This window comes from Sphingomonas sp. (assembly GCF_025353885.1).
In the GTDB taxonomy this organism is placed as follows: Bacteria; Pseudomonadota; Alphaproteobacteria; order Sphingomonadales; family Sphingomonadaceae; genus Sphingomonas_O.
The window spans coordinates 1-41,808 of the sequence record NZ_JANXNX010000040.1 but is presented as its reverse complement, the minus strand read 5'-3'; the positions used below and the strand labels follow the sequence as shown (position 1 = coordinate 41,808).

37 protein-coding genes and 1 pseudogene are annotated in these 41,808 nt (G+C 62.5%); 25 read left to right on the top strand and 13 right to left on the bottom strand.

The features are described 5' to 3' along the window. From rimO to argC, 5 genes are all read left to right on the top strand, one after another. A partial coding sequence (gene rimO / locus Q0R02_RS04495) for a 30S ribosomal protein S12 methylthiotransferase RimO (protein WP_293881214.1) occupies window positions 1-1,024 on the top strand: 1,024 nt, incomplete at its 5' end. Then, complete coding sequence (locus Q0R02_RS04490; RefSeq protein WP_293881213.1) at window positions 1,021-2,397, top strand: M17 family metallopeptidase; 1,377 nt, start codon at window positions 1,021-1,023, stop codon at window positions 2,395-2,397. The genes rimO and Q0R02_RS04490, both read left to right, overlap by 4 nt. A gap of 111 nt (window positions 2,398-2,508) precedes the next feature. Next, window positions 2,509-2,823 carry a MarR family transcriptional regulator gene (locus Q0R02_RS04485; RefSeq protein ID WP_293881216.1) on the top strand — a complete coding sequence of 105 codons (315 nt, stop codon included), beginning with the start codon at window positions 2,509-2,511 and terminating at the stop codon, window positions 2,821-2,823. 43 nt (window positions 2,824-2,866) lie between these two features. Then, window positions 2,867-3,124, top strand: a complete 258-nt coding sequence (locus tag Q0R02_RS04480; protein ID WP_293881212.1) for an SH3 domain-containing protein — start codon at window positions 2,867-2,869, stop codon at window positions 3,122-3,124. After that, window positions 3,121-4,032: an N-acetyl-gamma-glutamyl-phosphate reductase gene (gene argC, locus Q0R02_RS04475; protein WP_293881211.1), complete on the top strand. Its 912-nt coding sequence runs from the start codon at window positions 3,121-3,123 to the stop codon at window positions 4,030-4,032. Before Q0R02_RS04480 ends, argC begins: the two co-directional genes overlap by 4 nt. Before the next feature lie 87 nt (window positions 4,033-4,119). Here the strand turns inward: argC and Q0R02_RS04470 are convergent, their stop codons facing one another. Next, a complete protein-coding gene (locus Q0R02_RS04470) occupies window positions 4,120-4,659 on the bottom strand; it encodes a peroxiredoxin (RefSeq protein WP_293881210.1) in 540 nt (179 codons plus the stop codon). Window positions 4,660-4,796: 137 nt separating this feature from the next. On the opposite strand from Q0R02_RS04470, the gene Q0R02_RS04465 reads away from it, so the two are divergent. Then, entirely contained in the window at window positions 4,797-6,200 is a 1,404-nt protein-coding gene (locus Q0R02_RS04465) for a M20/M25/M40 family metallo-hydrolase (RefSeq protein WP_293881209.1), read from the top strand. A gap of 2 nt (window positions 6,201-6,202) precedes the next feature. Here Q0R02_RS04465 and mltG read toward each other — a convergent pair whose 3' ends face one another. The 4 genes from mltG to radA form a co-directional block, all read right to left on the bottom strand. Further along, entirely contained in the window at window positions 6,203-7,156 is a 954-nt protein-coding gene (mltG, locus tag Q0R02_RS04460) for an endolytic transglycosylase MltG (protein ID WP_293881208.1), read from the bottom strand. Then, complete coding sequence (gene fabF / locus Q0R02_RS04455) at window positions 7,156-8,415, bottom strand: beta-ketoacyl-ACP synthase II (protein WP_293881207.1); 1,260 nt, start codon at window positions 8,413-8,415, stop codon at window positions 7,156-7,158. The genes mltG and fabF overlap by 1 nt, the downstream gene beginning before the upstream one ends. Window positions 8,416-8,525: 110 nt before the next feature. After that, window positions 8,526-8,762 (bottom strand): acyl carrier protein, encoded by a 237-nt coding sequence (locus tag Q0R02_RS04450; protein ID WP_293881206.1) that lies wholly within the window; start codon window positions 8,760-8,762, stop codon window positions 8,526-8,528. 101 nt (window positions 8,763-8,863) lie between these two features. Further along, window positions 8,864-10,222, bottom strand: a complete 1,359-nt coding sequence (radA, locus tag Q0R02_RS04445) for a DNA repair protein RadA (RefSeq protein ID WP_293881205.1) — start codon at window positions 10,220-10,222, stop codon at window positions 8,864-8,866. A 98-nt stretch (window positions 10,223-10,320) separates the two neighbouring features. On the opposite strand from radA, the gene Q0R02_RS04440 reads away from it, so the two are divergent. The 8 genes from Q0R02_RS04440 to Q0R02_RS04405 are packed head-to-tail and all read left to right on the top strand — an operon-like array spanning window position 10,321 to window position 18,313. After that, on the top strand, window positions 10,321-12,513 hold the full coding sequence (locus Q0R02_RS04440; protein WP_293881204.1) for a patatin-like protein: 2,193 nt from the start codon (window positions 10,321-10,323) through the stop codon (window positions 12,511-12,513). A 7-nt stretch (window positions 12,514-12,520) separates the two neighbouring features. Continuing rightward, a complete protein-coding gene (locus tag Q0R02_RS04435) occupies window positions 12,521-12,856 on the top strand; it encodes a hypothetical protein (protein ID WP_293881203.1) in 336 nt (111 codons plus the stop codon). Continuing rightward, on the top strand, window positions 12,853-13,527 hold the full coding sequence (gene pyrF / locus Q0R02_RS04430; protein ID WP_293881202.1) for an orotidine-5'-phosphate decarboxylase: 675 nt from the start codon (window positions 12,853-12,855) through the stop codon (window positions 13,525-13,527). Before Q0R02_RS04435 ends, pyrF begins: the two co-directional genes overlap by 4 nt. 29 nt (window positions 13,528-13,556) lie before the next feature. Next, on the top strand, window positions 13,557-14,189 hold the full coding sequence (locus Q0R02_RS04425) for a phosphoribosylanthranilate isomerase (protein ID WP_293881201.1): 633 nt from the start codon (window positions 13,557-13,559) through the stop codon (window positions 14,187-14,189). Beyond that, entirely contained in the window at window positions 14,186-15,430 is a 1,245-nt protein-coding gene (gene trpB / locus Q0R02_RS04420; protein ID WP_293881200.1) for a tryptophan synthase subunit beta, read from the top strand. The genes Q0R02_RS04425 and trpB overlap by 4 nt, the downstream gene beginning before the upstream one ends. After that, on the top strand, window positions 15,427-16,230 hold the full coding sequence (gene trpA, locus Q0R02_RS04415; protein WP_293881199.1) for a tryptophan synthase subunit alpha: 804 nt from the start codon (window positions 15,427-15,429) through the stop codon (window positions 16,228-16,230). Before trpB ends, trpA begins: the two co-directional genes overlap by 4 nt. Continuing rightward, window positions 16,227-17,078: an acetyl-CoA carboxylase, carboxyltransferase subunit beta gene (accD, locus tag Q0R02_RS04410; RefSeq protein ID WP_293881198.1), complete on the top strand. Its 852-nt coding sequence runs from the start codon at window positions 16,227-16,229 to the stop codon at window positions 17,076-17,078. The genes trpA and accD overlap by 4 nt, the downstream gene beginning before the upstream one ends. Next, window positions 17,078-18,313 carry a folylpolyglutamate synthase/dihydrofolate synthase family protein gene (locus Q0R02_RS04405; RefSeq protein WP_293881197.1) on the top strand — a complete coding sequence of 412 codons (1,236 nt, stop codon included), beginning with the start codon at window positions 17,078-17,080 and terminating at the stop codon, window positions 18,311-18,313. Before accD ends, Q0R02_RS04405 begins: the two co-directional genes overlap by 1 nt. 18 nt (window positions 18,314-18,331) lie before the next feature. On the opposite strand, the gene Q0R02_RS04400 is transcribed toward Q0R02_RS04405, so the two are convergent. Then, a complete protein-coding gene (locus tag Q0R02_RS04400) occupies window positions 18,332-19,636 on the bottom strand; it encodes an MFS transporter (protein ID WP_293881215.1) in 1,305 nt (434 codons plus the stop codon). Between the two features lie 145 nt (window positions 19,637-19,781). Between Q0R02_RS04400 and Q0R02_RS04395 the strand changes: the two genes are divergently transcribed. The 3 genes from Q0R02_RS04395 (at window position 19,782) to Q0R02_RS04385 (ending at window position 22,287) form a co-directional block, all read left to right on the top strand. Then, window positions 19,782-21,026 (top strand): pseudouridine synthase, encoded by a 1,245-nt coding sequence (locus Q0R02_RS04395; protein ID WP_293881196.1) that lies wholly within the window; start codon window positions 19,782-19,784, stop codon window positions 21,024-21,026. Continuing rightward, a complete protein-coding gene (locus Q0R02_RS04390) occupies window positions 21,026-21,670 on the top strand; it encodes an RsmD family RNA methyltransferase (RefSeq protein WP_293881195.1) in 645 nt (214 codons plus the stop codon). The genes Q0R02_RS04395 and Q0R02_RS04390 overlap by 1 nt, the downstream gene beginning before the upstream one ends. 125 nt (window positions 21,671-21,795) lie before the next feature. Continuing rightward, entirely contained in the window at window positions 21,796-22,287 is a 492-nt protein-coding gene (locus tag Q0R02_RS04385; RefSeq protein WP_293881194.1) for an MAPEG family protein, read from the top strand. Here Q0R02_RS04385 and Q0R02_RS04380 read toward each other — a convergent pair. Further along, entirely contained in the window at window positions 22,249-23,523 is a 1,275-nt protein-coding gene (locus Q0R02_RS04380; protein ID WP_293881193.1) for an MFS transporter, read from the bottom strand. The two genes, Q0R02_RS04385 and Q0R02_RS04380, sit on opposite strands and share 39 nt — an antisense overlap. 112 nt (window positions 23,524-23,635) lie before the next feature. On the opposite strand from Q0R02_RS04380, the gene Q0R02_RS04375 reads away from it, so the two are divergent. Genes Q0R02_RS04375 through cysK form a run of 4 tightly spaced genes read left to right on the top strand, consistent with a single transcriptional unit; the run spans window position 23,636 to window position 29,084 of the window. Continuing rightward, on the top strand, window positions 23,636-25,909 hold the full coding sequence (locus Q0R02_RS04375) for an ATP-dependent helicase (protein WP_293881192.1): 2,274 nt from the start codon (window positions 23,636-23,638) through the stop codon (window positions 25,907-25,909). Between the two features lie 54 nt (window positions 25,910-25,963). Then, window positions 25,964-26,866 (top strand): alpha/beta hydrolase, encoded by a 903-nt coding sequence (locus tag Q0R02_RS04370; protein ID WP_293881191.1) that lies wholly within the window; start codon window positions 25,964-25,966, stop codon window positions 26,864-26,866. 17 nt (window positions 26,867-26,883) lie between these two features. Further along, window positions 26,884-28,170 carry an MFS transporter gene (locus Q0R02_RS04365; protein WP_293881190.1) on the top strand — a complete coding sequence of 429 codons (1,287 nt, stop codon included), beginning with the start codon at window positions 26,884-26,886 and terminating at the stop codon, window positions 28,168-28,170. Next, window positions 28,167-29,084, top strand: coding sequence for a cysteine synthase A (cysK, locus tag Q0R02_RS04360; RefSeq protein ID WP_293881189.1), 918 nt, complete (start codon window positions 28,167-28,169; stop codon window positions 29,082-29,084). Before Q0R02_RS04365 ends, cysK begins: the two co-directional genes overlap by 4 nt. 46 nt (window positions 29,085-29,130) lie before the next feature. On the opposite strand, the gene Q0R02_RS04355 is transcribed toward cysK, so the two are convergent. The 6 genes and pseudogenes from Q0R02_RS04355 to tpiA form a co-directional block, all read right to left on the bottom strand. Then, window positions 29,131-29,817 (bottom strand): ABC transporter ATP-binding protein, encoded by a 687-nt coding sequence (locus Q0R02_RS04355; protein WP_293881188.1) that lies wholly within the window; start codon window positions 29,815-29,817, stop codon window positions 29,131-29,133. Further along, window positions 29,810-31,060, bottom strand: coding sequence for a lipoprotein-releasing ABC transporter permease subunit (locus tag Q0R02_RS04350; RefSeq protein WP_293881187.1), 1,251 nt, complete (start codon window positions 31,058-31,060; stop codon window positions 29,810-29,812). The genes Q0R02_RS04355 and Q0R02_RS04350 overlap by 8 nt, the downstream gene beginning before the upstream one ends. Before the next feature lie 349 nt (window positions 31,061-31,409). Then, a complete protein-coding gene (locus Q0R02_RS04345; RefSeq protein WP_293881186.1) occupies window positions 31,410-33,833 on the bottom strand; it encodes a TonB-dependent receptor in 2,424 nt (807 codons plus the stop codon). A gap of 87 nt (window positions 33,834-33,920) precedes the next feature. Then, window positions 33,921-35,552 carry a CTP synthase gene (locus Q0R02_RS04340; protein WP_293881185.1) on the bottom strand — a complete coding sequence of 544 codons (1,632 nt, stop codon included), beginning with the start codon at window positions 35,550-35,552 and terminating at the stop codon, window positions 33,921-33,923. A gap of 370 nt (window positions 35,553-35,922) precedes the next feature. Next, window positions 35,923-36,246, bottom strand: a pseudogene (secG, locus tag Q0R02_RS04335) (preprotein translocase subunit SecG); the annotation flags it as partial. Between the two features lie 55 nt (window positions 36,247-36,301). Beyond that, window positions 36,302-37,030 carry a triose-phosphate isomerase gene (gene tpiA, locus Q0R02_RS04330; RefSeq protein WP_293881184.1) on the bottom strand — a complete coding sequence of 243 codons (729 nt, stop codon included), beginning with the start codon at window positions 37,028-37,030 and terminating at the stop codon, window positions 36,302-36,304. 52 nt (window positions 37,031-37,082) lie between these two features. On the opposite strand from tpiA, the gene Q0R02_RS04325 reads away from it, so the two are divergent. From Q0R02_RS04325 to trpD, 4 genes are all read left to right on the top strand, one after another. Then, complete coding sequence (locus Q0R02_RS04325) at window positions 37,083-39,020, top strand: peptidylprolyl isomerase (RefSeq protein ID WP_293881183.1); 1,938 nt, start codon at window positions 37,083-37,085, stop codon at window positions 39,018-39,020. A 10-nt stretch (window positions 39,021-39,030) separates the two neighbouring features. Further along, entirely contained in the window at window positions 39,031-40,533 is a 1,503-nt protein-coding gene (gene trpE / locus Q0R02_RS04320) for an anthranilate synthase component I (RefSeq protein ID WP_293881181.1), read from the top strand. A 19-nt stretch (window positions 40,534-40,552) separates the two neighbouring features. After that, the gene (locus Q0R02_RS04315) at window positions 40,553-41,155 is read left to right on the top strand and encodes an aminodeoxychorismate/anthranilate synthase component II (RefSeq protein ID WP_293881179.1); all 603 of its coding nucleotides are present in this window, start codon (window positions 40,553-40,555) and stop codon (window positions 41,153-41,155) included. Beyond that, on the top strand, window positions 41,152-41,808 hold a 657-nt coding region (trpD, locus tag Q0R02_RS04310; protein WP_293881177.1), incomplete at its 3' end, for an anthranilate phosphoribosyltransferase. The genes Q0R02_RS04315 and trpD, both read left to right, overlap by 4 nt.

Genomic DNA, 41,808 nt, shown 5'->3' with positions numbered 1-41,808 from the left:
GGCGCAACAATATGAAGCGGTCGTCGGCGCGGTTCACGAATACGCGCCGATGCCCCAGAACGCATTCCTGAACCTGGTGCCCGACAGCGGCCTGAAACTGACGCCGCGCCACTATAGCTATCTGAAGATTTCGGAAGGGTGCAATCACCGCTGTTCGTTCTGTATCATCCCCAGCATCCGGGGCGACCTCGTTTCGCGCCGCCCCGACGCGATCCTGCGCGAGGCGGAAAAGCTGGTTGCTGCCGGCACGCGCGAGTTGCTGGTCATCAGCCAGGATACCTCGGCATATGGCGTGGATATTCGCCATCAGCCGCGCGAATGGCATGGCCGCGAAGTCCGCGCGCACATGACCGACCTGGCGCGCGAACTGGGCTCGCTCGGCGCGTGGGTGCGGTTGCATTACGTCTATCCCTACCCGCACGTCGACCAGATCATCCCGTTGATGGCCGACGGGTTGATCACGCCCTATCTCGATATTCCGTTCCAGCACGCCGCGCCGGCGGTGCTGAAAGCGATGAAACGGCCCGCAAACGAACAGAAAGTCCTCGAACGGGTGCATAAGTGGCGTGAAATCTGCCCCGATATCGCCATCCGATCGACCTTCGTGGTCGGTTTTCCCGGCGAAACCGAGGCTGATTTCCAGTATTTGATGGACTGGCTGCAAGAGGCGCAGCTCGACCGCGTCGGCGCCTTCCGCTTCGAACCCGTGCAGGGCGCTGTCGCGAACGACTTGCCGAACCCCGTGCCCGAGGAGGTCAAGGAAGAGCGCTACGCCCGCCTGATGGCGCTGACCGCCGGAATTTCGGCTGCCAAGCTGAAGGCAAAGATCGGGCGCACGCTCGACGTCATCATTGATGCCGTGGACCCGGATGGCGGCGCGACCGGTCGGTCGCAGGCCGATGCTCCCGAAATCGACGGCGAGGTTTTCCTGCGCGATACGTCGGGGCTGGTTGAGGGCGACATCGTGCGTGTCCTGATCGAAGATGCCGACGACCATGATCTGTTCGGGGTCGTCGCCGCGTGAAGGCTTTGTTCGAAGCCGATCGCGTTCAAGCGGCGATCACGATCCATGCGGTGGACAAGGCGGGGTTCGAGGATTGGCAGGACACCCAGCTCGCCATCGTCCGAACACTCCTTTCCGCACAAAGGTTTAGCGGGTCTCCGGACACGCTGGCCATCGTCCCTTCGGGTGACGGCTGGATCGCGGTGGCCGGAGTGAAGGACGTTTCCAACCTCTCGACCTGGTGCCTTGCAAAGGCCGCCGAATCGCTTCCGGAAAATTCCTACAGGCTGGCGACCGGCGCCCCCGGCCCCGCCGCACTCGGCTGGCTGCTCGCCCAATACCGCTTCGACCGGTATCAACGAGATGGTCTACCAACCGGCCCCCGCACCCTCCTGACCCCCGATCCCGCCCGCATCGAAACCGTCCTCCGCGAGGCGGAGGCGGTGGCGCTGGTTCGCGATCTGGTCAACACCCCCGCCTCCGACATGGGACCGCCCGAGCTCGAGGCAGAGGCGGCGCGTCTGGCGAAATCGGGCGATGCGGTGCTGACCGTCACCCGGGGCGAGGCGCTGGCAACCGGGTATCCGATGATCGATGCAGTCGGCCGGGCCGCGGCCCGGAACAATGCGCCGCGGCTGATCGAGATCGAGTGGGGCAACCCCGCCCACCCTCGCGTGGCGATTGTCGGCAAGGGGGTGACCTTTGATTCAGGCGGCCTCGACATCAAGCCGTCGTCGGGCATGCGCAACATGAAAAAAGACATGGGCGGCGCGGCGCATGCGCTCGCACTCGCGCAGCTGATCATCCAGTCCCGCCTGCCGATGCGGCTTCACCTGTTGATCCCGGCGGTCGAGAACGCCATCGCGGGCAATGCCTTCCGCCCGGGCGATATCCTCACGAGTCGCAACGGATTGACGGTCGAGATCGCCAACACCGACGCCGAAGGTCGCCTTGTCCTGGCCGACGCGCTGACCAGGGCGGCTGAGCTCGAGCCCGTGCTGATCATCGATTTCGCCACCTTAACCGGAGCCGCGCGCGTTGCGCTGGGACCCGACTTGCCAGCGATGTTCTCGAACGATGACGAACTCGCCAACGCGGCCCTGAAAGCCGGCTTGGAGCAGGGCGATCCGCTTTGGCGGCTGCCGCTTCATGCGGGCTACGCTGAAATGCTGAAGTCCGACGTCGCCGATCTCAACAACGCGCCCGAAGGCGGTTTCGCCGGCGCCGTGACCGCGGCGCTGTTCCTGCAAGCTTTCGTGCCGCCGACGACGCCATGGCTTCACCTCGACACCTTCGCATGGCGGCCATCGTCCAGACCGGGACAGCCAAAGGGCGGCGAGGCGATTGGCCTGCGCGCGGTCTGGCAGCTTTTGTGCGATCGTTTCGCACGCTAGTCTGTGCCCTGCGCAACTGTTTGGTCCAATGTGCGTTGGTTCGCTAAACCGCCCTCATTGTTGATTGGGTGGAAAGGATGGACCTTGGCACCCGATATGCTCGACCGATGGATGGGACCGCTTGTTGACTATGTCCGCTCGGGCTCGCCCGACCTGACAAACCGCCAGATGGCGCTCCTGATGCTCGTTTATCTGACACCCGGTCCCCACACGGTGCGCGGGCTGGCCAAGGGACTGAGTGTCTCCAAGCCGGTCGTCACGCGCGCCTTGAACAGACTGGGTGCCCTCGGCTATCTGCGCCGTCAGCGCGACGAAATGGACCGTCGCAATATCTTCGTCGCAAAGACGGATGAAGGGGCAGATTTTCTTGACGCATTCGGGCGGCTCATCGCCGGCAAACAACAACGCGCCCGCGCCGCGGCGTAAACAATTTTCGCTGACAGGGCGAACGATCCCCATCGACCCACGAGTGGACGCGGTCCGTGGTGACCTGGCCGATGTGGAACTGGCCGATCGAGTTTTCGCGCCGCATTATGCCAAGGCCTGTGCATTTACGGTGATTGCCGAAACCGCACTTCGCATCGCGCCCTCCACTGAGTCTGAAGTCGTCGGCAAGTTAGGCCTGGGTGACCAGTTCGACCTGCTGGACATCAGCGGTGAATGGGGTTGGGGCCGGGGTTCCAAGGTCGTTGGCTATGTTTCGGCAAGCGCGATCAAACCGTTATGACGCGGATTTTCATTGATGGTGCGGCCGGCACGACGGGCCTGGAGATCGAGATGCGCCTGAGCCACCGCGCCGAGTTCGAGCTGTTGAGGTTAGACAATGCTCAACGCAAGGACGCCGTTGCTCGCCGCGATGCATTGAATGCAGCTGACATTGTCATTCTTTGCTTGCCCGATGACGCCGCGCTTCAGGCGGTGTCGCTGATCGACAATCCGCACACGCGTGTCATCGACGCATCGACCGCATTTCGGACCGCAGTGGGCTGGACTTACGGGTTTCCGGAACTGGGTCACGATGTCGCCGGAGCGATGCGCGTTTCGAATCCCGGCTGCTACCCGACAGGCTTCCTGGCCCTGATCACCCCCCTCATCCGCGCAGGACTGGTCCCCAGCGACTGGCTCGTCACCGTCAATGCGGTTTCAGGCTATTCAGGCGGCGGTAAGACGATGATCGCCGAGTATGAGGGCGGGGGCGAGCCACCTGCATGGCAAGGTTATGGCCTGACGCTCGCGCACAAGCATATTCCGGAAATGCAGCGGTATTCGGGCCTGACGAATGCGCCCGTCTTCGCGCCGTCGGTTGCCAATGCCTATCGCGGCATGATCGTCGAGGTCCCGCTTCATCTGGGCGCGACCCCGGGCAAGCCGTCGCCGGACGCCATTCGAGAGAGCTTGATGGCGATGTTCGAGGGATCGGCGATCGTCACGCTTGCGGAAGCGCCGGCGAACCTGACCATTGGGCAAGCGGCAGGCACGGACCGCCTGGAATTGTTTGTTTTCGGAAATGATGATGGCAGCCAGGTGATGCTGGTTGCCGCACTAGACAATTTGGGCAAGGGCGCGAGCGGTGCCGCCGTCCAAAGCCTCAACCTGATGGTGGGATTGCCGGAAACGGTTGGCCTCAAGCTCTAGAAACGAAACGTTCCCACCCCTCCCCTTTTCGGGAAGATTTACGGACTATCTCCCTCCGATGCGGAAAGAGATAGTCCGTGAAACCGATTACTTCGGGTTGGCTTTCAACCACGCCAAAATGTTTTCTGGGGTCGACTGCTCATATGGATCGGCGTCCGAACCATCGTCGTTGATGCCGGGCTCTTCGAACCATGCCGCAACTTTGCCGTTGTCGATGACCGCAGCGTAGCGCCACGAGCGTTGTCCGAAGCCCAGATGGCTCTTGTTGATGAGCATACCGATACGTCGCGTGAAATCACCCGAACCGTCAGGAAGCAGCTTCACCTTCTCGAGCCCCTGGGCCTTGCCCCAGTTATACATCACGAAAGCGTCATTGACCGACACGCAATACAGCTCATCCATGCCGAGGCTTTTCATTTCGTCATAGCCGCCCTCGAATCCGGGAAGCTGCTTCGACGAACAGGTCGGTGTGTATGCGCCGGGCAGGCCGAAAATCACGATGCGCTTGCCCTTGAACAGTTCGCCGGTGGAAACATCCTGCCAGCGAAATGGGTTGGGGCCGTCCACGGTCTCATCGCGAACGCGGGTTTTCAGGGTTACGTTGGGAACTTCACGACCGACGAGCATCGGGGTCTCCTGTGTTTAAGTGATCTGGAAAGGACTCGGTCCTCGATCTGCATATGAGGATGGGGACCGGCGATGCCAAGGGTGCTTTACGAGTTATCGTCAAGCGCATAGCGTGATGGCAACAAGGGGGAAATCCGATGATCGCCAGATGTTTTGCCGCCGTGCTGCTTGCTACCGTCGTTTCACCTGCAACTGCACAGGCCCTGCGCCCCGATCAGTCCACTTTCCGGGCGCTGTTTCAGGAACTGGTCGAAACCAACACCACGCTGTCGGTTGGCAGCTGTACCGACGCTGCAGCCAAAATGGGTGCGCGATTGACCGCCGCCGGTTTTGCCGACGCCGATGTCACCTATTTCTCCGACCCGGCGCATCCCAAGGACGGCGGGCTCGTCGCGATCCTGAAAGGCAGCGATGCGCGAATTAAGCCCATGCTGTTGCTAGCGCATCTGGACGTGGTCGAGGCCAAGCGTGAGGATTGGACGCGTGATCCGTTCAAACTGGTCGAGGAAAACGGATTTTTCTTTGCGCGCGGGGTGATGGACGACAAGGCAATGGCGGCGGTGTTCACCGACACGATGGCCCGCCTCCGCCAGTCGGGGGCAAAGCAGAAACGCACGATCAACCTGGCGCTGACCTGTGGCGAGGAAACCAGCTATGCCTTTAACGGGGCCGAATGGCTGACCAAAAACCGGCCCGACCTGATCTCTGCCGAATTCGCGCTGAACGAGGGTGGTGGGGGCCGTCTGGATCCGGCGGGCAAGAAGGTCGCGCTGGCGATGCAAGTGGGCGAAAAGGCCGTCCAGAATTATCGGATCGAGACCACCAACCCGGGGGGCCACAGCTCCCGGCCTGTCCCCGACAACGCAATCTACGAGTTATCCGACGCGCTGCGCGCGGTGCGGGCCTTTGAATTCCCGGCCAAATTTACCGACACGACGCGCGTGTTCTTTGCCCAGATCGGCAAGACAGTCGGCGGGGAAATGGGAACGGCGATTACCACGCTGCTGGCCAATCCGGGTGATGGCGCCGCCGATAAGATCGTTTCATCCGACGCGACCTTTCATTCGACGTTGCGAACGACGTGTGTGGCGACATTGCTGGATGGTGGACACGCGAACAATGCGCTGCCGCAACGCGCGGGTGCCAATATCAATTGCCGAATTTTCCCAGGCGAAACGAGCGAGTCGACGCGGGCGGCACTGGTTACGGCGATCAATGACCCGAAGGTGACGATTGCACTGGTGCCGCCGCTCCGCCCTATCGCGAAGCCGCCCGCGCTCGATCCAAAGATCATGGGGCCGGCTGCAGCGGTGGCAAAGACCCATTTTCCAGGGGTCGCGATCCTGCCGATGATGTCGACGGGGGCGACCGATGGGATCTTCCTCGAAGCCAACGGTATTCCCGTTTACGGCGTGCCAGGGATTTTTGCCGAGACCGACCTGAACGGCATCCACGGCCTGAACGAACGGTTGCGCGTCAGTGCGCTTTACGAAGGCCGAGACTATCTGTTCGACCTGGTAAAGCTGTATGCCAGCAGATGACGCTACATCTCACCGCGTGAACGGCGCAGGGCGTAATATTTCTGCACATTGGCATTGTGCTGTGCCAGGGTCGCGGCAAAGGACGATCCGCCCGACCCGTTGGCGACGAAATACAGCGCGTCGGTCGGTGCGGGATCGAGGACGGCGATGATCGACTTCTTGCCCGGATTGGTGATCGGTCCAGTCGGAAGCCCGGTCATCTGATAAGTATTATAGCCGTTTTTCGCCTGGAGTTCGGAGCGCAGGATGCGACGTCCCAGCGGCTTTCCACGCGTGATGGGATAGATCGTCGTCGGGTCGGCCTGAAGCGGCATCGCCTGTTTCAGCCGGTTAGAATAGACACCGGCTACCATGCGACGCTCGCTCGCCAGCGCTGTTTCCTTCTCTACGATCGAAGCGAGAATGAGCGCCGCTTCGGGAGTCGTGACGGCAGTCGACGGCTTGCGCGCTTTCCACGCATTGGCGAGGGCGGTCTGCATCGCCTTTTGCATGCGTCCGACGACCACCGAACGCGGGTCCCCCCGGGTGTAGGCATAAGCATCGGGAAGCAGCGATCCCTCTGCCGGGGTGGCAACGGTGCCGGTCAGCAATGGTGTCGCCATCAGCTTTTCATATACTAATATCGATGGCATCCCTTCTGGAACGACAATGAAGCGCTGAAGCGTTTTGCCCGATTGCAGCAGTCTCAGGATCGTTTCGGGACCCATGCCGCGGGTGATGCGATATTCGCCGGGTCTGATCGGGTCCTTGCTGCCAAAGAGCCGCGCGTCGGTCAGGAACGCGCCAGAGGATTTGATCGCGCCAGCCTGTTCCAGCGTCTTAGCCGCCGAAGTCAAGCTGGACCCAGCCGGAATGACGACGTTGACGTTACGTGGCGCGCCGCCCGCGTAGCGAAACACGGAAAAAACAATGAATGCCGCGACGATCAGCAGCGCGACAATCACCCAGCGACGCATCAGACCGCCTTCAGCACCAGGCTGGCATTGGTGCCGCCAAAGCCGAAGCTGTTGTTGAGAACGGCCTTCACCTTGCGCTGCTTTGGCACGTGCGGGACGAGATCGACTCCGGCACAACCCTCGCTCGGGTTATCGAGGTTCAGCGTCGGCGGGACGATCTGGTCGCGCAGGGCGAGGATGCAGAAGATGCTCTCGATCGCGCCCGCACCGCCCAAAAGGTGCCCGGTCGCCGACTTGGTCGAGCTCATTGAAACCGTATCCATGGCGCTGCCGAACAGGCGACGCACGGCACCGAGTTCCAGCTCGTCACCGAGCGGCGTCGAAGTGCCATGCGCGTTGATGTAATCGATGTCGGACAACTCGAGGCCCGACTTGCGGATCGCCATCTGCATCGAACGGAATGCGCCTGACCCTTCGGGATGAGGCGCAGTGACGTGATAGGCATCGCCCGACAGGCCGTAGCCGATAACCTCGGCATAAACTTTCGCGCCACGCGCCTTGGCATGTTCATATTCTTCGAGGACGACGACGCCGGCACCCTCTCCCATCACGAAGCCATCGCGATCCATGTCGTAGGGGCGCGAGGCCCTTTCGGGGGTGTCGTTGAATGCGGTCGAAAGCGCGCGGGCCTGGGCGAAGCCCGCGATGCCGAGCGGGCAGATCGCGCCCTCCGCGCCGCCCGCCAGCATGACATCGGCGTCGTCGTCGCGGATCATGCGCGCAGCGTCGCCGATCGAATGGGCACCGGTCGAGCAGGCGGTGACCACGGCATGGTTCGGACCCATCAGCCCATATTTGATGCTGACCTGGCCCGAGATCAGGTTGATCAGGCGACCGTGGACAAAGTGAGGCGATACCCGGCGCGGGCCGCGTTCGTGCAGGACGATCGATTCGCTGGCGATGCCAGGGAGGCCGCCGATGCCCGAACCGATCGAGAGCCCTGCGCGGAACCGCTGCTCCTCGGTCATGTCGGTGAGGCCCGCGTCCTCAAGAGCCTGTCCGGCGGCATCGATCCCGAAAATGATGAAGGGATCGACCTGGCGCTGGACCTTGTGATCGACGCGCTTGTTTGGATCGAAGCCGTAAGGATGGTCCGCGGGCTTGACCTCCATGGCGATTCGACAGGCATAGTCGGTCGCGTCGAAGCGGGTGATCGGGCCTGCGCCGGATTTCGAGGCCAGGATATTGGCCCAGACGGTTTCCACGTCAGCGCCCAGCGGCGTGACCATTCCCAATCCTGTGACGACGACACGGCGCATATTCGCCTCCCCAAATCATTCAAACGGTTTTCATACGAAAACGGCCTCCCCGCTGATGCCGGGAGGCCGTCCGAAACACGCCGGCTCGCCAAGACGAATCCGGCTAGGGGTCAGCCCTTGTTAGCGTCTATGAAGCTGATCGCGTCCTTGACGGTCGTGATCTTTTCAGCCGCATCATCGGGGATTTCCACACCGAATTCTTCTTCGAAGGCCATGACAAGTTCGACGATGTCAAGGCTGTCAGCACCCAGATCGTCGATGAAGCTTGATTCCTCGGTAACCTTGTCGGCGTCGACACCGAGATGCTCGACGACAATCCTCTTAACCCGGTCGGCGGTCTCGCTCATGAAGGGTCCTTCTCGTTCATGTGAGTGAAAGCTAGTTGTAAGTCGCCCTAATCCGGGCGCGAGAGCCGCGCAAGCCCCGCCTTTCATGCGTTCGTACGTGATCAACGTCCCAGCATGAAATCGACCAGCGCGCCGAGGCTACGGAAGCCGTTCAGGGCAATGCCGTCCGCCTTGACCCCCGAGGGGAGCCATGCGCGCTCGAAACCGAGCTTGGTGGCCTCCTTCAGGCGAAGTCCGGCGTGCGATACCGGGCGGACTTCGCCCGACAGCGCCACTTCGCCAAACGCGATGACGTCGGCCGGGACCGGGCGTTCGGAAAATGCGCTAATCAAGGCCGCAGCCACAGCCAGATCGGCGGCGGGGTCGCTCAGCCGATACCCGCCAGCAATGTTCAGATAGACTTCGGAAGAGGCAAACGACAGGCCGCACCGCGCCTCCAGTACCGCGAGGACCATTGCCAGGCGGCCCGAGTCCCATCCGACCACCGCACGTCGGGGTGTGGCACCGCTCGCCAGTCGCACCGTCAGCGCCTGAACCTCGACCAGCACCGGGCGCGTGCCCTCCAGCGCGGGAAACACGACCGTCCCCGTCACCGCCTCTCCGCGAGTGGTCAGGAACAGTGATGAGGGATTGCCGACCTCGCCCAACCCGTCTTCCCCCATCGCGAACACACCGATCTCGTCGGTGCCGCCAAAGCGGTTCTTGATCGCGCGAAGGATGCGGTATTGATGGCTCCGCTCGCCTTCGAAACTCAATACCGTATCGACCATGTGCTCCAGAACGCGCGGCCCGGCGATGCTGCCATCCTTGGTAACATGGCCGACTAATACGACCGCCGTCCCACGTTCCTTGGCAAAGCGAATCAATTCGCCCGCCGATGCGCGCACCTGGCTGACCGTTCCTGCCGCCCCCTCGATCAGATCGGAGTGCATGGTCTGGATCGAATCGATGATGAGCAGGTCGGGCGCGACCGGAAACGTCGCCAATATGTCGCGCACCGAAGTTGCGGCTGCCAATCCCACCGGCGCGTTTCCAAGTCCGAGCCTCCGCGCGCGCAGACGCACCTGGTCGGCAGCTTCCTCACCCGACACATAAGCCACCCGTCGGCCCGCGAGTGCCAGTTTTGCCGCGGCCTGCAACAACAATGTCGATTTACCGATACCGGGATCGCCACCGATCAACGTCGCCGAACCCGCGACGAACCCTCCGCCCAGCGCACGATCCAGTTCGGCAATTCCACTCGGGATCCGGTCGGGCAGCGGAATTTCTGAATCAAGCGCGACCAAGGTCACCGCCCGTCCACCGGCCTGAAGATTATGCCGGGCGGAGAAAGGCGTAACGACTGCACCCGCGTCCTCGACCAGCGTGTTCCAATCAAGGCAATCGTCGCACTGGCCCGCCCATTTGGACGCAACTGACCCGCAAGCCTGACAGACATATCGTTTTTGCGCTTTCGCCATCACGCCCTCCTGCCGTGAACGAAGCGGGAACGCAAGCGTGTTGCGCACTAGCCTGGCGGGCCGCGACATGCGACACCGCTCACCATGAGTGACACCGCATGAGAGAGAAAGAGTTAAGGCTTGCGCTGATTTGCTACGGCGGCATCAGTTTGGCCGTTTACATGCACGGGATCACCAAGGAGATCTGGCATCTGGCGCGCGCCTCGCGGGCTTTCCACAAACGTGAACCCGCTCCGTCGCCGACCGCCATCATCTACGCACGTTTGCTGGAGACGATTGGGAAGACGACCGGCATCGAGTTGCGCGTCCTTGCCGACATCATCGCCGGTGCGTCGGCGGGGGGGATCAACGGCATTTTTCTTGCGCAGGCGATCGCGACGGGGCAGTCGCTCGATTCGCTGACCGACCTGTGGCTCGAATCGGCCGACGTCGATTCACTGCTCGATCCGCGGGCCAAGGCGTCGCACCGCTTTTCAAAGTTTTGGGCGACCCCGCTGGTGTGGGCGTTTGCTGGTCGCCAAGGTGCCACCTGGGACGATGACCTGGACGAAGAGACGCGTGACGAAATCCACGGCAAGCTGACACGCTTCGTCCGCGCGCGCTGGTTCGAGCCCCCGTTTGGAGGTGAAACCTTCACGCGACTGCTGCTCGATGCATTCGATGTGATGGAGGACCAGGCCGCCGGTCCGCGTCTGCTGCCCGACGAGCAGCCGCTCGACCTGTTCGTCACGGTGACCGATTTTCACGGTCATCCCGAGACGCTGCGCCTGAATTCCCCGCCGCAGATCATCGAGAACGAACATCGGCTAACCTTTGCCTTTCGCGATGCGCCCGGCGAACCAACGCGCCTTGACTCAATTGAGAACCTGACCTTTGCTGCGCGGGCGACGGCCAGTTTTCCCGGTGCTTTTCCACCATTCACTGCTGCCGAACTGGACCGCGTGCTGGCGAGCGACAAGCGGCCATGGCCCGGTCGCGATGCCTTTCTGACGCGGGTCCTGCCACACCGCGCGGAGACCGAACTTGTCGACAAGGCCGTCCTGATTGACGGCTCGGTGCTCGCCAACGCGCCGTTCGAACCCGCCATCGAGGCCCTGAAACTGCGCCCTGCCCGCCGCGAGGTCGATCGTCGCTTTGTCTATATCGACCCGAAGCCGGGCATTCGTTCGGTCAAGATCAATCGCGGCGGGGAAGCAGATATACCGGGTTTCTTCACGACCATATTCGGTGCCCTGTCGGACATCCCGCGCGAACAGCCGATCCGCGACAATCTGGAGGCATTGGAACAACGGTCGGCTCGCATTCGGCGGATGCGGCTGATCGTCGAGAAGCTTCGCCCCGATGTCGAGGCGTCGGTTGCCGGGCTGTTCGGTCGGACATTGTTCATCGATCGACCCACCCCCGCGCGCCTTGCCGGTTGGCGGCAGCGCGCCGAAGAGCGGGCCGCGCGCGATGCCGGGCACACCTATGTCAGTTATTGCCAGTTGAAGATGGCGAACATCGTCGATGCTGCGCCCGCGCTTCTTCGGACGGCGGTCGTCGGGGATATGGCAACGCTGGCGCCGCAGGACTTTTTTGCCCGGCACGATATCGCCTACCGCATTCGGCGATTGCGTTTTCTGGGACGCAGCTTGGCGGCGCTTGAGAATGAACGTCCCGATGCAAATTTCGAACAGGTTAGCGTCACGCTGTACCGCCAGCTTGCGGATTACCTCGACCTGGAGGCTGCTCCCAATCCGAACGCGGAATTGCTGGCACTCGATGGCGCGACCGATGCGGCCCTTGCCGAGGCGATCGCGGGGTGTCCGAAGGGCGACCGGCGTGCTCCCTTGCTCGCCTATCTGGGCTTTCCCTTTTACGACGTGGCGACGCTCGCGCTGTTGCAGGGCGAGGGGTTCGATGAGTTCGACGAGATCAAGGTCGATCGCATTTCGCCCGACGAAGCACAATCGATCCGGACCGGGGGCGCAGCGGCAACGCTGAAGGGCATCCAGTTCAACAGTTTCGGCGCGTTCTTCAGCCGGACATATCGCGAGAACGATTATCTCTGGGGGCGGCTCCACGGCGCCGAGCGCCTCGTCGACATTGTCGTCTCCACCTTGCCAGCGTCTGCCCGTATCGACCGAGCCCTGATTGCATCGGTTAAACAGGACCTGTTCCATGCAATACTCGACGAGGAGGCGCCCCGTCTGACACACATTGCGCCATTGATCGCCACGCTACGCGACGAACTCGCGGGTGGCAAAACCGTCAGTACGGGCGTAGATCGGGACGAAACAACAGAGGGTTGATCGCCACATGCAATTCCTTCGCACCATATTCTGGGTCGTGATCGCCGTTATGGGCGTGATCTTTGCGGTCAATAACTGGACCGACGTCTCGATAAAATTATGGAGCGACATAGAAACGGTCTGGAAGCTGCCGTTCCTGCTGCTGGCGGTGTTTCTGCTGGGTTTGCTGCCATCGTGGATCTTGCACCGGGTCACACGCTGGAGCCTGCGTCGAAAACTTGAGACGGCAAATCGCAGTTTGATCGAAACCCGCAGCGTCGCTGATGGCGTCGTCGTCGATAGTTTTGCAAGTACGGGGCCGATCACCGTGCCACCTGCCACGACCCCGCCGACGTTTCCATGACCAGTCCGATCTGGATTGCGATCGACACGCCCGAGCTGGACCGGGCGCGCGAAATCGTGACCCGCGTGAAGCGTCATGTCGGGGGAATCAAGCTGGGACTTGAGTTCTTTGCAGCGAACGGTCGGGCGGGCGTGCGGACGATGGCGTTGTTGGGACTGCCCATCTTCCTCGACCTGAAACTGCACGATATTCCCAATACCGTGGCAAAGGCGATCCAGGCTTTGCGCCCATTGTCGCCGGCAATTCTGACCGTTCATGCGGCGGGCGGGCGCGCGATGATGGAGGATGCCAAGGCCGCTGCGCCGAACGGCACGAAAGTCGTGGCCGTAACCGTCCTGACCAGCCTTGATCAAAGCGATCTGTTGGCCGCTGGCGTGAGCGGCGATCCGCACGACCAGGTGATGCGACTGGCCGCGGCGGCGCGCGAAGCCGGGCTGGATGGCGTGGTCTGTTCGGGCGAGGAAGTTGCGGCAGTCCACAAATCATGGCCCGACGGCTTTTTCGTGGTGCCCGGCGTGCGCCCGGCCGATGGCGTCTTGAGCGATCAAAAGCGCGTCGTCACGCCGCGCCAGGCGCTTGACCGGGGGGCTTCGATCCTGGTCATCGGCCGACCCATCACGCAGGCGTCGGACCCCGACGCCGCCGTCCGCGCCATTGAAGCGACGCTTTGAGTCCTGCCAGTCAGGCTGACCCGGAACCCATGATCATCCAAACGAAAATCTGTGGGTTGTCGACCCTCCGAACCCTCGACGCGGCGATCGCGGGCGGGGCCAGTCATGTCGGCTTTGTTTTTTATCCCGATAGTCCGCGCAACGTGTCATTCGACCGTGTGGCCGAACTGTCGGCGCTGGTGCCAGCTCATGTGAAGCGCGTCGGGGTCTTTGTTGATCCGTCAAACGCGTTGGTCGAGCAGGCGGTTGCGGCAGGGCATCTCGACATATTGCAGCTTCATTCCACCCTGCCCGGTCGCGCTGCCGCCATCGTAAAGAAGGGTCTGGAGATCTGGGGGGTGGTCGCGGTCCGGACGCGGGGCGACCTCGACCAGGCGCGCCATTGGGACACTGTGGCCGCGCGGATATTGTACGATGCCAAGACGCCCGAGGGCACGTTACCGGGCGGCATGGGGCTGCGGTTCGACTGGACGTTGCTGGCGGGATTTGCCCATCGGATGCCGTGGGCATTATCGGGCGGGCTCGACGTCAAAAACGTCGCCGAAGCCGTGCGCGTGACCGGTGCGCCGTTGGTCGATATCTCATCCGGCGTTGAATCCGCCCCGGGCATCAAGGATATGGACAAGATTGCCGCGTTCCTTAAAGCCACATCAAACTTATGACAGACAATCAGACGCTTTCCAGCAACACCCTTCCCGGCGGCGCAAACAGCTTGCGCACGCAGCCCGACGAGCGCGGCCACTTCGGCGAGTTCGGAGGTCGTTATGTCGCGGAAACGCTGATGCCGCTTGTCCTCGATCTCGACCGTGAATATCGCGCTGCAAAGGCCGATCCGGCGTTCGCGGCGCAATTCGACGACTTGATGGAACATTATGTCGGTCGGCCAAGCCCGTTGTATTTTGCCGAGCGCCTGACCGAACACCTCGGCGGAGCGAAAGTGTATTTCAAGCGCGACGAATTGAACCATACCGGCGCTCACAAGATCAATAATTGCATTGGCCAGATCCTGCTGGCGTTGCGGATGGGCAAGACACGGATCATTGCCGAAACGGGGGCCGGGCAGCACGGTGTCGCCACCGCCACGGTGGCGGCACGTTTCGGCCTGCCCTGCACGATCTTCATGGGCGCGCGCGATGTCGAGCGGCAGTCACCCAACGTCTTTCGCATGAAGCTGCTCGGGGCCGAGGTTCGTCCCGTGACCAGCGGCGCGCAGACGCTGAAAGACGCCATGAACGAGGCGATGCGCGACTGGGTGGCGAACGTGCACGACACGTTTTACATCATCGGGACGGCAGCGGGGCCACATCCCTATCCGGAGCTTGTCCGCGATTTCCAAAGCGTGATCGGCAAGGAAGCGCGCGCGCAGATTATGGAGCGCGAGGGGCGGCTGCCCGACCTGCTGGTCGCCGCAATCGGCGGCGGTTCGAACGCCATCGGCCTGTTCCACCCGTTTCTGGACGATGTCGACGTCAAGATGCTCGGTATCGAGGCGGCGGGTCATGGGCTGGATAAGGAGCATGCGGCATCACTCGCCGGCGGATCGCCGGGCGTCCTGCATGGCAACAAGACCTACTTGCTGCAGGACGAGGATGGCCAGATTACCGAGGCGCACAGCATTTCGGCGGGGCTGGATTATCCGGGGATCGGCCCCGAACACAGTTGGCTGAGGGATATCGGGCGGGTCGGATACGACAGCGTCACCGATGTCGAAGCGCTGGCGGCGTTCAAGCTGCTGTGCGCGATCGAGGGCATCATTCCCGCGCTCGAACCCGCGCACGCCATTGCGGCGGTCATGAAACGCGCACCGACGATGCGGAAGGACAGTATCATTGTCGTCAATTTGTGCGGTCGGGGGGACAAGGACATCTTCACGGTCGCAGAAGCGCTTGGCGTAAAGCTGTGACGCGGCTTTCGGAGGCTTTTCCGGCGGACCGCGCGGCGCTCATCACCTTCGTGACGGCGGGCGATCCGGGGCCGGACGCGACCCCGGCAATCCTCGACGCGCTGGTGGCGGGCGGCGCGGACATCATCGAGCTGGGTATGCCGTTCACTGATCCGATGGCGGATGGGCCTGCCATCCAGGCTGCAAATTTGCGCAGCTTGGGGGCCGGCACCAGGACGGCCGATATTCTCGCCATGGCTACTGGCTTCCGCGCGCGGCACCCCGATGTTCCCCTGATCCTGATGGGATACGCCAATCCGATGATCCGACGCGGAGCCGAATGGTTTGCTGTTGCCGCCGAAAAGGCAGGAGTCGACGGTGTGATCTGTGTCGATCTTCCCCCCGAGGAGGACGCCGAACTGGGCCCTGCCCTGCGCGCCGTCGGTATCGCGCCGATCCGCCTCGCGACCCCGACGACCGACGCCGTGCGCCTGCCGACTGTCCTCGATGGGGCGAGCGGTTTCCTGTATTATGTGTCGGTGGCGGGCATCACGGGCCTTCAGCAAGCGGTGCAGACGAGCATCGAAACCGCCGTCGCACGCCTGAAAGCCGCAACCGATATTCCGGTCGCCGTCGGCTTCGGGGTGCGCACCCCGGAACAGGCCGCCGCCATTGCGAGGGTGGCCGACGGTGTCGTGGTCGGGTCGGCGATCGTCGAGATCGTGGCACAGCATGGCGTCGATGCGCCGGTTCATGTTCAGGCTTATGTCCGCACCCTCGCCAACGCGGTTCAATCCGCACGCATGAAAGTATCCGAATGAGCTGGATCGACGACGTCCGCAAACGCATTCCATTCATCGCCAAGCGCGAAACCGCGGACAATTTGTGGATCAAATGTTCGGGCTGTGGCCAGATGGTATTCAGCCGTGAATATGAGGAAAACTTGTCGGTCTGTCCGCAGTGCGGCCACCACGGCCGCATTGGTCCTGACGCCCGCTTCGCGCATATTTTCGATGACGGGTACGACGAATTGGAAACGCCAAAAACCACCGACGACCCGCTGAAATTCCGTGATTCAAAGAAATATCCCGACCGCTTGCGTGCAGCGCGCCTTGCGACCAACGAAACCGACGCGCTGATCACGGCAAGCGGCACGATAGACGGCCACCCTGCGGTCGTCGGTGTTCAGGATTTCGCCTTTATGGGCGGGTCCATGGGCGTCGCCGTCGGTGCGGCTTTTCTGGCGGGCATCCGCGTCGCCATCGCAATGCGCGCGCCCTATATCATTTTCACCGCAGCAGGTGGCGCGCGGATGCAGGAGGGTATCCTGTCGCTGATGCAGATGCCGCGCACCACCGTGGCCATCGCTGAATTGCGCGAGGCCGGGCTGCCCTATATCGTCGTGATGACCGACCCGACGACCGGGGGTGTGACAGCCAGCTATGCAATGCTGGGCGACGTCCAGATCGCCGAACCGGGGGCGCTCATCGGTTTCGCGGGCCAGCGGGTCATCGAATCGACAATTCGCGAGAAATTGCCGGAGGGGTTCCAGCGCGCCGAATATCTGCTCGATCACGGCATGCTCGACATGGTGGTCAAGCGCCATGACCTGCGCGAGACCCTGGCGCGGATCATCGGCTATCTGGTGGTGGACAAGGCGGCGGCCTGATGGCCGACCATGCGCGGTCCGACGATGCCGCGGTGCAGGCGCAGCTCGATCGGTTCGCGCAACTGTCGCCGGGTCGGGACATATTGGGGCTGGAGCGGACCACCGAACTGCTCGACCACCTTGGCAATCCGCAAGATCGCCTGCCACCGGTTTTCCACGTGGCCGGCACCAACGGCAAGGGGTCGACCTGCGCGTTCCTGAGGGCCTGTGTCGAGGCGGCGGGCATGACCGCGCACGTCTATACCAGCCCTCATCTGGTGCGGTTTAACGAGCGTATTCGGATCGCGGGCAAACTGATCGAAGATGAGGCGCTGGCCCCGTTATTGCGCGAAGTCCTCGACGTCGCCGAAGCGCACGACATCGGCCCCAGTTTCTTTGAAGCAACCACCGCTGCGGCCTTCCTGGCGTTCAGCAGGACGTCGGCCGACGCCTGTGTGGTCGAAGTCGGCCTCGGTGGACGGCTCGATGCGACGAACGTCATCGCTCGTCCGATCGTCTGCGGGGTTGCTCAGCTTGGTGTCGATCACCAGGCGTTTCTTGGCGAGACGCTGGCGCACATGGCGACCGAGAAAGCGGGGATCGCCAAGCGTGGCGTGCCCCTCGTCGTGCTGGGACAAGCATCTGAAGCCATGGACGAAATTGCCAAGGTCGCCGCGCGACAAGGTGCGCCGATGCTGAGCGAAGGTCGCGACTGGCAGGTCGATCAGATGCTGCAACCCAGCCTGGCCGGTGCGCATCAGCTTCGCAACGCCAGCCTGGCAGCCGCCATGCTGAGGGTAACCAGGTTCGTGTCTGATGAAGCGATCTACGCCGGGGTCGCCAGCACCCGGTGGCCCGCACGCCTGCAATGCTTGTCGCCTGGACCCCTGACAGATTTACTTATGCCAGGCAGCACGCTGGTCGTTGATGGCGCCCACAACCCTGCTGCTGCCCAAGCTCTTGCCGCCGCATTGTCCACGACTCCGCGACACCTGATCGTCGGCATATTGGCCAACAAAGAAGCCGACAACATTGTCGCCACGCTTGCCCCCGGCGCGCTCAGCCTGACATTCATCGAAGTGCCCCATCACGCCAGCGCCGATGTGGAAGCGCTGGCGTCGCGGTGGAAAGGAAGGGTTGCGCCTGACCTTGAGGCCGCTTTGGCCGCATTCACATCGAGGTCCGATGTCCTGATCATCGGCTCGCTCTATCTGGCCGGTGAAGCGCTGAGGCTAAATCGTCAACTACCCGATTGAGACTTGAGGGTCCCCCTATCAGTCTGTGACCTCGGCCGCGCTCCCCATCGCTTCGTCAACCAGCCCGCTTTTCAGCAGCAACCAATAAACAATGATACCCGGGATCGCCGCCAAAGTGGTGAGCAGATAGAAATTCACATACCCCAGCGATTCGATCATGGCGCCTGCCGTCGTGCCGGTGACAAACCGACCGACGATGCTCGCTGCGGCGGAGATCAGCGCATACTGCGCCGCGGTAAAGCGCAAGTCGCAGAGAGCCGAGAAATAGGCGACGATTACCACCCCGCCGATCCCGCTCGCGAAGTTTTCGAATCCGATCGCTCCGGCCATCCCCGCGCTGCTGTGCCCCGCGGCGGCCAAGGCGGCAAAACTGAGGTTGGAGACAGCCATCAGGACAAGCGCGATCAGCACGGATCGCTTCAGTCCCAGGCGTGTGAACATCACCCCGCCGACGAAAATGCCGACAAGAAACGCCCAGAAACCGACCCCGACATCATAAATGGCAATTTCGGTATTGGTGTAGCCCATGTCGTCGAACAACAGCCGAAACGTCAAATTGGCCAGCGTGTCGCCGATTTTGTGGACAAGAATGAACAGCAGCACCAACGCGGCACCCCGTCGTGCCATGAACTCGCCGAACGGCCCGACGATCGATTGCCACACATCGTTCAGTGACTTCTTGCCGATCACGACCACACGCCGCGCCGGTTCTCGCATGACCAACCCCGTTATCATCGCGGGCAAAGCCAACGCTGCGCAGGCCAGATAGGCCGCCTGCCACCCGGCAAATCCCGCCACGACCAGAGCAAGCGCCCCCGCCCCCGCCGATCCGATCCGCCAACCGTATTGCGACATCCCGGATCCGGCGCCCAGTTGGCGCGGCTCGAGCAATTCGATGCGATAGGCGTCGATGACAATATCAAAGGTTGCCCCGGCGAGCCCGACCAGAACCGCAGCATAGGCCGTCGTCAGCAGGCTGGCCCGTGGATCGACCAGCGCCAGATTGATGACCGCCGCGATCACCAGCAGCCCGGCCACGATCAGCCATGATACCCGCTGCCCCAGCCTTCCGATGAGCGGCAGGCGCACCCCGTCGACGATCCACGCCCACAACCATTTTAGGTTATATACCAGAAACGCGAGGCTGAACGCGGTGACGCTCTTCTTGTCGATCCCGTCCTGCGCCAGTCGCGTGGTCAGGGTCGCACCGATCATTGCGAACGGAAAGCCGGACGATATCCCTAGAAAAAACGCGGCCAGGGGCGCAGGCTCGATATAGGGCCGTATCGCCGCGATCAGGCCGCTCCGCCTGCCACCCCGCATCGTGCCCATCTTGTTGTCCTGATCCACGCTCATCCCCAACGCGCCTGCTTATGTCCTGTCTTGGTGAGCGCGCCGTCACTTGGCAAGCCAGTGCATCTCAGAGACAGGGCTTCGACAATTTATGCCGAACCGCTAAGGCACACCTATGAAACCACCAGAAAAATCTCCCGTCGACAAACACGGCAACAAGACCGGCGATCGCATCGCCAAGTTGCTCGCCCGTGCCGGCGTCGCGTCGCGTCGCGAGATCGAGCGCATGATCGAGGAACGCCGCATCGCGCTAGACGGCGTGCCGCTTGAAACCCCCGCGACGATCCTGACCTCGCTGAAGGGCGTCACCGTTGACGGCAATCCTGTTGCTCCGCCGGAAACGGCGCGCTTGTTCCGCTATCATAAGCCCACCGGCCTGCTGGTTGCAGAGCGTGATCCCAAGGGTCGGCCGACGATCTACGACAAGCTTCCCGGCGAACTGCCGCGCGTGGTCCCAGTCGGTCGCCTCGATCTGAATACCGAAGGGCTGTTGCTGTTGACCAACGACGGCGAGCTGAAGCGCCAGCTTGAACTGCCATCTTCGGGCATCCCCCGCACCTATCGCGCGCGCTGCTATGGCCATGTCTCACAGGCGCAGCTTGAGGACCTTATCGAAGGCATCGAGATCGAAGGCGTCCGCTACGGCAGCATCGACGCCAATATGGAGCGTCGCACCGGCACCAACTTCTGGATCGAAATGAAGCTGGCAGAGGGTAAGAACCGCGAAGTACGCCGCGTCCTCGAACATCTGGGACTCCAGGTCAGCCGCCTGATCCGCACCGCCTACGGCCCGTTTCCGCTCCACGACATGCCCGTCGGGGCCGTCGATGAGATCAAACAGAACATCGTCGTGGATTTCATGAAGAATATGAAGGGCATGAAGATGGTCGGCATCAATGACGATGCCACGCTGGCCGTCGGTGGCCGGGGTCGGAGGGGGGAAGCGCCCCGCGCGCGGCCGGCACCCGACCCGCGCCCGGTTGCCGCTGCACCTCGCGCGGCTCCGGTCGTCCGCAAAGTGGCACCGCGCATTTTTACGCAAAAGCCGGTCGAGGAACCAGGAGACAGGCGTCGCGCGCGGTCCAGCAACTTTGGACCCAAAGTCGAACGCGAAGCCGCCGTAAAAGCCGCCCTCCGCGAACGCGACGCCGCGTCTAAACCCGCCGTCAAAAAGCACTGGCGCAACGCCCCGACCGTCGCCGGAGCCGCCCCCGCCGTGCCAACCACCCGCTTCTCGCCGTCAGGCAAACCGAGCGCAAAACCCGCTGGCGCGCGGCCCTCATCCAGCCCGCGCAAACCGCGCCCCGGCCCCACGCGCAACATTACCGGCGGACCGCCGCGCGGCGGAAAGTCCAAGTAATGCGTATCATCTCCGGCATTTATCGCGGGCGTCCCCTTATCGCGCCAAAGGGTGACACCACCCGCCCCACCGCCGACCGCACCCGAGAAGCGTTGTTCTCGATGCTAGTCAGCCGCCTCGGCAGCTTCGAGGGCCTGCGCGTACTAGACCTGTTTGCAGGCTCCGGAGCACTCGGCCTCGAAGCCCTGTCCCGCGGTGCGGCGAGCTGCACCTTCGTCGAACAGGACGGCGACGCGATTACGGCCCTCAAAACCAACATCGCCCGGATATTGGGAGACGAGCCCAAGGCGAAAGGATTTGTCCGGGCACCACTGCGGGTTTTGCCGCAAAATGTCGAAGCAATTGGCGATACCCCCCTTGAACCAACCTCGCCTCCGCGCCCAACGACAGAGATCCGCGCCCAGTCGGTCATGGCGCTCGGCCCATCCCCCGCCCCATTTGATCTGATCCTGCTCGACCCCCCTTATGAAAGTGGTGCAGGCATCGTCGCCCTCGAACGCCTGCTGCGACTAGGCTGGATCGCACCCGGCGCGTTGGCGAGTGTGGAGACTATGAAAAAGGAAAGCGTAACGGTCGAGGGATATGACATCGAAGTCGAGCGGGTGCACGGGAAGGCGAAGATTACCCTATTGCGGGCGACGTAATCCGGTTGATGCTAGGGAGCATGTTGGTATCCGGAAAGGGACGCGCAGTTTCAAATTGCCGGGGAAAGGAAGTCACGCTGGTTGATAGCAATTTCCGTCTTGAACAGCGGCGCGTTGCTTTCGGCATGGCGCTTGCGGTGCTCTTGACCCTCGTGGTGCTCGCTTGGGTTTTTTTGCAGATGCCACCGGGGATCGGGCAAACCTTTGCCGAACGAATGAAAATTGTCGCACGAGCCGATTTGTTCGTCATCATCTGGCTAACTGCCGCCATCGCCAATGTTGCACGTCTGCGGTTTTTTTCGTCCGACGATATTGCAGGCAGTAGCCGATCGACGGGGAGCCAGTCAGTCCGGGATGCGGGTGCGATCCTCCAGAATACGCTTGAACAAACGGTGCTGGCCATAAGTGTGCACTTTGCACTGGCAGCCGAAGTCCATACACTCACCCCAACGGCGGCAGGCGCGCTGGCCGGCCTGTTTTCGCTTGGTCGACTGCTTTTCTGGATTGGCTACAGGCACGGAGCGGCACGGCGGGCATTTGGCTTTGCGCTCACCTTTTATCCCAACGTCGGCGTTCTTTTATTTGTTGTTTTCAGCCGGGCGCTTGCTAGTTTTTAACAGAACCAGCGCCACCAAACTCGCCACCCCTGCCCCCGCCAGATAAAGCCCAACCGCGCCAAGCCCACTGTTCTCCGCCAGCGTCTGCGCCACGAACGGCGTTAACCCGCCACCGATCATCCCGCCGACATTGAACCCGATCGACACCCCCGTGTATCGCACCCGCGCAGGGAACAGAGCGGGCAACCACGCCCCCAGCGGCCCATAGACGAACCCCATTACCAGCAACGCCAGCGCTAGAAATCCGAACACCAGACCACTCGACCCGCTGCCCAGCATCACCGGCAACAGCAACCCCGTCGCGATCGTCGCGATACACCCGCCGGTCAGCACCTTGGTCGGCGTGAACCGATCCGCCAGCCATCCGCTGAGCAAAATTCCGGTCGCCATGAACAGGATCGCGCCCAACTGCATCTGCAGGAACTGACTGCGCGAATAACCAAGGGTCGTCGTCCCGTACCCAAGCGCAAAGGCCGTCGCGATGTAGAAGATCGCGAAACAGGCCACCACACCGAACGTCCCGCCGAGGATCGCTTGCCAATGCGACCGGAAAGCCTCGGCAATCGGCACTTTTGGAGGGGCTGCTTTCGCCAGTGACTCGCGAAACTCAGGCGTCTCGGTCAGCTTCAACCTAACCCACAGGCCGATAGCGACCAACAGCGCGCTCGCCAGAAACGGCAGCCGCCAACCCCATGAGCGGAACTGGTCGGGCGTCAGGAGCAGCCCGAGCAACAGGAACATTCCGTTCGCCGCGATGAACCCGACCGGCGCGCCCAATTGCGGAACCATCCCGTAGCGCGCCCGCCAGCCCGGCGGCGCATTCTCGACCGCCAGCAAAGCCGCGCCGCCCCATTCACCACCCAGCCCGAACCCTTGTCCGAACCGGAGCAAGCACAGGATCAATGGCGCGATCCACCCAAGCAACGCGTAACCGGGTAACAAGCCAATCGCCATCGTCGATCCGCCCATGATGAGCAGCGATGCGACCAACGTCGTCTTACGGCCGATGCGGTCGCCATAATGGCCGAACACCACCGCCCCCACCGGTCGGGCAACGAACGCCACGCCGAAACTGGCATAGGCCAGCAGCAACTGCGCCGAACTGGATGTCGACGGAAAGAACAGCGGCCCGATGATCAGACTGGCTGCGGTCGCGTAGATGTAGAAATCGTAGAACTCGACAGCCGTTCCGACCAGGCTTGCCCCGAGCACCCGCTTCGCCGAACCTGATCCCACCGTGTAGCACCCCTTTGATCGTTGCCGTGCATTCCGTGCGCCGGCCGGTCAAGTCCCACGCACCTTGCCCGCGCCCTTGCTCTCGGCCCGGCCGTTCCCTAACTGTTCACAGATGTCCCTGCCCGCGCCCACCGACCAAGACCCACCCTATCTGCGCGGACTCAATGCCCCGCAACGCGAAGCCATCCTCACGACCGACGGCCCTGTCCTGGTGCTGGCGGGTGCCGGCACCGGCAAGACCGCCGCCCTTACTGCCCGGCTCGCGCATCTGCTTTATACCCGCAAGGCCTATCCTTCCGAAATCCTCAGCGTCACCTTCACCAACAAGGCGGCGCGCGAAATGCGCGAGCGCGTCGGGCGTCTGGTGGGCGATACGGTGGAGGGAATGCCGTGGCTGGGCACGTTCCACGCGATTGCTGCAAAGATGCTGCGCCGTCATGCCGAACTCGTCGGGCTGCAATCGAATTTCACCATCCTCGATACCGACGACCAGTTGCGGGTGATGAAACAGCTCATCCGCGCCGCCGAACTCGACGAGAAGCGCTGGACCGCGCGCGCGCTTGGCGGGTTGATCGACCAGTGGAAGAACAAGGGGCTGGTTCCCAAGGACATCGACGCAGGCGAATCTGAACGCTTTGCCAACGGTCGGGGCGGTGAGCTTTACGCGCAATATCAGGCGCGACTGATCGCGCTGAACGCCTGCGATTTCGGGGATCTTCTGCTCCATGTCCTCACCATCCTGAAGGAGCACCGCGACGTACTCGAAAGCTATCAGACCCGCTTTCGCTACATCATGGTCGACGAATATCAGGACACTAATTCCAGCCAGTATCTGTGGCTTCGCCTGCTCGCGCAGACCCGCAAGAACCTCTGCTGCGTCGGTGACGACGACCAGTCGATTTATTCATGGCGCGGCGCGCAGGTCGAAAATATCCTGAAGTTCGAAAAGGATTTTCCCGGCGCCAAGGTCATCCGGCTCGAACAGAATTACCGCTCAACTCCGCACATTCTTGCCGCCGCATCAGGCGTCATCGCCAACAACTCAGGCCGTCTCGGCAAGACGCTGTTTACCGAATTGGCCGACGGCGACAAAGTTCAGGTCATCGGTGTGTGGGACGGCCCTGAAGAAGCCCGTCGCGTCGGCGATGAAATCGAAGGCTGGCAACGTGCCCGCAACTCGCTCGACGCCGTGGCGATCCTGGTGCGCGCGCAGTTTCAGACCCGTGAGTTCGAGGACCGCTTCATCGCCATCGGGATGCCGTACAAGATCGTCGGCGGGTTCCGTTTTTACGAACGCGCCGAAATCCGCGACGCGCTCGCGTACCTCCGCCTCGTTAACCAACCGAGCGACGATCTCGCGCTCGAACGGATCGTTAATATCCCCAAACGCGGGCTTGGTGACAAGGCCGTGGCAAAGGTTCAGCAACTCGCGCGCGCCGCCAATGTGCCGCTATCGGCCGCCGCCGCGATGATCCTCGATACTGACGAACTGACCCCTCAAGCACGCCGCGCGCTTGGCAATCTGGTCGGCGACATTGCCCGTTGGCGCGACATGTCGGGGTCGATGGCGCACCCCGACCTCGCTCGCCAGATCTTCGACGAGAGCGGATACACTGCGATGTTGCAGGCCGACCGCTCCGCCGAAGCCGCCGGTCGATTGGAGAACATGGCCGAACTGGTCCGCGCAATGGAGGAATATGAAAACCTCGGCGCGTTCCTGGAACATGTGTCGCTGGTGATGGACAATGACGCCCAGCGCGACACCGAGAAGGTCACGATTATGACCATTCATGCCGCCAAAGGACTGGAATACGAAAAGGTGTTTCTCGTTGGTTGGGAAGAAGGGGTGTTCCCCTCGCAACGCGCACTCGACGAAGGCGGCCTCGCCAGCCTCGAGGAGGAACGTCGCCTCGCTTATGTCGCCATCACGCGCGCGCGCCGGTCGGCAACGATTCTGCACGCCGCCAACCGCCGCATATATGGCCAGTGGACAAGCAGCATCCCGAGCCGCTTCGTCGGAGAACTTCCCGAGGCAAACGTCGATTCCGAAACCACGATGAGTGGCGGCGCTTCGCTATGGCAGGCCAACTGGTCTGACCGTGCCGACCCCTTTGCCAACGTCGCGCGCGGCACCGGTCGGGGTCCGGGCTGGCAACGCGCCAATGCCGGCGGGTTCACCGCCATTCCTGCCCGCATTGTCGAGGCGCGGGGTTCGGCCATCAGTCTGGGCAACAAGGGTCGCGACGATGTGGCTGTGGGGCTTCGGGTGTTCCATACTAAGTTCGGTTATGGCCTGATTGCCGAAATCGAAGGCAACAAGCTGGAAATCGATTTTGAGATGGCCGGTCGCAAACGCGTGCTAGACAGTTTTATCAGCATTCCCTGAGGGCAACCATTGCTGGCCCGGTGGGTTTCTATCCTGAATTTACAGGAGTCCATGATGCCCTACGTCACGACCAGCGACAACACCCGCCTTTACGTCAAGGAATGGGGTGCAGGGCCACCGGTTATCCTGCTGCACGGTTGGCCGCTGAATGCGGATAGCTGGGACGATATTGGGGTGGGGCTGGCGGAGGCAGGCTTTCATGCCATTGCTTATGACCGTCGCGGCTTCGGCCGGTCGGATCAGCCAGTCGGCGGTTATGATTATGACACACTGGCCGACGATTTGGCGACGGTTATGGAAAAAACCGAATCGAAAAATGCGGCGCTGGTTGGGTTTTCAATGGGCGGCGGCGAAGTCGCGCGATATTTGGCTAAACATGGGTCCGCCAACGTGTCGCACGCCGTGCTGATTTCGTCGGTCGTGCCATATATGCTGAAGACCGATGACAATCCAAAGGGCACCGACCAGTCAGTCTTCGACGGCATGTTGGCGGGTATTCGCAAGGATCGCGGCGATTTCATGCAGAGCTTTGCGAAGACGTTCACCGGCACCGGCTTCATCAGCAAACCAGTTAGCCAGGCGGTCCTCGACACCTTTTTCACTTGGGCGATGCAGGCGGGACTTTCACCGACACTTGCTTGCGCGCGCGCGTTCGCCGCAACCGATTTTCGAGCTGACACAGCGGCATTTACGATGCCGACACTGATCCTGCACGGAACCAGTGACCAGGTTGTCCCGATTGACGGCAGCGCGCGCGAGGCGGCTCGCCTGATCCGGCACGCGCGCCTGGTTGAATATGACGGCGCGCCCCACGCAACATTGGCGACACACAAGGACGAGGTCATTCGCGACCTGGTTGATTTCCTGCGCGGAGAAGGCGAAGTTTCCGAAGAACAAGATATTCGCCGTGCCGCTGCGTTGGATCCAATGCTTGGCGGATTGCAGCCAATCATCTGATGATCCAAAGGGAAGTGGTGAACTCCACCACTTCTCCCTTCGGCATCCGCGATTTTCGATACTATTGGATCGCCCGGATCGCGACTACGCTCGCCCAGACCTCGATGGTCGTAATCATTGGCTACCAGGTTTACGACATTGCGCGGGGCACCTTGGGCATGTCGCTCAGGGAAGCGGCGTTTCAGCTCGGGCTGATCGGCGTAGCCCAATTCCTGCCGCTCGCCCTGTTGACGTTGGTGGTGGGTTGGGTTGCCGATCGCATAGACCGTCGCTGGGTCGCACGCTCGGCGCTGGCACTCGAATGCGGCTGTGCGGTGGCGCTCGCCTGGCTAACCGCCAGTGGTACGATCAGCCTGCCTTGGCTTTTTGCGATCGCTGCCTTGCTGGGTGTCGCGCGTGCCTTTGCCAGCCCCGCCCTGTCTGCGCTCGCGCCCAATTTGGTACCAAAGGAGATCCTGCCCAACGCCATCGCGCTGTCGTCGATCGCGTGGCAGGGGGGATCAGTCGTTGGCCCAGCCATCGGTGGCTATCTTTACGCGACCGGGCATGATGTCCCCTATATCGCCAGCGCGGGACTGTTCGGTGTCGCTTTTTTATGCCTGATGATGATCCGCCCGGTGCCGCGCCCCGAGATGTCGAAATCGCCGCCCTGGATCCAGATGCTGGATGGGCTGCGATATGTTCGTCGAAACAAGCTGGTTCTGGGCGCTATTTCGCTCGATCTTTTTGCGGTCCTGCTGGGGGGGGCGACTGCCATGCTCCCCGTCTATGCGCGCGACTTACTTCATGCCGGACCGGAGGGGCTTGGCCACCTTCGTGCGGCTCCGGCACTGGGTGCAGCGCTGACCGCGCTTTATTTCGCATTCAGGCCGCTCAAAAACAACGTGGGCGTCAAGATGCTGATCGCGGTCGTCGTGTTTGGCGCGGCAACCGTGGTGTTCGGGCTTTCACGCTGGATGCCGCTTTCGCTGGTAGCGCTGGGGGTACTGGGGTCGGCGGACATGCTGTCGGTATACGTGCGGCAATCGCTGATGCAATTGTACACACCAGACGCCATGCGCGGTCGCGTCGGTGCCGTTTCCACGTTGTTCATTTCGGGTTCGAATGAACTTGGTGAGGCCGAATCGGGATTTCTTGCCGCGTTGATCGGCCCAGTCGTTGCCGTTGTCGGTGGCGGGATTGCGGCAATCGTCGTAACATTGCTGTGGGTGCGACTGTTTCCACAGCTCAGGAACGCCCGCACGTTCGACCCGCCGTCCGAAACCGCCCTTGCCAATGCCGTCCTGCAGGAGAAGCCAGCGTGAAAGCATCATCCGTTCTAGAAACCATCGGCAACACAGCGCATATCCGCGTCAACCGACTTTTTCCCGATAGCGAAGTCTGGATAAAATCCGAACGGGCAAACCCCGGGGGGTCGATCAAAGATCGCATTGCGCTGGCAATGGTCGAGGACGCCGAGCGTACCGGCGCGCTGAAGCCCGGCGGCACGATTGTCGAACCAACCAGCGGCAACACTGGCATTGGCCTGGCGATGGTCGCTGCAGTGAAGGGCTATAAGCTTATTCTGGTGATGCCCGAATCGATGTCGCTCGAACGACGTCGGCTGATGCTTGCCTATGGCGCGACGTTCTACCTGACTCCCCGCGAGATGGGCATGAAGGGGGCGATGGAGCGTGGTCTGGAGATCATCGCATCCACTCCGAATTCATGGATGCCGCAACAATTCGAAAACCCGGCCAATATCGACATTCACGCGCGGACGACCGCGATCGAGATCCTCGACGACTTTGCCGACACGCCGCTCGATGCCGTCATCACGGGCGTCGGGACCGGCGGGCATATCACCGGCGTCGCCCAGGTTCTGAAGGCGAAGTGGCCGGGGCTAAAAGTCTTTGCCGTCGAACCGACCCTGTCCCCGGTGATTTCGGGCGGGCAGCCGGGGCCGCATCCCATCCAGGGGATCGGGGCCGGTTTCGTTCCCGCCAACCTTCATACCCAGTTGCTGGATGGCGTGATCCAGGTCGATCCCGCCAATGCCAAAACAATGGCGCGGCGGTCCGCGTCTGAAGAAGGACTGCTGGTCGGCATATCTTCGGGCGCGACGCTCGCGGCGATTGCGCAGAAACTGCCCGACCTTGCGCCCGGTGCGCGGGTGCTCGGGTTCAACTATGATACGGGAGAGCGGTATCTGTCGGTGCCGGACTTCCTGCCCGAATAGCTGCCCGCGCCGGGCCACATGGGTTTCGGCCCATGCGGTTTCAGGTCTAGACCGGACGGGCCACTTCCAGCCGACCCTCGTGCAGGCGCAGGACGCGGTCCATCTGGCGGGCCAGTCGCTCATTATGCGTAGCGACCAGCGCCGCGCTCCCTTCTTCGCGGACCAGTCGCAAGAACTCCGCCAGAACGCGGTCGGCGGTCGCCTCGTCCAGATTGCCCGTCGGTTCGTCGGCCAACACCAGTCGCGGCTTGTTCGCCAATGCCCGACCGACGGCCACGCGTTGCTGCTCGCCCCCTGAAAGCTGGCTCGGCCGATGCGTCAGACGGTGACCAAGACCCAGCGCGCCCAACAGGCTTTCGGCACGCTCCTCCGCCGCAGCGCGGGACGTGCCGAAGATCAGCTGCGGTAGGACGACGTTCTCGCTCGCGCTGAAATCGGGAAGCAGATGATGAAATTGGTAAACGAACCCAAGCGCATCGCGGCGTAACCGGGTGCGACCCTTCGCATCGAGCCTTGCCGCTTCCTCGCCATCGATGCGTATCGAGCCTTCGAACCCGCCCTCCAGCAAACCGACCGCCTGCAGCAAGGTCGACTTGCCTGAGCCCGACGGACCCAGCAGCGCCACGATTTCACCCGGCGCGATGGTCATGTCGATGCCGCGCAGCACGTCGATGGTGACTTCGCCCTGCCGAAACGAACGCGACAGGCCGCTCACGGCCAGGACGTCATTCATAGCGGAGCACCTGCACGGGGTCGGTGCTCGCCGCCTTGAACGCGGGATAGAGAGTAGCGAGGAAACTGAAGATCAGTGCCATCACGGCGATACCGATCACCTCGAACGGATCGGGCTTCGACGGCAATTCCGTAAGGAAGCGGATTGACGGGTCCCACAGGTTCTGACCGGTGACGAACTGCACGCCCTCGATCACCTGCTGGCGGAAAAACAGGAAGAAAAAGCCAAGCGCCAATCCCGCCGCCGTTCCCAGCGCCCCGATCGTCACGCCGACGACAACGAAAATCCTGATCAGCGATTCGCGACTGGCGCCCATCGTGCGCAGGATCGCAATGTCACGGGTCTTGGCGCGGACCAGCATGATCAGTGACGACAGGATGTTGAACACCGCGACGAGAATGATGATCGACAGGACGACGAACATGGCGACGCGTTCGACCGTCAGTGCCTCGAACAACGCCGAATTCATGCTGCGCCAGTCGGTCACGACCCCGCGCGCGCCGACCTTGGCGCCCAAAGGTTCCAGGATCTGGCCGACCTTGTCCGCGTTCGTCGTTTCCAGTTCCACCATCCCGACCGAATCACCCAGCAGCAGGAGCGTCTGTGCATCTGCGATTGGCATCACGACAAAGGCCTTGTCGTAATCATAGACGCCAATCTCGAAGATCGCGGCGACGTTGTAGCTAACAATCCGGGGCACCGTGCCGAACGGCGTGGCCTGCCCGGTAGGTGAAATCAGGCTGATTTCGCCGCCGACCTGAGCGCCGAGCGCTTCTGCCAGCCGCGCGCCGATCGCGACGTTGCCGCTGCCGGGCACCAGCGCATTGAGGCTACCGCCGAGCACTTTCGTCTTCAGCGCGGCATTGTTGCGGATGTCCTCAACGCGCATCCCCCGGACCAAAATACCTTCTACGCGCCCATCGTGGCTGGCCATCAGCGGCTGTTCGATCAGTGGGGTCGCAGAAGTGACGCCGGGTGTGGCTCTGGCCTCCCTCACAATGTCGCGCCAGTCGGGCAACCGGCCCCCGAAACCCTGAACGACGGCGTGGCCGTTCAAGCCCACGATCTTGTCGAACAGTTCGGCGCGAAACCCATTCATGACGCTCATGACGATAATCAGCGCGGCCACGCCCAGCATCACTGCAACCAGGCTGATCGATGCGACCAGAAAAATGAAGCCCTCCCCCTTTCCCGGCAGGAGGTAACGGCGCGTTATCATCATTTCATAAGGGGAAAGTAACATATTGGCCTCGCCTTAGGGTTCCGCGCAATATCCCGCAACCACGACCAACGTGTTGCGAAATGAACACAGGGCGCCCCAAATCGATAGCGGCATGGCGTTCGCTTCGTGACATGCGTCCATACCGGTCATAACGACATAGTTCTGAAACGAATGGCAACGGCCGCGGTTCGGGGAGATCCAGTCTCCGCTGCACACATCAATAGGGGAATGTGCAGCGTTGCAGGTCGGATTTTAAAGGGGGCTGACGAGCGATCGTCACGCAGGCGCCCGGGCTGGAAACGGTCCGGGCGTTTTCATGTCCGGTTAGTAAGTCCTCCCCTCCGGCTCCCGCCGAAGGGAAGCGTTTGGCTCAACTTCCGAAGCGATAGCGTGCTGTCACCTGGAACGTGCGGGGATCGCCCGGCAGGCCCGAGATCAGTCCGGAATTGCCCGACTGCGGCGTCAGCAGCTGCAGGTAATTCTTGTCGAACACGTTGCGGACCAGCGCGAAAACCTCCCACCCATTTTCCGACGCAAAGCCGATCCGCGCGTTGAACAGCGTATAGGCATCGATCCGGAGGTATTTCGAATCGGACGAATCGGCATAAAAGGATGATCGGTAATTGGCGTCGACGCCGACATAAGCGCTGCCGTTGCTGACCGAACGGCGATATTCAGTGCCCGCCGACAGTCCCCATTTCGACGATCCGGGCAGTTGCTGTCCCGACAGGTCGCAAACAACCGTCGTATTGGTGATCTGCTCCAGCGGGCACGGCGCATTCTTGAACGACACATATTTCGCGTCGGTATAGGCACCGCGAACATAGCCCGAAAATCCGCTGATCGGCGCGATCGACAGGTCGAACTCCGCACCCTGGCTGCGGACCCGCTCGACGTTGGCGAGATAGCCGCGCAATGCGCCGGGCCCATTATCGACGACATTGGCCTGGAAATCCTTCACGTCGGTGCGAAAGATGGCGAAGTTTGCGGTCAGAAGATGGTGAAACCACTGCGTTTTCAGGCCCGCTTCGTAGGTCTGGTTGCGCTCTGGATTTACCACCGCCCGGTTCAAAGCGGGGTTATTCGATGCGTTGAATGGCAGACCCGCAAGGTTGATGCCGCCCGACTTGAACCCCCGCGCATAGCCCGCGTAGATCAGCACGTCGGGAACAGGTTGCCACGAAAAGTTTGCATCTCCCGTCAGCGCGCTGGCGTTGAAAGCGACCGAATAAGCCTGCGGACGGAATATCGAAAGCTTGGCAGCATTCAGGGCGTCAATCTGCGGTTGCATATAAGCCGGGGTCACTGTCGCTGGATCGAGCCCACCATTGACGACCGCTGCATAGTCGGCGTCCTTCTTTTCATAGGTGTAGCGCAAGCCCGGCGTGAAGTGCAGCCTCGGCGTGATATTCCAGGTCGCCTGTGCGAAGCCGGCATAGCTCTGAATGGTGGAAACCGCCTTTGACGTGGTGATGTAGCCGTCAATCAGGTTTTCAGGAACGTCAACAGTGGTCGTGACCCCGCCCGAGGTTCGGGTCGTCTTTGGCCCGATCAGCCAGTAAGCCCCCTGCGCGCCCCATTCGGTTACGTTCTGGCCCCTCAGCTTCTGATAATAAGCATAAAAGCCAACGGTATAATCGATCGTGTTCTTGCCGTTGGAGGACAGGCGCAGTTCCTGGCTATACTGGTTTTGCTGCACCGGATTGGCCGACTGCCGGATGATGTCGAGCGAAGTGTAATCGCGGTCGTTGGCGGGCTGCCAGTTCCAGTAGCGCCACGCCGTGATCGATGTCAGGGTCGCCGCGCCAAGGTCGAGACTACCCGTCAGCGACAGGCCACCCAATTCCGACCGGGCATTTAACCGGCCGTCCACGTCGGACAGGCGGTCACGATAATTCAGGCTAGGCGGTGCATAATTATAGTGCGCGGCGAGTGCGGCGTATTGCTTGTCGGGGGTCTTTCCGGTCAATCCGGCGCGCACGAACACTTGTGTGCAGCAGTCTGGATTCTGGATATTGATGTCGCCGCTCAGCCGGAAGTTCAGGGTCGGCGTGGCATTCCAGAGCAGCTGGCCGCGCGCGACAAAATTGTCGAGGTCGTTGACATTGCGGCCGGTCGCCGTCGACCGCACAAACCCGTCGCGCGTGGTGTAACCCACTGACAGGCGGCCAGCGACGCGGTCACCGACCAGTGGCCCCGAGATCGAGGCTTTCAGCTGACCGAACCTGTGTGTGCCCCCCGACCCTTCGAACTGCCCCTCTGGCGTGAAGCTGGGTGTCAGCGTCGAGATGTTGATGGCGCCCGCTGTGGTATTCTTGCCGAACAATGTGCCCTGCGGCCCACGCAGGATTTCGACGCGCTCGACGTCAAGCAAGTCGAAGGCGGCAGCAGCGGGGCGGCTGTTATAGACCCCGTCGACATAGAAGCCGACGCCCTGCTCCAGACCGTCGTTGGCTAGGCCATAGGACACGCCAAGCCCACGAATGTTGAGCGAAGTATTGCGCGGGTTCGACGATGTAAATTGCAACGTCGGCGCAAGCTGCGTGATCTGCGCCAGCGAGAATGTCGCCTGCTGCGCCAGCGAAACGCCGCTCAGGACCGACAACGCGATCGGCACGTCCTGGGCTCGCTCCTCACGACGGCGGGCGGTGACGACAATCGCCCCCGGATCGCTGTCGATGGCCGTCTCGGCCGATTGGGGAGAAGTGGGATCGGGCGCCGCCACCTGTGAATGCGCCACGATCGGAGATGCAGTCGACAGCAATATGCTGAGATAGATCGCGTTCTTTTTCATGTAAGGCTCCCTGGTCGCGATCCTAGTCCACCAAAATGGTATGAATTGAAAGCCCAGAAAAGAATGCGCCGTCGAAAGCTTAGCTTTTTAGACCAGACGGCTCTGCTTGACCGCGGCCTCGATGAAACTCGCAAACAGGGGGTGCGGGTCGAAAGGCTTGGATTTCAGTTCCGGATGGAACTGAACGCCGACGAACCAGGGATGATCGGGACGTTCGACGATCTCGGGTAATGTGCCATCGGGCGACATTCCCGAAAAACGCAAACCGCCCGCCTCCAGCATATCGCGATAGTGGACATTGACCTCGTAGCGATGCCGGTGCCGTTCGGAGATTGCTGCGTTGCCATAGATCGCCGCGACATGACTGTTCCCTGCCAGCGTCGCATCATAGGCACCCAGCCGCATCGTGCCGCCCATGTCGCCATCGGCTGCCCGCTTCTGGAGACCCTCGGCACCCATCCATTCGGTGATCAGTCCCACCACCGGTTCCGGCGTCGGCCCGAATTCGGTGGTCGAAGCAGCGGCGATACCAGCGGTGTTCCGCGCGCCTTCGATGCACGCCATCTGCATACCCAGGCAAATTCCGAAGAACGGCACATTGCGTTCGCGGGCAAAGCGGACGCTCGCAATCTTGCCCTCGCTGCCGCGCTCGCCAAAGCCGCCGGGGACCAATATGGCATCCATCGGTTCCAGTTCGGCGGCAATGTCGCGACCATCCTCAAACATCTCGGCATCGAGCCACTTGACCCGCACCTTCACCCGGTTGGCAATCCCGCCGTGCACAAGCGCCTCGTGTAGCGACTTGTAGGCGTCAGGCAGGCCAACGTATTTGCCCACGACGCCGATAGTCACCTCGCCCTCCGGATTGGCAAGGCGCTCGGCAATGTCGGTCCAGCGCGACAGTTCGGGGTCGCCCTCGGGTTCGATGCCAAAGGCGCGCAGGACTTCGTCGTCGAGCCCCTCGGCATGATATTGCAACGGGACGTTGTAAATACTGACAGCGTCGAGCGCAGGAATAACCGCCTCTTGCCGGACGTTGCAGAACAAGGCGATCTTGGCGCGATCGCTGACCGGTAAAAACTGCTCGCACCGGCAAACGAGCACATCGGGCTGAACGCCCAGCGCCGTCAGTTCGCGGACCGAATGTTGGGTGGGCTTGGTCTTCAGTTCACCGGCCGCTGCGATGAAGGGCACGAGAGTCACGTGGATCGACACTGAATTGCCGCGACCCAGGTCGTTGCGAAGCTGGCGAATCGCCTCGATGAAGGGCAGCGATTCAATGTCGCCAACGGTCCCGCCGATCTCGCACAGCACGAAATCGACATCATCGGTCTGGTTCATCGCAAAGATTTTCAGCGCATCGGTCACATGCGGGATGACCTGCACCGTCGCGCCCAGATAATCACCACGCCGCTCGCGCTGGATGATCTGTTGGTAGATCCGGCCCGACGTCACATTGTCCGACTGCCGCGATGCCACGCCGGTGAACCGTTCATAGTGGCCAAGGTCCAGATCGGTCTCTGCACCGTCGTCGGTCACATAGACCTCGCCATGTTGATACGGCGACATCGTGCCGGGATCAACGTTCAGATAGGGATCGAACTTGCGAATGCGGACGGTATAGCCACGCGCCTGCAAAAGCGCCGCCAGCGATGCCGCCATAAGACCTTTGCCAAGCGAGGAAACCACGCCGCCGGTGATAAAAATGAACCGTGCCATGGGAAGATGGGCTTAACCGCGAGCGCAGGCATAGCGCAAGGAGGCGACTCGCGATGGCCGCACGTTACCCTTGCGATAAACTGCACCCAGACGGTTAGTTGCCGTTACCTGCGGGCTTTGGTGCGGGCGCCACCGTAGTCGCGGGAGCTGGCGTCGGAGCCGGAACCGCCGGGGTGATGACGGCTGGCTTGGCAGGCGTCTCAACCGGCTTGGCAGCGAGAGGCTTCGACGGCGCTGGCTCAATAGCTGGCTTGCGCACATTCTTGGGTTCGTCGGCCCGTGGCGCCACGGCGCGGACGGTCTCGGTGCTGACCGGGCCGGGAACGGGGACCGGTGCCGATACGACCGGTACAGCATTGTTGCCAGCAGCAGCGGCGGCTGCCAGCGGATCGCCGTTCAGGGGAACCGCAGGGGCCGGGGCAGCGGGCGCGGGTGTGCGCGCCAGCGATGTATCGATTGTCCGCGAAGACGCACTGCGCGACGCGACGACCGCGCTGGCGATCGACAGGAGGATGAACAGGCTTGCCAGGACGGTCGTCGCCCGCGTGAGGAAATCGGCGGCACCGCGTGCCGACATCAGGCCACTGGGACTGCCACCCATGCCCAGGCCGCCACCTTCCGAACGCTGCATCAGGATGACCCCGACCAGCGTCGCCGTAATGATGGCATGAATGACGAGCAGAAAGGTCAGCATCGGTGCAAATTCTCTATGTCGAGCGCGGGGATCGAGCGCGGGAAAGCGCGAGCCTCTAGCCCGTCGTGCCGCTGCGGGCAACCATGGCCGCTGCTGCAACGATTGGCAGGAAATCGGCCGCGGTCAGGCTTGCCCCGCCGACCAACGCGCCGTCGACATTGGTCACACTCATCAATGCATCGGCGTTCGCGGCCTTGACCGACCCGCCATAAAGGATGCGCACGACCGGCCCGACGACGGCACGGATGGCGGCGTGCATCGCGGCCACGTCGTCTACCGTCGGCGTCCGCCCCGTCCCGATTGCCCAGACCGGTTCATAGGCGACAACCAGTCCTTCGCGCGCATCAGGCAGCGACCCCGCAAGCTGTCGTTCGACGACCGCAATCGCCTCTCCGGCATCACGCTGCGCCAATGTTTCGCCGACGCAGACGATGGTGATCAATCCGCCCGCCTGGGCCGCTTGCGCCTTTGCCCTGACCATGGCGTCGGTCTCGAAATTGTCGGCGCGCCGTTCGCTATGGCCGACGATGCATATTGTCGCGCCCGCTTCCTTCAACATCGCCGCCGACACGCAGCCGGTGTGCGCCCCGGCGGTTTCCGAATGACAATCCTGCGCGCCGATCGTGACGCCCAGTCGGGCTGCCGCCGCGATCAGCGTAAAGGGCGGACAAAGCGCGACATCGACGTTGCCGGGCAGGTTTTCGGCAATTGTTGCGATTTCGGCAAGGGCGGCAAGGCTGCCGTGCATCTTCCAGTTTCCAGCGATCAGCTTGCGTAGTTTCATGCCCGCGTCCTATGGGGGCTTCCATCATTGCTCAAGGCCGGATTTCCGCTTCATGATGTCTTTCTTTCGCCGTTTCGCAGCTTCGCCGCTGGGCATCGGAGTATTTGCAATCATCCTGATCGCATTTGTCGTCACCCTTTACGAGGGCAAGGGCGGCATGGGTCTGGCCGGGGCCGGCGGTGGATCGCTGGCGTCGGTCGACGGTACGAAGATCACCGAGGCGGAGGTGCGGCAACGCGTCCAGACGCAGCTGGAGGCCGCGCGCCAGCAATCGCCCGGCCTGACGATGGCGGCATTTGTCGCTGATGGGGGTGTCGAGGATACCATCGACCAGATCCAGAATGGCCGGACACTGGAGGAATTTGCCGTTTCGCAAGGCATGAACGCCAGCAAGCGACTGGTCGACGGCCAGATTGCAAGCATCCCCGCGTTCAACGGGCCGACTGGAAAGTTCGATCGCAATATCTACCTGTCGACGCTTGCCCGTCGTAAAATCCCGGAAAACGAATTGCGCGCCGATTTTGCGCGGGAAGTGCTGACCAAGGGGTTGTTAACCCCGGTCGTCGGGGGTGCACAAATGCCCGCGACGCTGGTTCGTCCCTATGCGGCGTTGCTGCTTGAAAACCGGACGGGACTGGTCGGCGCGGTGCCCAGTGCCGCCTTTGCCAATCTGCCGCCACTGACCGACGCGCAGATCGCGACATTCTACAGTCGCAACATCGCGCGCTACACGCTGCCCGAACGCCGCGTGGTCCGCTACGCCCTGTTCGACCGAAGCCGATTCGCGGGCAAGAACGCCCCTACCGACGCGGAAATCGCGAATGCCTACAAGGCGGGCGCGGCCAAATATGCCGCCAGTGAAAAGCGCGGCTTCACGCAGGTCATCGTCCAGACCAAAGCACAAGCCGAACAGCTCTTGGCGCAGGTCAGGGGAGGCACCTCGCTGACCGACGTTGCCAAGGCTGCGGGTCGCGCGCCCCTGATTGTTCCGCCGGGCGACCAAGCCTCTTTTGCAAAGCTGACGAGCCCCGCCGTCGCGCAGGCCGCATTTGCCGCGCCGAAGAATGGTTTTGCCGCTGTTGTCCAGTCGGGCCTCGGCTTTCATCTGGTCCATGTCGATGCCGTGAATTCAACCGCTGCCAAGACGCTAACAGAAGTCCGGCCCGTCATCGTCGCCGAACTGGCCAAACAGAAGGCCGACCAGGCCGCGGCGGCATTCGTGGCAAAGCTGGGCGACGAGGTCGACGGCGGCGCAACCTTCGACGAAGTGGCCAAAAAATATGGATTGACCGCCCAGACCACGCCGCCGCTGACGTCGGGCGGACTGGATCCCGACCAGCCTGTGCTGCAGGTCGGGCCGGACCTGACGATCGTGTTGCGCGATGCATTTCTGGCTGAACCCGATGACAACGCGGCTGTCGCGACGCTTGGTACCGGCAGGGGCTTTGCACTTTGGCATCTCGACAAGGTGGTTCCGTCCGCGCCCCGACCCTTGGCGCAGGCCCGGGCGGTGGTTGTCGAACAGGCCACGCGCGATGCGGCCTCGCGCGCCGCAAAGAAAATTGCCGATGCCATAGCCGCCAACGTCAATCGCGGCATGCCAATGGCGCAGGCGATTGCCGGGGCCGGGGTTAAGCTGCCGGCGCCACGTCCCGCCGGTGGCAAGCGCATCGACATCGCGCGTGCGGGTGACAAGGTGCCGCCGCCCGTCGCGCTGCTGTTCGCCATGCCCGAAAAACGCGCAAAGGTGCTCGGCATCGCCGATCAGCAGGGTTGGTATATCGTTTATCTCGACAAAATCGACCGGGGCGACACCGCGGTCGAGCCAGGTTTGATCCAGGCGACTCAACAACAGCTTTCGCGGGTTATCGGTGACGAATATGCCGCTCAGTTCGTGTCGGCGTTGAAAGCGCAGGCCAAGGCATCGCGCGATACCGCCGCGATTGAGGCGCTGAAGCGTTCGCTGGTCGGTGGCTCGGCGGGCCAGTGAGCGCCACCGCATGACGCCCGGCGATGATGACGCGGCGACTGCGACGCTGGCTGCGGGGCGTCCGGCGCTGGTCTGGCGCAGCGCGATTGCCGATACCGAAACGCCGGTGTCGGCGGCACTGAAGCTGATTGAACCGGGGCGTGGCGATTTCCTGCTCGAATCGGTTGAAGGCGGTGCCGTTCGGGGTCGCTACAGCCTGATCGGTCTCGCGCCCGACCTGGTGTTCCGGGCACATGGTAATACAGCGGAAATCAACGACCGCTGGCTGACCGACCGCGATGCTTTTACGCGCGTCGGCGAAAAGACGCTGGCGGCGCTGCGCTCGCTCGTCGCATCATGCCGTATCGATGTTCCAGCAGGATTACCCGGCGTCCTTGCCTGTCTGGTCGGCTATTTCGGCTATGAGACCGTTGGGCTGGTCGAAGATTTGCCGCGCCCGCCCGCCAATCCACTTGACCTACCCGACATGATGTTCGTGCGACCGACGCTGATCCTCGTCTTCGATCGTCTTGCCGACCGTCTTTATCTGGTGGCGCCGGTCTGGCCCGGTGGCGATCCTGCCAAGCTGGTCGCCGCCGCGCTCGACCGCATCCACGCCGCTTCAGCGCGTCTTGCCCGACCGTTGGCGCAAGTCGCCCCTGCCGACGTTACGGAATTGCCCGACCCGACCCCCGTGCTGCCGCAGGGGCGCTACGGCGAGATGGTGGCGCGCGCGCAACGCTACATCGCGGCGGGGGACATTTTCCAGGTCGTGCTGGCGCAGCGTTTCACCCTGCCCTTCGCTTTGCCTGCATTCGACCTCTATCGCGCGCTGCGGCGGATCAACCCGTCGCCGTTCCTTTATCATCTCGATCTCCCCGGCTTTGCACTGACGGGGTCCAGCCCCGAGATCCTGGTCCGCGTGCGCGATGATGAAGTCACGATTCGGCCCATCGCGGGAACCCGCCCACGCGGTAAGACCGCCGCCGAGGATACCGAAAACCGCGCGTCGCTGTTGGCCGACCCAAAGGAGCGCGCCGAACATCTGATGCTCCTCGACCTCGGTCGCAACGACGTCGGCCGTGTCGCGACCTCGGGCAGCGTAACCGTCACCGACAGCTATACGGTGGAATATTACAGCCACGTCATGCACATCGTATCCAACGTCATCGGCCAGCTTGCGCCGGGCAAGGACGCGCTCGATGCCCTGTTCGCGGGTTTCCCCGCAGGCACCGTCAGCGGCGCGCCGAAGGTCCGCGCGTGCCAGGTCATCGCCGAACTCGAACTCGAAACGCGCGGTGCCTATGCGGGCGGCGTTGGTTATTTCAGCCCCGACGGATCGATGGACAGTTGCATCGTCCTGCGTACCGCCGTCGTGAAGGACGGCGTCATGCACGTCCAGGCTGGGGCCGGCATTGTTGCCGACAGCGACCCCGCGTCCGAACAGCGCGAGTGCGAGGCGAAGGCGGGCGCCCTGTTTGCCGCCGCCCGCGAGGCCGTCACCCGCTCTAACGAGGCTGGTTTCGGTCAATGACGCAGCCTAAGGCCACCCGATGATCCTTGTCATCGACAATTACGACAGCTTTACCTGGAATCTCGTTCACTATCTGATGGAACTGGGTGCCGAGGTCGAAGTCGTTCGCAACGATCAAATTTCGGTCCGGCAAGCGATGTCGAGCGGTGCCGAAGCCTTTCTGATTTCGCCCGGCCCCTGCACTCCCAGAGAGGCTGGCATTTCGCTCGACCTGGTCGCCGCCGCTGCCCTGGCTGGTCGGCCCTTGCTCGGCGTCTGCCTCGGCCACCAGGCGATCGGCCACCATTTCGGCGGCAACGTCGTGCGCGGCGGCCTGATGCACGGCAAGACTTCCGACATCGGCCATGACGGGACCGGCGTCTTTGCAGGCCTGCCGACGCCCTTCATCGCTACCCGCTACCACTCGCTGATCGTCCAGGACGTGCCCCCCAGCCTGGTCGCCAACGCCGTTGCCCCCGACGGCAGCGTGATGGGCCTGCGCCATACAACGCTCCCCATCCACGGCGTCCAGTTCCACCCCGAAAGCATCGCCACCGAACACGGCCACCGCCTGCTCGCCAATTTCATGACGCTGGCTGGAATGACCGTAAAGCCCGGACCCCGCCTGAAGGCTCTACTATGAGGCTGCCCGATACGTCGGTCCCGCTGGCCGCCGACGAAGCCCGCGCTGCCTTCGACGCGATCCTCGATGGCACCGCCGACGACACCGAAACCGCGCGGTTTCTGTCGGTCATGGCCGATCGCGACGAAACTGCCATTGAAATTGCCGCTGCCGCCGCTGCCATGCGCGCCCGGATGATCCCCGTCGAAGCGCCCGTCGGAGCGATCGACGTTTGTGGCACGGGCGGCGACGGGAGCCACAGCCTGAATGTCTCCACCGCCGTCGCCATCCTCGTCGCCGCCTGCGGTGTCCCGGTCGCCAAACACGGCAACCGTGCCGCATCGTCCAGGGCCGGAGCGGCCGACACGCTCGAAGCCCTCGGCCTCGACCTCGACCGCGCGTCGCAAACCGCCGAAGCCACGCTCGCCGACCTAGGGCTCTGCTTCCTGTTCGCCCAGAAACATCACCCCGCGCTGGCAAGGCTTGCCCCGATCCGCAAGGCCATCGGGCGGCGCACCGTGTTCAACCTGACCGGCCCCGCCGCCAATCCCGCGGGCGTTCCCCGCCAGCTTATCGGCGTCGCGCGGCCCGATTTCCTGCCGGTCTTTGCCGAAGCGCTCATTTTGCTGGACACCGAGGACGCCATGCTCGTCGCCGGAGACGAACCCCTCGAC

Excerpts from the sequence above, each read along its gene's own strand:
- Q0R02_RS04485 (WP_293881216.1), top strand. The coding sequence starts at position 2,509 with ATGGGACCGCTTGTTGACTATGTCCGCTCGGGCTCGCCCGACCTGACA.
- argC (WP_293881211.1), top strand. The coding sequence starts at position 3,121 with ATGACGCGGATTTTCATTGATGGTGCGGCCGGCACGACGGGCCTGGAG.
- Q0R02_RS04470 (WP_293881210.1), bottom strand. The coding sequence starts at position 4,659 with ATGCTCGTCGGTCGTGAAGTTCCCAACGTAACCCTGAAAACCCGCGTT.
- Q0R02_RS04465 (WP_293881209.1), top strand. The coding sequence starts at position 4,797 with ATGATCGCCAGATGTTTTGCCGCCGTGCTGCTTGCTACCGTCGTTTCA.
- mltG (WP_293881208.1), bottom strand. The coding sequence starts at position 7,156 with ATGCGTCGCTGGGTGATTGTCGCGCTGCTGATCGTCGCGGCATTCATT.
- fabF (WP_293881207.1), bottom strand. The coding sequence starts at position 8,415 with ATGCGCCGTGTCGTCGTCACAGGATTGGGAATGGTCACGCCGCTGGGC.
- Q0R02_RS04450 (WP_293881206.1), bottom strand. The coding sequence starts at position 8,762 with ATGAGCGAGACCGCCGACCGGGTTAAGAGGATTGTCGTCGAGCATCTC.
- radA (WP_293881205.1), bottom strand. The coding sequence starts at position 10,222 with ATGGCGAAAGCGCAAAAACGATATGTCTGTCAGGCTTGCGGGTCAGTT.
- Q0R02_RS04440 (WP_293881204.1), top strand. The coding sequence starts at position 10,321 with ATGAGAGAGAAAGAGTTAAGGCTTGCGCTGATTTGCTACGGCGGCATC.
- Q0R02_RS04435 (WP_293881203.1), top strand. The coding sequence starts at position 12,521 with ATGCAATTCCTTCGCACCATATTCTGGGTCGTGATCGCCGTTATGGGC.
- pyrF (WP_293881202.1), top strand. The coding sequence starts at position 12,853 with ATGACCAGTCCGATCTGGATTGCGATCGACACGCCCGAGCTGGACCGG.
- Q0R02_RS04425 (WP_293881201.1), top strand. The coding sequence starts at position 13,557 with ATGATCATCCAAACGAAAATCTGTGGGTTGTCGACCCTCCGAACCCTC.
- trpB (WP_293881200.1), top strand. The coding sequence starts at position 14,186 with ATGACAGACAATCAGACGCTTTCCAGCAACACCCTTCCCGGCGGCGCA.
- accD (WP_293881198.1), top strand. The coding sequence starts at position 16,227 with ATGAGCTGGATCGACGACGTCCGCAAACGCATTCCATTCATCGCCAAG.
- Q0R02_RS04405 (WP_293881197.1), top strand. The coding sequence starts at position 17,078 with ATGGCCGACCATGCGCGGTCCGACGATGCCGCGGTGCAGGCGCAGCTC.
- Q0R02_RS04400 (WP_293881215.1), bottom strand. The coding sequence starts at position 19,636 with ATGCGGGGTGGCAGGCGGAGCGGCCTGATCGCGGCGATACGGCCCTAT.
- Q0R02_RS04395 (WP_293881196.1), top strand. The coding sequence starts at position 19,782 with ATGAAACCACCAGAAAAATCTCCCGTCGACAAACACGGCAACAAGACC.
- Q0R02_RS04390 (WP_293881195.1), top strand. The coding sequence starts at position 21,026 with ATGCGTATCATCTCCGGCATTTATCGCGGGCGTCCCCTTATCGCGCCA.
- Q0R02_RS04385 (WP_293881194.1), top strand. The coding sequence starts at position 21,796 with ATGGCGCTTGCGGTGCTCTTGACCCTCGTGGTGCTCGCTTGGGTTTTT.
- Q0R02_RS04375 (WP_293881192.1), top strand. The coding sequence starts at position 23,636 with ATGTCCCTGCCCGCGCCCACCGACCAAGACCCACCCTATCTGCGCGGA.
- Q0R02_RS04370 (WP_293881191.1), top strand. The coding sequence starts at position 25,964 with ATGCCCTACGTCACGACCAGCGACAACACCCGCCTTTACGTCAAGGAA.
- Q0R02_RS04355 (WP_293881188.1), bottom strand. The coding sequence starts at position 29,817 with ATGAATGACGTCCTGGCCGTGAGCGGCCTGTCGCGTTCGTTTCGGCAG.
- Q0R02_RS04350 (WP_293881187.1), bottom strand. The coding sequence starts at position 31,060 with ATGTTACTTTCCCCTTATGAAATGATGATAACGCGCCGTTACCTCCTG.
- Q0R02_RS04345 (WP_293881186.1), bottom strand. The coding sequence starts at position 33,833 with ATGAAAAAGAACGCGATCTATCTCAGCATATTGCTGTCGACTGCATCT.
- Q0R02_RS04340 (WP_293881185.1), bottom strand. The coding sequence starts at position 35,552 with ATGGCACGGTTCATTTTTATCACCGGCGGCGTGGTTTCCTCGCTTGGC.
- tpiA (WP_293881184.1), bottom strand. The coding sequence starts at position 37,030 with ATGAAACTACGCAAGCTGATCGCTGGAAACTGGAAGATGCACGGCAGC.
- Q0R02_RS04325 (WP_293881183.1), top strand. The coding sequence starts at position 37,083 with ATGATGTCTTTCTTTCGCCGTTTCGCAGCTTCGCCGCTGGGCATCGGA.
- trpE (WP_293881181.1), top strand. The coding sequence starts at position 39,031 with ATGACGCCCGGCGATGATGACGCGGCGACTGCGACGCTGGCTGCGGGG.
- Q0R02_RS04315 (WP_293881179.1), top strand. The coding sequence starts at position 40,553 with ATGATCCTTGTCATCGACAATTACGACAGCTTTACCTGGAATCTCGTT.